Genomic DNA, 56,890 nt, shown 5'->3' on the forward strand with positions numbered 1-56,890 from the left:
CCCCGGCCGCCCTGTGGCCCATGGCGCTGTCCGTCCGCCTCTTCGGGCTCGGCTCCTGGCAGATCCTCGTCCCGCAGGCCCTGATGGGCGTGGGCACCACCGCGCTGCTGTACGCGTCCGTACGCCGCCAGTTCGGGCCCGCCGCGGCCCTGCTCAGCGGCAGCGCCTTCGCGCTCACCCCGGTCGCCGCGCTCATGTTCCGCTTCAACAACCCGGACGCGCTGCTCACCCTCCTGCTGACCGTCACCGTGTACTGCGTACTGCGTGCCCTGGAGGGGGCGCACACCCGCTGGCTCGTCTGGGCCGGCGTCGCGGTCGGCTTCGCCTTCCTGACGAAGACCCTCCAGGCCTTCGTCATCCTGCCGCCGCTCGCCCTGCTGTACGCGCTCTGCGCGCCGACGCGGCTGCGCCGACGCCTGGGCCAGCTGCTGCTGGCGGGGGTGGCCGCCGTGGTCGCGGGCGGCTGGTGGGTCGCCGTGGTGGAGCTGTGGCCCGCCGCCTCCCAGCCGTACATCGGCGGCTCCCAGAACAACTCCTTCCTGGAACTGACCCTCGGCTACAACGGCCTGGGCCGGATCAACGGGAACGAGACCGGCAGCGTCGGCGGTGGCGGACGCCCGGGCGGTGGTGGCGGTGGCGGCTGGGGTGAGACCGGTATCGACCGGCTCTTCTCGGCCAATATCGGAGGGCAGATCTCCTGGCTGCTGCCCGCCGCGCTGATCCTGCTGGTCGCCGGCCTGGTCATCACCTGGAAGGCCCGTCGTGCCACCGATTCCCTGGAGGGCATGGCCCGCGCGGCCTTCCTCGCCTGGGGCGGCTGCCTGCTGATCACGGCCGTCGTCTTCAGTTGGATGCAGGGCATCTTCCACGAGTACTACACCGTCGCGCTGGCCCCGTTCGTCGCCGCCCTGATCGGGATGGGCGTGGGCGTGCTGTGGGAGGAACGGGGTTCCCGGGCCGCCGCGTTCACCCTCTCCGGGACCCTCGCGGCGACCGCGTACTGGTCCTTCGTCCTGCTCGGCCGGGCCGACGGTTACCTGCCCTGGCTGCGTTGGGCGGTCCTGGTGACGGGCGGGCTCGCCGCAGCGGCGCTGCTCCTCGCCGGCCGCCTCGACCGACGGCTGCTGCGCGCGACGGCGGCCCTGGGCCTGGCGGCCGCGCTGGCCGGCCCGCTCGCGTACTGCCTGACCACCGTGAGCGCCGGCCACACGGGCTCCATCGTGACGGCCGGCCCGGCCGTGGCGGGCGGCCGGGGCGGCCCCGGAGGCCCCGGCGGAATGCGCCAGGGCGCCGGCCCCGGCGGCGAGGCCCCGCCCGGAGGCGTCCCGGCGGGCGCACCGGTCGTACCGGGCACCGACGGACGCGGCGCCGCGGGCGGTGACGGCACGGGCGGCACGGGCGGTACCGACGGCCGGGCGGGGCGGGGCGTCCCGGGTGCCGCCGGCGGCACGGTGCGCGGCCCCGGTGGCACGGGCGGCGGTCCGGGTGGCATGGGTGGCACGGGCGGCGGCATGGGCGGGTTGCTGGGCGGCACCCGGGTCGGGGCCGAGGCGAAGGCGGCCCTCCAGGCGGACGCCGACCGGTACACCTGGGCGGCGGCGGCCGTCGGCTCGCAGAACGCGGCGAGCTACCAGCTGGCCTCCGGCGAGCCGGTGATGGCCATCGGCGGCTTCAACGGCAGCGACCCCTCCCCGACCCTGGAGCAGTTCCAGGCGTACGTGAAGGCGGGCCGCATCCACTGGTTCATCGCGCAGAACGGATCCCAGAACGGATCCCAGAACGGATCCGAGGCCGCCGGAGCCCCCGCGGCACCGGGGGCTGGGGGAGCCGGCGCAGGAGGCACCACCACCGGCGGCGGCGGTCGACCCGCCGGGGCCGCGGGTTCCGCCATCGAGACCTGGGTGCGGGCCGGCTTCAAGGCCACCACCATCGGCGGGACCACCTTCTACGACCTGACCGGCGCGTCCTGATCCCACCCCGCTCCCACCGCGACGGCGGAGGCACCCCCTCGCATCAAGAGGGCGGACCGGGCATTCCGGGCTGATCCCCTTGTGGTGAGGAGGGTGCCTCCATGGTGACCGACGCCGATCCGGACGGGGCCGGGACCAGTGTGTGGCGGACCGTCAGGCCCGTCGCCCCCACCAGACGCCGGAGCGAGGCCCCCTCGGGTCTCGACCGGGACCGGATCACCGCGGCCGCCGTGCGGCTCCTGGCCGGAACGGCTGCGGGAGCCGGCCCGCGGTTACCGCCGGCTGCTGGCGGAGCACGCGTGGCCGGCTCCGCTCAGCGTCGTCCATCCGAACATCGGCCCGCACGCGCGGGCCTTCGACGCGGCGCTGCGCCGGTTGCTGGACGAAGCGGGACTGGTGGGCGCCGGACGTACCGGCGCCCACCTGGCCGTTTCCCAGTTCCTGACCGGCAGCGGGCCGAACGGCTGCGGCGGGTTCGCCCGCCGGGCCCCCGACGCGGACTTCGACTTGGCGCTCGACGTCCTGATCGCGGGCATCCGGGCCGGGGCCGGCCCCACCACCTCCGGCGGATCCCGGGTCTAGGACCCGGTCGTCCGCTCGCCGGCCTCGCTCCGGGTACCGACCTGAGCCGGTACCGGGGCCGGGGTGCCGGCCGGAGCCGAGGCCGTGGAGCCTTCGGCCGCCGGGGCGTGCGCGGCCGGCTTCGACTTGAGCGCGACCTCCTTGATGAACAGCACCAGCACCAGGGAGAGCAGCGCGAACGGGGCGGCGTAGAGGAAGACGTCGCCGACCCCGTGGCCGTACGCGGCCTCGATGACGGTCCGGAACGGCGCGGGCAGCTTGTCGAGGTCGGGGATGCCGCCCCCGCCGGTGCCGCCGTGTCCCATGGCCGCGGCCTTCGGGCCGAGGGCGGTGAGGCCGTCCTGGACGTAGTGGGTGACCCGGGTGGCCATGACCGCGCCGAGCGCCGAGACGCCGATGGCGCCGCCGAGCGAGCGGAAGAAGGTGACGACGGAGCTGGCCGCGCCGAGGTCCTCGGGCGCCACCTGGTTCTGCGTCGCGAGGACCAGGTTCTGCATCATCATGCCGAGACCGAGGCCGGTCAGCGCCATGTAGACGGCGATGTGCCAGTACGGGGTGTCGTAGCGCAGGCTGCCCAGCAGGCCGAGGCCGACGGTGAGCAGGACGGCGCCCGAGACGAGCCACGCCTTCCAGCGACCGGTCTTGGTGATGACCTGGCCGGAGACGGTGGAGGAGACGAACAGGCCGGCGATCATCGGGATGGTCAGCACGCCGGACATGGTGGGGGACTCGTTGCGGGCCAGCTGGAAGTACTGGCTGAAGAAGACCGTGCCGGAGAACATCGCGATGCCGACGAACAGGGAGGCCGCCGAGGCCAGGGTGATGGTCTTGTTGCGGAACAGCCGCAGCGGGATGATCGGGTCGCTCGCACGGGACTCGACGAGCACGAAGAGCAGACCGAGCGCCACGGCGCCGCCGGTCATCGCCCAGGTCTGCCAGGAGATCCAGGCGTAGGAGTCACCGGCCTGGGTGACCCAGATGAGCAGCAGCGAGACCGAGCCGCTGATCAGGAAGGCGCCCAGCCAGTCGACCTTGACGTCGCGGCGCACGACCGGGAGGTGCAGGGTCCGCTGGAGCACGATCAGCGCGATGATCGCGAAGGGCACGCCGACGTAGAAGCACCAGCGCCAGCCCAGCCACGCGGTGTCGGTGATGACGCCGCCGAGGAGCGGGCCGCCGACGGTGGCGACGGCGAAGACGGCGCCGAGGTAGCCGCTGTAGCGGCCGCGCTCGCGCGGGGAGATCATCGCGGCCATCACGATCTGGGCGAGGGCGGAGAGACCGCCGACGCCGATGCCCTGGACCACGCGGCAGGCGATGAGCATCCCGGTGTTCTGGGAGAGGCCGGCGACGACGGAGCCCAGGACGTAGATGACGAGGGATATCTGGACGAGCAGCTTCTTGCTGAAGAGGTCGGACAGCTTGCCCCAGAGCGGGGTGGCCGCCGTCATCGACAGCAGGGCCGCGGTCACGACCCAGGTGTAGGAGGACTGGGTGCCGCCGAGGTCGCTGATGATCTCGGGCAGCGCGTTGGAGACGATCGTGGAGGACAGGATCGCCACGAACATGCCGAGCATCAGCCCGGACAGTGCCTTCATGATCTGCGGGTGGGTCATCGGCGCGCTGTCGGACGTGGTCTCCGACCGGCCGCCTTCCCGCACACCGTTGGGTGTGGTCGTAGCCATGCGTTTCCTTAGTACTAGAAGCTCGATCGGAGTCGGGCCAGCAGGGTGTTGAGTACGTCGATGTCCGCGGCCGACCAGTCGGCCAGGGCCGTTTCCAGCGCCCCGGTGTAGCGCGCGCCGAGCTCGTCGAGCAGCGCGCGCCCCGCCGGGGTCAGGCGCAGGATCCGGCAGCGGCCGTCGACCGGGTCGGTCTCCCGCTCGATCCAGCCGCGCTGGGCCACGTGGGCCACGTGGCGGCTGGTCACCGAGATGTCGACGGCCATGAACTCGGACAGTCGGCTCAGCCGCATCTCCCCGTGCCGGTCGAGCACGGTCAGGACGGCGGCGGAGCCGGACGGGCAGTCGTGGGGCAGGATCCGGGCCAGGTCGCGTTTGACCGCTCCGATGCCGGTGAGCTGGCGGGCCAGCTCCTCGTAGCGGGTACCGCTCCGTGTGGTCGGCGTGGTCACCGGACATCCCCCATCTTGTTGCTTAGGGCAACCATAGAAGCGGATGGTTGCTACAGGCAAATGAATCCGGGGGGTCCGGCGGTAAAGGAATCGGAAAACCCGCCGGCGGCGGAAAACCCGCTAGGGTCCTGGGCCATGGCTGCGAACCATGACTCTCCCGAGCCCGAGGCCGGCTACGACCCGGCGGGCAGTACGCAGATGTTCCGCGCGTTCGTCGACGAGGCCGCACCGGCCCGCACCCCGTCCGTCCCGGGCGCCCGACGACGCCGGAAGGACGCCGACAAGGGGAACGGGGTCAAGCTCGCCCTGGCCCTGGCCCTGGCCCTCGCCCTGCTCCTGGCGATCGGCGCCGCCCTCTGGCTGGTCCTGCGCTGACCCCGAAGGCCGGACCCCGCCGATCCGGACGGCTGATCCGATCCGCCCCGTGGCTCCGCGCTAGCTCCAGGACGCGGTGACCCTACGGGTCTCCACCCGCATGCCCAGCGGGACCCGCCAGGCCTCCACGCACACCGTGTACGTCTGCGTCCGCGCGGCGCCCGCCGCGATGGGGCCCGGCAGCGGCTGGGAGGTGTGGATCGTGGCCCAGTCGACGCCGAGCGCGCCGATGATGTGGGTCTCGAAGCCGACCGTGCCCGAACGGGCCGCCGTGCCGCCGGTGTTGGTGAACGTGACCGTGACGCGCTCGCACCGCCGCTCGGACGCCGCCGCGCGGGTCGGCGCGCTCAGCGACAGCTTCGCGGCGGTGGCGGGCGGGGGCGGCGGTGGTGGCGCGGGCGTGCCGGTGCCGGGCTTCGGCGCCGGCGGCGTGGGGGTGCCGGGCGTACCCGGGGGCGTGCCCGGTGTCGTCCCCGGCCGCCCGGGCGGGGTGCCGCCGGGCGTGGCGGGTCGGCCCTGGTCCGGCGGGGTGCCGGGGGCCGGCGCGGAGCCGCCCGGGGCGGTGGCCGTCCCTCCGCCCTCGCCGGAGCTCGCGGGGGGCTGTGACCCCGGGGCGCCGGGCGTCGTAGGACCGTCGTCGGAGGGGCTGCCCGTCACGGGGACGGACGCCGAGGCGGAGGACGCCGCCGGGGCGTCCGGCGGTGGCGCCGCGAGCGGCTGGAACTCCACCCCGGCGCGGGGCGCGACGTTCTCCCCCGCGCCCCTCTCGGGCCCGGGGGCGGCCGCGCCCACGGCGAGGTAGCCGTCCCGTGCCGGGCCGCCGCAACCGGTGAGGGCGGCGGCGGCCGTACAGCACAGGGTGAGGGCGAGCGCCGCGCGGGATCCCGTTCGCATCGCGCCAGTTTTCCTGACGGCACGTCAAATAGGAACCCCGCGCCGGAGGTTCGGCCCCCCACTCGGGAGGGCCGGGCCCCCTACTCGCCGATCAGGCCCACGCGGAGCTGCGCGAGCGTGCGCGTCAGCAGCCGGGAGACGTGCATCTGGGAGATGCCGACCTCCTCGCCGATCTGCGACTGGGTCATGTTCGCGAAGAACCGCAGCATGATGATCTGCCGTTCCCGGGGCGGGAGTTTGGCCAGCAGCGGCTTCAGGGACTCGCGGTACTCGACACCCTCCAGCGCGGTGTCCTCGTACCCCAGCCGGTCGGCGAGGGAGCCCTCGCCGCCCTCGTCCTCCGGGGAGGGCGAGTCGAGCGAGGAGGCGGTGTAGGCGTTGCCGACGGCCAGACCGTCGACGACCTCCTCCTCGGTGACCCCGAGCACGGCCGCGAGCTCGGGAACGGTCGGCGACCGGTCGAGCTTCTGGGCGAGCTCGTCGCTGGCCTTGGTCAGCGCGAGCCGCAGTTCCTGGAGCCGGCGCGGGACGCGGACCGACCAGGACGTGTCCCGGAAGAACCGCTTGATCTCGCCCACGACGGTCGGCATCGCGAACGTCGGGAACTCGACCCCGCGTTCGCAGTCGAAGCGGTCGATCGCCTTGATCAGGCCGATCGTGCCGACCTGGACGATGTCCTCCATCGGCTCGTTGCGGCTGCGGAAGCGGGCCGCCGCGTAGCGCACGAGCGGGAGGTTCAGCTCGATCAGGGTGTCGCGTACATAGGTCCGTTCGGGGCTGTCCGCGTCCAGGGCGGCAAGTCGCCGGAAGAGGGAGCGGGAGAGGGTGCGGGTGTCGATGGCTTCCGAGCGGTCGGACACTGCCGGCTGCTCACGCTTGACGAGCGTGAGCACTTTGGAGCTGCCCTGGTCTACGGACATGCCACCCCCTTGAGGTCGCGGACGGTCGCGTGTTCTGCGCGCCCGTCGGAGGAACGCAGCCTCCACCTGAATACCGGAGGCGGGGCTGCGGCAAACGCGGTTCCAGCAGAATGTCACATGTCGGCAACACGCTGTAGCGTCATGTCGACAAGTATCTCCAGCGACAGAGCGCGGACCGACCGGAATGAGCCGGTTCTGTAGGGAAACGCGGGAATGCCTCCACCCGATCCGGTTAAGCCTCGATCCTGTTTGCGGATCTCAGTCGGGCGAAGCTCCGCGCGAGCAGCCGGGACACGTGCATCTGCGAGACGCCGAGCTCGGCGCTGATCTGCGACTGGGTCAGATTGTTGTAGTACCGCAGGAGCAGGATCCGTTGCTCGCGTTCGGGCAACTGGACGAGCAGGTGGCGGACGAGGTCGCGGTGCTCGACCCCGGCGAGTTCCGGGTCCTCGTAGCCGAGCCGGTCCAGCAGGCCGGGCATGCCGTCGCCCTCCTGGGCGGCCTCCAGGGAGGTCGCGTGGTAGCTCCGGCCGGCCTCGATGCAGGAGAGCACCTCGTCCTCGCCGATCCGCAGCCGCTCGGCGATCTCGGGCGTGGTCGGGGTGCGGCCGTGGAGGGTGGTGAGGTCCTCGGTGGCGGCGTTGACCTGCACCCACAGCTCGTGGAGCCGGCGCGGGACGTGGACGGTGCGGACGTTGTCGCGGAAGTACCGTTTGATCTCGCCCACCACGGTCGGCATGGCGAAGGTCGGGAACTGCACCCCGCGCTCCGGGTCGAAGCGGTCGATCGCGTTGATGAGCCCGATCGTGCCGACCTGGACGACGTCCTCCATCGGCTCGTTGCGGCTGCGGAAGCGGGCCGCCGCGTACCGGACGAGGGGGAGGTTCGCCTCGATCAGGGCCGCGCGCACCCGGCGGTGTTCGCCGGTGCCCGGCTGCAGGCCCTTCAGCTGCCCGAAGAGCACCTGGGTGAGGGCCCGGGTGTCGGCGCCCCGGCTCTGCGGCCGCGGGGCGGCCGGAGGCTCTTCCTGGACGTCCTGCTGGGGTGGCACCTGAGGCGCAGTACTGGCCGGCACGGTCACGCCACCCCTTCAGTCAACTCATCCGTCAAAAGCGGTCATAGCATCACAAGAGATGTGCACTATACGCAAGCACCGTATATAGCCGTGTTGAGGGCAAGTTGGGCATATAGGGACAATCCCTTGGATTCACGGGAATGCAAAAGACCCCCCACCCGTCGGAGTGGGGGGCCGGGAAGTCCGGAAACCGCTTCAGCGTACGGGCTCAGCTCACCAGTTCGGTCATGAACTCGCCGATGCCGGAGGCGGCATCCGAGATTCCCTGGAAGCCTATTTGGACGAAATCTGCGGCTTTGACCGGCTGGGTGATGATCACGTAGAGCACGAAGACGACGAGCGCGCCCATGATGATCTTCTTGGTGTCCATGAGCGGTGACGGCCTCCCCAACCGGTCCTGCAAAGTCGGGTGAGTCTAACCGGTCGGGTTCGGACACTCACCTGCCCTTTAAGGACCAATGACCCGGCCGTACGGGCCCTTTGCCGGACTGTTTCCGGTCGTGGAAGGCGCAGGATTGAACACGAGCCCACCGGTTCTGGCAGGAAATCGGTGGGTGAGGGACAGGGCCTCACTGCGGGGTCCGAGCCGCAAGCTTCCCCCCTGACTGCGGCTCGGACTGGCGGGTTCCGTCCTCACCGGGGGAAGTGGCTTGTCCCCCCGATGCCACTTCCCCCGTCCATCGCGCAGAAGGTCCCGACTCCGGTCGGGGCCTTCTGCGCGTGTCCGGGGGCTTCCGGGGTTACTCCAGGCCGCCGGCCAGGTCGGTGATGGGCTGGACGGGGGCGATGACGGGGGCGAGCTGGTTCGGCAGCTCCATCAGCTGGTTGAGCTGGTTGGCGCCCTCGCTGACCTTCCCGCCGATCTCCTGGACGGAACGCGGCTGCGCGCCCTGCGGCATGCCCGGGCCGGCCGTCGGCAGGTCCGGGAGGGTGAGCGGGGCGATGGGTGCCGCGGTGGCCGCGGGTGCGGCGAGGCCCGCGGCGGCCCCCGCGAGGGCGATGGCGGCGAGCATGCGCTGGGTCTTGGTCATGCCGTGACAACGGCCGAGGGGCCGGCCGGTCACGCGGATGTCCCCCGGAGGGCCCCCGGGACCCCGCCCCGCAGGGCTCCCGGCCTCACCCCGGGAACGCCGAAAGCCCCGACCCTTGCGGGGCGGGGCTTTCGATCGGAGCGGTAGCGGTGGGATTTGAACCCACGGATAGCTTGCACCATCACACGCTTTCGAGGCGTGCTCCTTCGGCCGCTCGGACACGCTACCGAGAGAGAGCTTAGCCCAAAGAGCACGCTGAGCCGAAATCCGTATCCGCAGACCCCTCCAACGGCCCACCGGGGCCGCCGGAGCCCGTCTCACAGGTCGCGGAAGAAGTCCGTCAGTTGCCGCGCGCACTCGGCTTCGAGCACCCCGCGGATCACCTCCGGGCGGTGGTTGAGCCGGCGGTCCCGGACGAGGTCCCAGAGGGACCCCGCCGCGCCCGCCTTCTCGTCCCCCGCCCCGAAGACCACCCGGGCCACGCGGGACTGCACGAGTGCGCCCGCGCACATCACGCACGGCTCCAGGGTCACCACGAGGGTGCACCCCGTGAGCCGCCACTCCCCGAGCCGGGCGGCCGCCCGGCGCAGCGCCAGTACCTCGGCGTGCGCCGTGGGGTCGCCGGTGGCCTCGCGCTCGTTGTGCCCGACGGCGAGGAGTTCCCCGGCCGGGCCGAGCAGGACGGCACCGACCGGCACGTCGCCGGCCGGCACCGCGAGGGCCGCCTCCTCCAGCGCCAGGCGCATGGAGTCCCGCCAGGGGTCCCGTACGGGATCGGGTCCGTACGTGGTGTCGTGCGCGGTGCTCACTAGCGGACGGCCTCCAGGACCTCGGTGGCGCCGAGCGAGTCGGCGATCTCCGAGAGGGCGTCCCCGTCGAGGGTCATCAGTTGCTTGTTGCTGACTCCGAGGTCGTCCAGCAGCCGGGGGTCGCCGAGCGGACCGGCCGGGACGGGCTCGGAGCCCGTCACCACCCTGTCCTCCGCGTCGTCGCCCTCGTCCGTGAACGAGGCGACCGGTTCGTCCTCGCCGTCCTCGGTCCCGTCCAGGTCCAGTTCGTCGAGTTCGTCGTCCTCCTCGTCGCTGCCCAGCAGCTCTTTGGTCAGCATCGATCCGTAGGAGCTGCGGTCGGCTGCGGAGGCGTTCGATACGTAGTACCGGGGGTCCTCCTCGCCGTCCACGCGGACGACGCCGAACCAGGCGTCCTCCTGCTCGATGAGGGCGACCACCGTGTCGTCGTCGACAGCGGCGGAACGGGCGAGATCGATCAGATCACTGAGGGACTCGACGTCGTCGAGTTCCAGGTCGCTCGCTTCCCACCCGTCTTCGGTGCGCGCGAGCAGTGCGGCGAAATACACCGTGACTCTCCCACTGGTCATAGGCGTGCCGGTTGGAGGTCCCCCCGGCCGGAGGATGGGGTGGGATCAGCCGTGACGCATGCCAATCCGTACCCCGCCCAATCGGCATCGTGGCAGAAACAGCGGCTTTGCGAGAGGTCTTCCGCGCGGCGGCCGTGTCGCGGCGCCCGCCGCCACGCCGGTGGCACCGCCGCTCACCAACGGAACGTACGCATCCGCATTTGCTGACGCATGCGGGCCGCGCGGGCGCGCCGGGGCTGTACGCGGTCGCGCAGTTCGCGGGCCTCGTTCAGGTCGCGGAGGAACTGCGCCCGCCGGGCCCGGCGCGCTGCCGCGCTCTCGGGCGTCTCGGGCGGCTCGCTACCGGTATCGCTCCCGTCGCTCTGGTCACTGGCTCGGCTCGACTGCGTCTCGGGCATCGGCAACCACCCCGGTCCGGTCGTCCTCCTCCGCCGGCGCGAAGCAGACCCCCCGGCTCCCACCTTCCCCCGGGTGGCGCGATTGATGCCAGTCCTTCCCAAATCGCTCCAGGTCAGGGCCCCGGCGGAGGGACGGCTTCCGGCTGCTTGGGCGGGGCTCAGCCCTTCGCGCCGTCCGCGTCGTCGGTGAGGTCGGGTACGACGGCCACCGGGCCGTGCGCGTGCTGGAGCACGGCATTGGCCACCGAGCCCATCAGCAGGGACCGGCGGCGCGGATGGTGGCGCCCGACCACGACCAGCGCCGCCGACCGGGAGGCCGTCACCAGGCGCCCGGCCGGGTCCCCGGGCACGGAGGCCTGCTCCACGGGCACGTCGGGCCAGCGGGCCCGCATCGGTTCCAGCCTGCGCGTCTGCGACCGCAGCATCTCCCGTTCGGCGGGCACGGCGTCCCCCTCGTCGGCGAGCGCCTCGGGCGGGACCACCGCGAAGGGGCTGTCGATCAGCAGCGTCGGCGAGGGCGGCAGGTCGTACGCCGAGACCACCTGGACGGTGGTCCCCCGCGCGGCGGCTTCCGCGAACGCGAAGGTCAGTACGTCCTCGGGGGTCTCGGCGGCGTGCAGCCCGAGGACCACCCGGCCGGCCGAGGGCTCGGAGGCGGCGGCGACCGCGTCGCGGTCGGCGTGCGGGACCACGACCACGGGGCAGGTCGCGGTGGTGGAGACGGCGCGGCTGTTCGAGCCGAGCAGCAGCGTGGCGAACCCGCCGCGCCCCCGGGAACCCATGACGAGCATCAGCGGCCGGTTCTCGTCGGCGATCACCCGCAGGGCCTCGGCCACGGAGCCCTCCAGGGGCTCGTAGCGGACCTCGCGGGGCTGCTCGGGGGAGGCTTCCAGCACGCGGCGGATGTGGTCGCCGATCGGATCGGGGTACTGCTCGGGTTCGTTCGGATGGCGCAGCGCGGAGCGCCGGCCCGCGTACAACTGGGAGGCGTCGGGCAGCACGTGGGCGACCATCAGGGCGGCGTCGTGGCGCAGGGCGGCCGTCCGGGCCCACTCCAGCGCCCGGAGGCTGTGTTCGGATCCGTCGACCGCCGCGATCACCATTGCGTTGCTCACCCGTCAAGGGTGCTGGGCATCGGGGCGGGCCGCATCTCCGCGCCCGGAGGGGGGCCGTCGCCGCCGTGGACACCGGGCGGTCGTCGCACCGCGTAGCCTTTTGGGTGTGGGTCGCGAACAGCGGCCGTTGTCGCAGGTAGCAGGGTCGCAGGTCGTAGGTCGAAACCCGGCTGAGTCTTGGAGGATGTTGTGCGTTTGCAGGTAGTCGATCACCCCTTGGTGGCGCACAAACTCACCACGCTGCGCGACAAGCGCACCGACTCCCCCACCTTCCGGCGCCTCGCCGACGAGTTGGTGACCCTCCTCGCGTACGAGGCCACCCGCGACGTGCGCACCGAGCAGGCCGACATCGAGACCCCGGTCGGCCCCACGACCGGCGTGAAGCTGTCGCACCCCCGCCCGCTGGTCGTACCGATCCTGCGCGCCGGTCTCGGCATGCTGGACGGCATGGTGCGGCTGCTGCCGACCGCCGAGGTGGGCTTCCTGGGCATGGTCCGCAACGAGGAGACCCTGGAGGCCTCCACGTACGCGACGCGCATGCCGGAGGACCTCTCGGGCCGGCAGGTGTACGTGGTCGACCCGATGCTGGCCACCGGCGGCACGCTGGTCGCGGCGATCCAGGAACTCATCAAGCGCGGCGCCGACGACGTGACCGCCGTGGTGCTGCTGGCCGCGCCCGAGGGCGTCGAGGTCATGGAACGCGAACTGGCGGGCACGCCGGTGACGGTCGTGACGGCCGCCGTGGACGAGCGCCTCAACGAGCACGGCTACATCGTGCCGGGCCTGGGCGACGCGGGCGACCGCATGTACGGGTCTGCGGAGTAGATCCGCGACAGACACGCCGGGTCTGCGGAGTAGAGCCGCAGCGGACACGCCGGCTCTGCGGAGTGGGTGGGTCGGTGGGCCCCGAGGGGCGTCAGCCGTGACCGGTCCCGGTCCGGTCCGGGGGACCGGACCGGACCGGGATCAGCACTTTCCGGCGGGTGCGGGCGCGGGGTTGGCGAGGAGTGCCACGGCCCGGTCCGCCTCCTCCTTGGGCTTCAGTTCCTTGAAGGCGTCGCCGAGGATCAGGTCGATGTCCGCGCCCTCGCGCGTGTCGTTCTGCTGGGTGAGCCCGTCGACCTGGGTGCCGAGGACGGCGTAGGCCGCCTTGTCGGTCGTGGGAGCGCCGAGCAGTATCCCCACGCCCGGGACCTTCTTGTCGAAGGTGGGCGGGGCGTTGCCGACCTGGCCGATGACGAAGCCGCGTTTCTCCAGCTCGTCGCGGACCGCCTTGGCGAGGCCCGCGCGCGGGGTCGCGTTGTAGATGTTGACCGTGATCTGGCCGGGTTGGGGAAGCGCGACCGCGGGCGAGGCGGAGGTGGCGGGTCCCGGTTGGGGGGCGGAGGCGGGTTTCGCGGCCCTGGCGGGCGTCGCGGACGCCGTCGGGCAGTCCTTGCCGGCCGCCGCCGCATTCCGCTTACCGCCGCCGTCGCCCCGGAACACCCCGATGAGCTGGAGCGCCCCGTAGCCGAGCAGGGACAGCGCGAGGAGCGAGCCGAGCACGGCGAGGACGACCTTCCGGCGTCGGGGCCGGCGGCTCATGCGGGGGTAGGCAGCTCCCGTAACGCGGTACTTTCCGCCCATGCCGGGGGGAGTGAGCATGCTCATGGGCGCAGCGTAGTGCCGCGTCGTGACGATGCCTACTAAATGATCTATTGATCGGGCAAGGCTGACCCGAAAGGCGCAATCAGTCCATTTCCAGGACGCGTGCGTGCAGCACCTGTCGCTGTTGGAGTGCCGCGCGCACCGCGCGGTGCAGCCCGTCCTCCAGGTAGAGATCGCCCTGCCACTTCACGACGTGCGCGAAGAGATCGCCGTAGAAGGTGGAGTCCTCGGCGAGCAGCGTTTCGAGGTCCAGCTGTCCCTTGGTCGTGACGAGCTGGTCGAGTCGGACCGGGCGGGGGGCTACGTCCGCCCACTGCCGGGTGGTTTCCCTGCCGTGGTCGGGGTACGGCCGCCCGCTTCCGATGCGCTTGAAGATCACACGGAAAGCCTACCGGGCCCGTGCCTCCGGGCGCAGCCTCGTGCCGTGGGTGCAAAAGTGACGGACAGGGCTATTCCGGGAGTGATGCATGAGCCAGAGCACCGACGCCGCCGTTCCCGCGGACCCCGCGGACCCGGCCGGAGCGATCGCCGCGGGGTACTCCTTCACCGGACCCGCGCTCGATCTGGGAGCCCTGATCTGGGACGGCGCCTGCCTGCCCGACCGGCAGATCCGCATCCCGCTGGGGATGCTCAACCGGCACGGGCTCGTCGCGGGCGCGACCGGCACCGGCAAGACGAAGACCCTCCAGCTGATCGCCGAGCAGTTGTCCGCGAACGGGGTTCCCGTCTTCCTCGCCGACATCAAGGGGGACGTCTCGGGGATCTCGGCGCCCGGCGCGGACAACGAGAAGGTCCGGGAGCGGGCCGCCGAGGTCGGCCAGGAATGGCGGGCCACCGGTTGCCCCAGCGAGTTCTACTCCTTGGGCGGGATCGGCCCCGGCATCCCGCTGCGGGCGACGGTGACCTCGTTCGGCCCGGTCCTGCTGTCGAAGGTGCTCCAGCTGAACCAGACCCAGGAGCAGTCCCTCGGCCTGATCTTCCACTACGCCGACTCCAAGGGCCTGGAGCTGTACGACCTCAAGGACCTGCGCGCGGTCGTCGCCTTCCTCGTCTCGGACCGGGGCAAGGCGGAACTCAAGGGGATCGGCGGGCTCTCGACCGTGACCGCCGGGGTGATCCTGCGGGCGCTGACCGCATTCGAGCAGCAGGGCGCGTCGGAATTCTTCGGCGAGCCAGAATTCGACACGAGTGAATTCCTGAGGACGGCCGCGGACGGGCGTGGAACGGTTTCCGTACTGGAACTCCCGGCGGTTCAGGACAAACCGCAACTCTTCTCCACTTTTTTGATGTGGCTCCTCGCCGATCTCTACACCGATCTCCCGGAAGTCGGCGATCTGGAACGGCCCAAGCTGGTCTTCTTCTTCGACGAGGCGCACCTGCTCTTCAACGGGGCCTCGAAGGCCTTCCTGGATTCCATCACCCAGACGGTCCGGCTGATCCGTTCCAAGGGAATCGGCGTCTTCTTCGTGACCCAGACCCCGAAGGACGTCCCGGCCGACGTGCTGGCGCAGCTCGGTAACCGGGTGCAGCACGCGCTGCGCGCCTTCACCCCGGACGACGCGAAGGCGCTGAAGGCCACCGTGAAGACCTTCCCCAATTCCGCTTACGACCTGGAGGAGTTGCTCACCGGTCTCGGTACGGGCGAGGCGGTGATCACGGTGCTCAGCGAGAAGGGCGCCCCGACGCCGGTCGCGGCGACCCGGCTGCGCGCCCCGCAGTCCCTGATGGGGCCCGTCGACGCGGCGGAACTGGACCGGGCGGTGAAGGCTTCGTTGCTGTACTCGCGCTACGCCGAGGCCGTGGACCGCGAGTCGGCGTACGAGAAGATCAGCGCCGAACAGGCGGCGGCCGAGGCGGCCGCGGAGGCGGCGGCGGCCGCCGCGGAGGCGCAGAAGCAGGCGGAGAAGGAGGCCAAGGAGGCGGAGAAGGCCGCCCGGAGGGCGCCGAAGCCGGATCCCTCGCTGGCCGAGCAGGTGGTGGGCAGCGGCATCTTCCGCTCGTTGGCCCGCTCGGTCGGCACCTCGTTGGGCCGGGAGATCTCCCGCTCCCTCTTCGGAACGGCCCGCCGCAGAAGATGACCTGACGTGCCGTCGGCCGAAACCGCGTACCTCCGGGCCTGCGGGTCCAGTCGGAATCAAGTGCACCGGGTGCCGCCGGCCCCGCCGGCGCTGACAGACTCGGGGGTATGCGGACCGAACTCACCGACACCACGTCCAGCAAGGTCGTCCGGGCCTTGCTCGAAGCGCGCCGAGCAGTCGGCAGCCCGGCCATGGGGCTGGTGCTGACCCTCGTCGTGGTCACCGACGAGGAGAACGCCTACGACGCCGTACGCGCCGCCTCCGAGGCCTCCCGAGAGCATCCGTGCCGCATCATCGCGGTGATCAAGCGGACGGCGCGGGGTCCCCAGCGGCTGCGCCAGACCCGGCTCGACGCCGAGCTGCGCGTCGGCACCGACGCCGGCTCCGGCGAGATCGTGCTGCTGCGCCTGCACGGCGAGCTCACCGGTCAGGCCGGTTCCGTCGTGCTCCCCCTGTTGGTGCCCGACGCGCCGGTGGTGGCCTGGTGGCCGTCCGAGGCGCCGGCCGATCCGGCCCGCGACCAGCTGGGCGCGCTGGCGCAGCGCCGGATAACCGACTCGCAGGCGGCGCCCGACCCGGTGGGCGTGCTGGACCAGCGGGCGGCCTCGTACGCCCCCGGCGACACCGACCTGGCCTGGACCCGGCTGACGCCGTGGCGCTCCCTGCTGGCCGCGGCCTTCGACCACAAGCCGCTGCCGGTGACGGGCGCGGCCGTCGAGAGCGAGCCGGACAACGCGAGCGCCGAGCTGCTGGCGCGCTGGCTGGAGGACCGGTTGGAGGTCCGCGTGGACCGGGTGGCCACCGACGGCCCGGTGATCACCCGCGTCCGGCTGGAGACCAGCGCCGGGGAGATACGGGTGGACCGACCCGCCGGGGTGCTGGCCACGCTGCTGCTGCCCGGCTGGCCCGACCGCAAGGTGGCCCTCAAGATCCGCAGCACGGCGGAGCTGCTCGCGGAGGAACTGCGGCGCCTGGACGCCGACGTGGTCTACGCCTCGGCGCTGCGCAGCCGGCCCGCCCAGGCCTCGCTCTCCGCGTAGTGGTTGTCGTACACCGGTGAGCTGTCCTTGATGTCCTGGACGGTCGCCTCGCCGGCGCGGACGCGGCCGAGGAGCCGGTAGTAGTCGAAGCGCGCCATGCCCGGGGTGAAGCCGACGAAGACCTCGGCCGTGTGGCCCGCGGCCGGGGCGAAGGCGTGCTTCACGCCGGGCGGGACGCTGATGAAGTCGCCCTTGCCGAGGGTGTGGACCTCGTCGCCGACCAGGACGTCGAGGCGCCCGTCGGTGACGTGGAAGAACTCGGTCGCCTTCGTGTGGAAGTGCACGGGCGCGCCGGCCGCCCCGACCTCGAAGCTGGCGGTGTTGCAGGTGAGCTCGTCGGTGTCGGTGAGCAGGGTGATGACGCTGCCGGGCCCGTCGGAGATGCTCTCGGCGGTCGCGGCGCGGGTGAGGTTTTCGATCATGAAGCCGACCCTAGGGCAGGAACGGCCGGCTCCGGTCGGCTGCCGCACGGCGGATGGCGCGGCCGGCGCACGGGCCCCCGCCTCAGGCGGGCCCCTTGGCCTTGGCGGCGGCCTTCATCTCCTGTTTGTACGCGCGGACCTTCGCCAGGGACTCCGGGCCGGTGATGTCGGCGGCGGAGCGGTGGATGTTCGCCGGGCCGTAGCCGCCCGCGGCTTCCCGCCAGCCCTTGGGGCGCACCCCGTACCGCTTGCCGAGCAGTGCCAGGAAGATCTGCGCCTTCTGCTCCCCGAAGCCCGGCAGCGCCTTGAGCCGCTCCAGCAGCTCCTGGCCCGTGGCGGCGTCGGCCCAGACCGCGGCGGCGTCCCCGTCGTAGTGCTCGACCAGGTACGCGCACAGCTGCTGGATCCGCTTCGCCATCGACCCCGGGTAGCGGTGCACGGCCGGCTTCTGCGAGAGCAGCGCCGCGAAGGCGTCGGGGTCGTGGGCGGCGATGGCGTGCGCGTCGAGGTCGTCGGCGCCGAGCCGCTGCGCGATCGTCCAGGGCCCGGAGAACGCCCACTCCATCGGCACCTGCTGGTCGAGCAGCATGCCGGTGAGCGCGGCGAGCGGGCTGCGGCCGAGCAGGGCGTCGGCCTCGGGCTGCTGGGCCAGCCGGATGGTGATGTCCATGGCTCCAGCCTCCCCCGCGCACGGGCCGCGCGCACGGTCGGCGCGCGGTTGCGGGACCCCCCGCCTAGCGTGGGAACGACACACGCGCACGCGGACACGACGACACGGGAGTCGATCGACCATGGCTGAGTTCCAGGAAGGCGCGCCCTGCTGGGTGGACGCGATGTTCACCGACGTGGAGGGCGCCAAGGAGTTCTACGCGGATGTGCTCGGCTGGACCTTCGGCGAGTCCAGCAGCGAGTACGGCAACTACACGCAGGCCTACTCCGACGGGAAGGCCGTCGCGGCCGTCGTCCCGCCCATGCCGGGAACCGACGCGCCCTCGCAGTGGTGTCTGTACTTCGCCTCGCCGGACGCCGCGGCGACTGCGGAGAAGATCAAGGCGGCGGGCGGCGAGCTGCTGATGGAGCCCATGCAGGTCGGCGCCCAGGGCACGATGCTGATCGCGAAGGAGCCGGGCGGCGCGGTCTTCGGCGTCTGGCAGCCCGGCGAGCACAAGGGCTTCGAGAAGATGGGCGAGGCTGGCTCGTACGCCTGGGCGGAGGTCTTCAGCCGGGACGTCGCGAAGCCGGACGCGTTCCTGCCGAAGGTGTTCGGCTACGAGGCCGAGCAGATGGAGACGGGCGACGATCCGGAGATGGCCGGGATGGACTTCAAGGTCTTCAGCCTGGGCGCCAAGAGCAACCCGGTCCTGGGGCGGATGGCCATGGGCGACGACTTCCCGCCCGAGGTTCCGTCGTACGTCCAGGTCTACTTCGCGGTGCCGGACTGCGACGAGGCGGTGGCGAAGACGAAGAAGCACGGCGGGAAGCTGCACTTCGGCCCGATGGACAGCCCCTTCGGCCGCTTCGCGGCGGTCGCGGACCCTCAGGGCGCGGCGTTCGCGGTGATCGACATGACGACGACGGTCGGGGAAATGCCCTCGTTCGAGTAGCGGCCGGCACGGTCCGCCCGCCGGGTCAGCCGGCGCCGTCGGTGCTGTCGGAGGGGCCGGCCGGCAGCGCGCCGGGGAGGGCCACCTCCTCGGTACGCGGCGGCCGCACGGCCCGGCCGGGCCCTTCGCGCACCCGCAGCGAGTGGGAGCGGTGGCGGGAGGTCGCGCAGTCCCGACAGCGGCCGGGTTCGGGGCTGCGGAAGGCGCGTTCGCAGTCCGTGCAGTTCTGGAAGGGCGCCGGCGGGACGCGTGCGGGTCTTCTGAACTCGGCTTCCAGGGACGGCGGGACCTGGGCCTTGAGCCGGTGGGCGATGAGCCCGGCCGGGTTGGTCAGTACGTCGGGGAGGTCGGCCGCCAGCGCGGTGGTGATCGCGTCCGCGCTCCCGCCGCGCTCCACCCAGACCTCGACCGCCTCCGCGAGGCGCTCGATGTCGCGCCGCCCGAGGAGCAGCCGGTGATCGACGCGGCGCAACCTCCCGAGCAGGTCCATGGCCATCAGGCGGCGGGGCGAGGGCGGCTCGGGGTCGGGCGTCGCTTCGGGCCCGGGCTCTCGTACGGGTTCCGGCGCGGGTTCCGGCTCCTGCTTGGGATCGGGGACCGGCTCGGGCTCCGGCTCCGGCTCCGACGCCGCTTCGGGGGCCGGTGGCGGTACGGGTGCCGGCCGCGTCATCGCCGCGGGGTGGTTGTAGGACACCGTCCGGGTGACGAACCGCCCGTCGGGCAGCTGTTCCACGGTCCGCTTCAGGTAGCCGTGGGCCTCCAGCTCGCGCAGGGCCGTCGCGATCCGGGTCGTACCCTCCGGGACCCGCCTGGCCAGGTCTTTGATGCCGATGGCGGTGCCGGGCGGGAGGGACTGGATGTACGCGCCGAGGCCGCGGGCGGTCAGCGTCATCCTCGGGTGCTGGATCAGGTGGTTCCCGATCACGGTGAACCGGGTCGTGTGTCGGACGTTCGAGTGGCGAACGCCGTACGGCGCCGGGGAGGGCGCGATAACCTGCTGAGGAGCCATGGGGAAGCTGTTGACTTCCTACTTGGTCAGGCCCTCGCCCGGGATGGCAGTCCCGGCGGGGGCCGTCTTCGTTCGTCGGGTGGTCGGGGCGAGCATATGCCCCGCAACCAGTGCGAAATCCAACCCAGTTGGACTTATTCACCCGTGCGAGTGACGGCGCCGCCGGGGGAGGCTGGTGGGGTTGGGAAGGGTTCTTTCTCCCGGTATTCGCGAAGCAAAGAAACGTACCGCGAACCCGGGACCGGGCCGACCGGAACCCGGTCCCACCTCAGCGAACGGTGAGTTGGTCGTACGTCTTGTAGGTGTACTCGCCGGACAGGGTGATCTTGTTCCCGGTGGTCGCCGGGAGGCCGAGACGCTCGTTCACGAGTCGGGTCATCGGGCCGCAGCCGGTGGCGGCCGGTACGCCGAACTCGGTGTCGGTCGCGGCGTACTTGATGATCGGAGGGTTCTTGGACACCCGCTCGGAGTCGCCCACCCGCTTCAGGCGGATCTCGATGGGGGTGTCGCCGGCGCCGATGACGCAGCCGCGGGGCAGGAGCGGGCTCACGGCGCGGTAGCGCAGGGTGAAGAAGCCCATGCTGTCGCCGACGGAGTAGAAGTCGGACCGGCCGCCGTACTCCGGCTCCAGGGACAGGCCGAGCAGCGGGGACCGGTCGGCGGCGGCGTTGCCGAGCAGTCCGCCGGGGACGGCGGAGGGGGTGCCGCGCAGGGATCCCCAGGCCTGGCCGTTGCTGCCGTCGGGCATCGGGCCCTCGGCGAAGGTGAGGGTCATCGGGGCCAGCGCGGGGACGTCGCGGTCGCCGAGGCGCAGCGACCCGGAGGCGGTGTGCAACTCGCACTTCCAGCGCGCCGCGTCGACCCCGGCGGGGAGGGCGGGGCAATCGGAGAAGTCGTAGGCGGCGGGGCCGGTGGGTCCGGGGTCCGCCGAGGCGGCGGTCGCGCCCGTGATCGTGAGGGCGAGTGCGGCGGCGAGGGCGAGCCCGGTGGTGGTGGTCTTCATGCCCCTACGGTGCCGCCGGGTCCGGGCCGGCCGCACCGGGGGAAGCCCCGGTCCGCCCCTGACGCGCCCCCGAGTCGACCTCAGGGCCAAGTGCCGTTCGCCGAAAGCCGGTTCCGTACGGACGGGCCGGTTCCGTACGGACGGGCCGCGCGCGGAGCCGGCCCGGGTCGGTCGCGTCCGCGTCGGCCCGCCGCCGTGCGGGGCCCGGGGCCGGCGTCAGACCCCCGCCGCCACCGGGGCCGACGCGATCGGCACGGCCGCAGGCGGCGCCGACAGGGCGCCGAACCAGATGTGGGTCACCGCGCTGACGTAGCGCGCGCCGCAGCGGTCCGACGGGACCACCAGCTGGCAGCCCGCATCGTCCAGGTCCTCACCGTCGAGGCGGGTGGCCAACAGGACCGGACTGCCACAGAAGTCGGCGTCCAACTCCGCCCAGGACAGCACCGTGTGGTGCCCGTCGCCGCCGCTCACCGCCAGCAGGAACCGGCTGCGGTCCTTGCGGCGTCGGCCGTCCAGGTCGGGACAGGCCCGGGTGACCACGTCCCGCAGCAGCACGCCCTCGAAGACGTGGTGCTGCGGGCCGTTCGTCGCGCAGTCGAAGGTGACCTCGGCCCGGTGGCTGGGCCATTCCCGCAGGTCGGCGACGGTGAGGGTCGCCGGATGGTCGAGGTCTCCGTGCAGCATGAGTCTGGCCATGCGGGGATGATGCCCTGCACGGCTCGATACGGAACCTCATCTGCAAGGTTCGGAGGTGTGTATGAGCCGCAGAAGGGACATTATTTGTGCGTTTCGCCTTGCAGTTTCCGGTTGATTTTCTGCCAGACCACATCACGTGTCAGCGGCATCTCGGTGAAGCGGATGCCGGTCGCGTCCCGCAGCGCGTTCGCGAACGCCGGGCCCACCGGGTTGAACGGGCTCTCCGACATGGACTTGGCACCGAGCGGTCCGATCGCGTCCGAGGTCTCCATGAAGTGGACCTCCGTGCGCGGGACGTCCGCGTACTGCGGGAGTCGGTAGCGGCGGAACGCGGCCGTGGTGACCTCCCCGCGCTCGTCGACCCGTACCGTCTCGAAGAGGGTGGCGCCCAGCGCCTGGGCCACGCCGCCCTCGACCTGGCCCCGGCACTGCATCGGGTTCATCACCTTGCCCGCGTCCGCCGCGTGCACGCTGCGCAGGATCCTCATCTCGCCGGTGTCCGGGTCCACGGCCAGCCGGAACCACTGGGCGTTGAAGGCCACCGAGCGGGGGGAGCCGCCCCAGTGGCCGTCCGCCGCGATCTCCTCCATCCGGCCCTTGACGTACGCGGCCTCGTACAGCTCCTTCAGGGTGACGACGCGGCCCGCGCAGTCGAAGGCCTCCGCCCCCAGCTCGCACAGGTGCCGGGCCACGCCCGTGTGCCGGGCCGCGAAGGTCCGCAGGCGCTCCGCGAGGGAGTCGGCGGCCAGCATGACCGCCTTGCCCGCCACCACCGTGCCGGCCGAGCCGAACGCGCCGGTGTCGTGGCGGACGACATCGGTGTCGGACTGGCGGACGGTGATGCGGTCCACCGTGGTGTTCAACGCGCCGGCGGTGATCTGCTTGTGGACGGTGGTCGTGCCGTTGCCGAACTCGGCGGTGCCGACCGCGATGTCGTACGTTCCGTCGCGCAGCAGACTGATCCGCGCGTCGGCGAAGTGGCCGCCCGGCGGCCCGGTCGCGATCATCGCGACGGCCGTGCCCTGGCCGGTGAGCCAGCCCTCGGGGACGTCCTCGTGGCTGCGGTCCTCGGCGATGGCCTTGCGCACCACGTCCATGCACTGCTTCATCCCGTACGAGGCGATGAACAGGTCCTCCTCGTGGCCGATCGGGGTCACCATGTGGTCGCCGGGGCCGATCACGTTCTTCTCGCGCAGGACCAGCGGGTCCATGCCGAGCCTGATCGCGAGCTCGTCCATCACCGATTCGACGGCGAAGAGGACCTGGCCGAGGCCGTAGCCCCGGAAGGCGCCCGCCGGCACGGTGTTGGTGTAGACCGAGTACGCCTCCACCTCCTTGTTCGGCGCCTTGTAGACGGCGAAGGACTCGCCGACGCTGTGGAACATGACGGCCGGGCCGTGGTTGCCGTAGGCGCCGGTGTTGGAGACGACGCGGATGCGCAGCGCGGTGAGGGTGCCGTCGGCCCTGGCGCCGATCTTGATGGTGATCTTGAAGGGGTGGCGGGTGGTGGCACCGTAGAACTGCTCGGCCCGGGTGAATTCGAGTTTCACCGGGCGGCGCAGCTTCAGGGCGGCGAGGACCACGATGTCCTCGGTCAGCATCTCCTGCTTGCCACCGAACCCGCCGCCCACGCGGCCCGCGACGACGCGGACCTCGTCCTCACCGAGGTCGTAGAGGGCGCACAGCGCCCGCCGGGTCAGGAACGGCGCCTGGGTGGAGGAGCGGACGGTGATGCGCTCGCCGTCGCCGTCCTCCTTGGGTTCGAAGTACGCGACGCTGCCGTGGGTCTCCAGGCTGGCGTGCTGCACGCGCTGCGTGCGGAAGGTCTCCTCCAGGACGACGTCCGCCTCGGCGTAGCCCCGCTCCATGTCGCCGAGCGTGTTGTGGACCTCGCCGCACACGTTGTTCTCGGCGCGGAAGATCCCCGACTCGGGGCCCTTGGGGTGCAGCACGGGCGCGCCCGGCAGCATCGCCTCCTCCGGGTCGATGACGTACGGGAGTTCCTCGTACGTGACCACCACGCGGCGGCAGCCCTCCTCGGCGGCCTGCTCGCTGTCGGCGACGACGGCGGCGACGCGCTGGCCGACGAAGCGCACCACGTCGTCCAGGACGCGCGTGTCCATCGGGTCCTCGGTCGGGTGCTCGTGGCGGGCGGACGAGTACAGCCGGTCGGGGGAGTCGTGGTGGGTGAGGACCGCGTGGACACCGGGGACCTGGAGGGCGTCGCGGGTGTCGATGTCGACGATGCGGGCGTGCGGGTGCGGGGAGCGCAGCAGCTTCATGTGGAGCAGGCCGGGCACCTCCACGTCGAAGGTGTAGCGGGCGCTGCCGGTGACGACGAGCGGACCCGCCGGGGCGCCCAGCGACTTGCCGACGGCCTGGCCGGCCTCCGGGGTCTCGGTGTGCTTCACCCCGCGGACGGCGTCCTCGATGGCCCGGTAGCCGGTGCAGCGGCAGATGTTGCCCTTGAAGGCGCGCGGCAGGTCCTGGAGCTTGCCGTCGTCGTGGGCGGTGCCCTCCTCGGCCTGGAGGGCCGCCGTGGTCATCAGGAACCCGGCGGTGCAGAAGCCGCACTGGAAACCCTGGGCGTCGAGGAACTGCCGCTGCGCCGGGTGGAGTTCGCCGCCGGGCTTGGCGAGGCCCTCGACGGTGGTGACGGAGCGGCCCTCGGCGCGGACCGCCGGGTAGAGGCAGCTGTGCACCGGCTGCCCGTCGACGTGGACGGTGCAGGCCCCGCAGTCGCCCTGGTCGCAGCCCTTCTTCACGCCGAACCAGCCGCGCTCGCGCAGGTAGGTGCGCAGGCACTGGCCGGAGCGGGGCTCCTCCTCGAAGCGCTGCTCGTTGATCTCGATCCCGTAGCTCATCGGGAAACCTCCTCGGCCGTGAGTTCGCGGCGGATCTCCTCCGCCAGGCGCAGCGCCATGTGCCGCCGCCAGTCGGGCAGTCCGTGGATGTCGTCGAACCACTCCTCGGGACGGACGGCGTCGTCGATGACCGCCCGCAGTTCGGCCGCCGTGGGCGGCAGCGCGAACCAGAAGCGGAAGGGGCGGGTGGTGGCGGCGGACACGGTCACGGCCAGGGAACCGTCCTGCGGGTCCGAGACGCCGATCACGAGGGCGCCGGAGCGGCCGAGCCCGTAGAGGGAGGCCTGCCGGAAGGCCGTACGGGAGTCCAGGACGCGGGCCGGGACGCGGACGGAGCGCAGCAGCTCCCCGTCGCGCAGGTCCTTCACGCCGGCGCCCCGGATGAACTCCGTGACGGCCATCCGGCGGGTGGCGCCGTCCTGGCCCCGGAGCAGGACGGTGGCGTCGAGTCCCGCGCTCAGGGAGATGATCGGCCCGGCCGGGAGGCCGTTGCAGAGGTTCCCGCCGACGGTGGCCATGTTCCAGATCTTGAAGCTCGCCAGGAAGGCCCGGCAGCACTGCTCGATCAGCGGGGCGGCGGTGGCCGGCAGGGTCCGGCCGAAGCGGGACAGCTCGGTGATCGTGCAGGTGGCGGAGATGTCGAGGGAGCCGTCCGGCTGCCAGGACAGCGGCGGCCAGCCCATGCGCGAGAGGTCGACGAGGCGACGGATGTGCGGCTGCGGTTCGGAGAAGAGGTACGTCCCGCCGCCGAGCCAGGCGTCACCGGGGCGCCAGGGCTCCCGGCGTCGCGCGTCGCGCACGTCGAGCACCGTGTTGAGGTCCATTTCGCGCCACCAGCCTCTCTGCGCCGCGCGCCGTTCATGTCGTCCGGCATGTCGTCCGGCACGTCTTCCAGCCAGTGAAGCAACGGGGTGAGGGCGAAACGACTGGTCCCGGCCACGGAAACGCACGGGGTTCAGGGGGTCCCTCCTGGAGGATCAACCAGGAACCTTAGGCGCCCATTGCCCTTGCATTTACGATGGGAATCCTCGTATTCACCTGGCGAATGTGGCTCACCCCACCGCAAGGAGTCCCTGCCATGCACGTCCTCGACCTGCTTCAGTCCGACGATCTCGGCCTCACCCTGCTCTGGGGCGAGGCGTCCCTTCTCGGCCAGGAGGTCAGTGGGGTCACCGCCACCGACCTGGAGGACCCGGGCCGGTTCCTGGGCCCGGGGGAGCTCGTGCTGAGCGGACTGGTGTGGTGGGCGGAGGGCGACCTGGTCAAGGCGGACCACTTCGTCTCCGCGCTCGCCCGGGCGGGGGCCACCGCCCTGTTCGCGGGCGAGGAGACCCACGGGCGGGTCCCCGACGAGCTGGTGGCGTCCTGCCGGGCGCACCGGGTACCGATCGTCGCCGTCCCGGCCAGGACCAGCTTCCGGGCGGTCACCGAGGCGGTGTACCTCCGCCAGTGGGGCGACCTCAGTCGCCGCCCCAACCGGATATTCGCCCTCCCCGAGAACGTGCGCGCCGAGCTCAGCCGGTTGCTGGAGGGCGGCGCGGGTCCCGCCGAACTCCTCGACCGGGCCTGCGCCCACCTGGGCAGGGTGGCGTGCTACCTGCTGACCGCGAGCGGTCGCACGGTGGCCCGTACGCCGTCCGCGCCGCCGATGTCGGCCCGGCGGGCTGCCGCCGCGCGCGGCGGGCTCTCGCTCCGGATCGAGGCCGAGAGTTCCCCGTACGACGCCTGGCAGTTGCACGTGCCCGACGCGGACGCCGCCCCGCCCCGGGTGCTCCACGAGATCGCCGAGGTCATCGCCCAGTACCGGGACGGACTCACCCGCGCCGGGGTCGCCGGCCGTTCGGCCGGCCGCGAGCTGGTGCGGGTGCTGTCGGGGGAGGCCGAACCGGCCGCGTTGGAAGAGGCGTTGTCCGCCGCCGGACTCCCGCCCACCGGCCCGTACCGGGTGCTCGTCGCCACCTCGGGGGAGGCGCTGGCCGAGGCGCTGGAGCACCTGGAGGGCGTCCCGTGGGCGGCGGGCGGCCCGGTCGCGGTGCTGTCCGAGGAGGCGCGCGCGGCCGTCGACCACGTGGCCGCGCTGCGCACCCTGTGGCCGCTGCTCCAGGCGTGCGGCAGCCCCGACGCGGACCTGCGTCTCGGCGCGGGCGCCCGGGCGGCGGGCCCCGAGCAGCTCCGCTCCTCGCTGACCCAGGCCCGCTTCGCCCTCACGGCGGCCGACGGGGAGGGTCCGGTACGCGGTATCGAGCAGCTGGACACCCTGACGGAACTGCTGTCCGGGGTACCGCCGGAGGTGCGCGGGGTGTTCGGGGCGCGGACGCTGGGCGCGCTGGGCGACGGGATGCTGCGGGAGACGCTGGAGGTCTTCCTGGCCAACAACTGCTCGTGGGCCCGTACGGCGGAGGCCCTGCACCTGCACGTGAACACCGTGCACTACCGGATCGAGCGGGTGGAGGTGTTGACCGGCCGGGACCTGTCCCGCCTGGACCACAAGCTCGACCTGTACGCGGCGCTGCGCTGCGGGTAGCGGCCCCTGCGCCTGCGGCGAGCCCGCCGACCCGGGAGGCGGCGGGCTTTCGCCCTGCCGGTTGCGAACACCGTACGCATAGGCGTACGTTGTTCACACCGACACCGTGCGAACGGTGTACGCATCAAGCGGCGCAAGGGGAGAGGTCGTCATCATGGGCGGTATCGCGAGGGACATCGACACGGCCGGCACGGAGGCCAAGGGGGCGGAGCGCGACCCGCGCCGCTGGCTCGTCCTGATCGTGCTCTGCCTCAGCACGCTCGTGCTGGTCGTCGACAACATGGTGCTCACCGTGTCGATCCCGCCGATCGCCGAGGACCTCGGCGCCGGCGCCGGCGCCATCCAGTGGATCATCGAGTCGTACATCCTGGTGTTCGCCGGTCTCCTGCTCACCGCCGGCAGCCTCTCCGACCGGTTCGGCCGCCGGCGGGTGATGATCATCGGCCTCGCGCTCTTCGGGATCGCCTCCCTGCTCGCCGCCTACGCCGAATCCCCCGCCCAACTCATCGCGGGACGCGTGGTCATGGGCATCGGCGGCGCCCTCGTGATGCCGAGCACCCTCTCGATCCTGATCACCGTCTTCGACGAGGAGGAACGCCGCAAGGCCATCTCCGTCTGGGGCGCGGCCGCCGTGGTCGGCCTCGTCGGCGGCCCGGCGGTCGGCGGGATCCTGATCGCCCACTTCTGGTGGGGCGCCGTCTTCTTGATGAACGTGCCGATCGCGCTGCTCGCCATCGTCGCCGCGCTGATCCTGATGCCGGAGTCCAAGGGCCCGTGGCGCAAGCCCGACTTCGCGGGCATGGTCCTGTCCGTCACCGGTATGACCGCCCTGATCCGGACGATCATCGCCCTCCCGGAGGACGGCCTCACCGCCCCCTCGACGCTGGTCGGTCTCACCCTCGCGGTCGGCGCCCTCACCGCCTTCGTCGTCCACGAGGTCCGTACCGAGCACCCGATGGTCCCGATGGCCCTCTTCCGCGACCGGATGTTCAGCGGGGCCTGCTTCTCGCTGGTGCTGCTGACCTTCGCCAACGGAGGCCTGATGCTGGTGCTGACCCAGTACCTCCAGTTCGTCGCCGGCTACAGCCCCACGGAGACCGGCCTCGCCTTCACTCCGCTCGCCGTGGCCACCCTGCTCTTCAACGGCCTCGGCGCCACCCTCGGCAACCGGATCGGCAACCGGATCATGACCGCCGTGGGCCTCGCCGTGATCGCCGCCGGCTTCGCGATCCTCGCCACGCTGGAGGCCGGCGACGGCTTCACCCCGCTCGGCGTCGCCATGACGGTGATGGGCATCGGCAGCGGGCTGGCGATGCCCGCCGCCACCGCGGCCCTGATGGGCGCCGTCCCCGAGGAGCACGCCGGCGTCGGCTCCGCACTCAACGACACCGTCCAGCAGGCCGGCGCCGCCCTCGGCGTGGCCGTCCTCGGGGCCCTGCTCACCACCGTCCACTCCGCGGAGATGCCCGCCGACACCCCCGAGGCCGCCCGGCACTCCGTGGCCGCCGCCTTGGCCGACCCGGCGCTGGCCGGGGCCGCCCGCGACGCCTTCACCTCCGCCATGTCGGCCACCTTCACCGCGGCGGCGGCGGGCGTCCTGGCCGCGGCCGGCCTCGCCCTGGTCCTGATGCGGGACCGCCGACGAGCCGCGGAGCCCGACCCGCAGGCGGCCCCGGCGGCGTGACGCGGGCGGCGGGAACGCCGGAAGCGGTGGGGGGCTCCCCCACCGCTTCTCCGCGTTCCGGCCCTCCAGGGCCGCGGCTCACCAGTCGCCCGTGGCCCCGCCCTGCTCCACCGGCGTACCGACGGCCCGGCCGTCCCGCTCGACGCCGACCACCGCGGGGTGCGCGCGCAGGGCGGCCAGCTGCGCCTCGTTCAGATCGGCCGCGAAGCCCCGTACGACGCTGCGGTACACGTACCGGACCTCGGTCACGCCGGTCTCGGCCATCACCCGCTCCGGGTCGGCGTCCGGGGCGAGGGTGACGATGTAGGGCTCGGCCCGCGCTTCGTCGGCGGGACGTACGGACTCCACCGCCTGGGCCGCGTACGCGACGGGCGCCACCGCGAGCGGGGTGACCAGGACGGCGGCGGCGAGCAGGGCGGGACGCAGGATCGGACGACGCGTGTTCGGACCCGGGATCGGACGCATGCGGGACTCCGTTTCTCAAGGATCGACTACCCGCTTCTTCGGCCGCCACCCGGCCCGCCTTGAACCGGGTGCCCGGCCCCGGCGGGCGAGGTCGCGGCGGAAGCCCGTGCGCGCCCGGAACCGGCCGGTCGGCGCCCGACGACGTGCGCGGACCGGTCGCCGTGATCGCGTCGTGCCGGGCGGAGGCGGCCTCGGTAGCCTGTCGAGACGTTGTCGTCGTGTCCATGGTCAGAGCGTCGGACCACGACACGGCAGGGGCAGGGGCAGGGTCCGGGTCCGGGGCAGGCGTTCCGGCCCACGACTCCTCCGGGGGGAGCATCATGCTGACGATCGGCCAGGTCGCGACCTATCTGGGCGTGACCGTGCGCGCCATCCGCCACTACCACCAACGCGGCCTGCTGCCCGAGCCGGAGCGCGACTTCTCCGGCTACCGGCGCTACGGAGCGGACGCGATCGTCGCCCTCGTACGGATCAGGACCCTGTCGGACGCGGGCGTCCCGCTCGCCCGGATCGAGGAACTGATGGGCGCCACGCCCCAGCGGTTCGCCGCGTCCGTGAAGGAGATCGACGACGACCTCAGGGCCCGGATGCGGGAGCTGAAGCGGCGCCGCGCCCGGATCGCCGAACTCTCGGCGGGCGACGCGCTCTTCCTCCCCGAGGAGGTCGTGGTCCTCCTGGACCGGCTCCGCGAGATCGGCCTCTCCCCGGATGCCGTGCGGACCGAGCGCGACACGTGGATCCTGCTGGCGGCGCGGTACCCCGACCAGGTCCCGCGGTGGGCGCGCCACAAGCTCGCCCTGTTCGAGGACCCCGCCTTCCAGCGCCTGTACCTGACCTGCGACCGGGCCGCCGCCTGGGACCGCGACGACCCCCGTCTGGAGGCCCTCGCGGACGATGTGAACGCCTTCGGCGGCCTCACCCCACCGGACCCGGACGGCCCGGAACCGGTCCTCGCCCTGGACGCCCTGGTCGCCGTCACCCTCATGGCGTCCCGGACCGGCAAACCGGTCCCGGCGTGGGAACGCCTGATAGACCTCTGCCGCCGGCGCGCCGATCCCGCCTGAGGCGCGGGGGTCCGCCCGGCCCGGCGCCGCTCGTCAGCCGGTGAGTTCCTGGTAGCGCCGGAAGAGGACGGACTGGCGCTCCGCCTCCGTCCGGCACACCCGCGAGGCGCCGAAGGCCTTGTCCACCACCGCGTCCAGCGCGTCGTGGGCCGCGACGAGATCGGCATCCATCGCGGTGGCTTTGTAATGTTCCGCCAACGACTTCTCCGGAGCCAGCTCGCGGGCCGCAATCACCCCGCGCCCCCTGTCGATGATTTCCTGTCGCAGGGCGACAGGTGTCCGCGGCAGGGGGAGGTTGTTCCACACGATGGTGTTGGAGAAGCGGAGATCCGACTTGATGCGGCCTCCGATCGCGCGCTGCCACGTCATGAACATCGAGGATGAGATGAGAGCGAAGAGGAAACCGTCCTCGTCCGCAGTGAGGAAGTTGGCGTTTCCGCAGACCACATCCGCGCCGAACCGCGCAGCGGTGAAATAGCGCCGGGCTTCACTGACGTGCGCGGGGATGGCGAGGAACGGGACGTCGGGTTGCCGATTCTCCGCGAAGAGATGAGGAGAAGCGGCGAGCGCCCGAGTCTGTGCCTTGGAGCTTTCCTGCCGCTTCTCGCGCACGGATTCCAGCCTCGCCGCCAGTACGGGGCTCGCTGCCAGATCGACGGGGTCCGCCCCTTCCAACCAGAGACACCAGCGGTCCTTCGCCTGGGTCAGTTCGTCGGCGCCGAGGTAGGTCCGCAGGTAGGTGGCCGCCACGGCATCGGCGATCACCTCGTCCCGATCGCCCGCCTCCACGATGAGCCCGCCCCCGTCGGTCGGCTTCGAGCCGTACACCACGGGCGGAACTTGGTCGGAGAGCGGCTTGGAGCGTTTGCGCACGAGCAGGTCCGGGCCGTCGATCAGATATGAGTTGATCCCGTTGACGACCGGCGTTTCGATCGGCTTGCCCCCGATGTCCGGGTAATCGAAGAGGCGTTGGTTCTTCCGGCCGAACTGTTCTGCCTTGGTGAACCCGATGATGACGCAGTGCACAGCCGCTTTGCCTGCCGCCTCCGACGTCCAGGCGAACGTACGATGGGCGAATTTGATGTGCCAGCCGTCGTGTTGGAGGGCTTCGAAGAGCGCCGGGACGGCTTGTCCTTGCGCGATGGAGTTCGTGGTGACGAAGGCGAACTGTCCAGGGTCGTTCCTGAAGTACTCCATGGCCTTCGCATGCCAGATCGTCGCGTAGTCGAGGTACCCGTCGTAGCGCACCCCCCACGCGTGCCTGGCGTCCGCGATCTGCCCGGCCGTCTTGGTGTACTGGCCGATGAACGGCGGGTTGCCCGCGACGATGACGTCAGGTCCGGGTGTGACCAGCGAAGACCAGTCGTGTCGGGCCGCGTTGGTCACGGTGATCGTGGCCTGGCGCCGGATCGGCAGCCGGTCGGGAGCCCATCCGAGGCGTTCGATGAGTTTCAGGTCGGCCTGGCGGTCCATCAAGAACATGGCCGTTTCGGCGATCTTGGCCGGCCACTCGTCGATCTCGATTCCGTAGAAGTTGTCGAGGGTGACCTTGAGGCCGAGGTTGGCCAGGAGCATCTGATCGTCACCGGTGAGCTCTTGCAGCCTCTCCATGATGCGCAGTTCCAGATCGCGCAGCTCACGGTAGGCAATGATGATGAAATTGCCGCACCCGCAAGCGGGGTCCAGGAACTTCAGTCTTCCGATCCTGTCGCGAAGTCGGGTGAGGGCCAGTTTTTCGTTCTTCTTCGACTTGGCCACGTCGAACTCGGCGCGCAGCTCGTCCAGGAAGAGCGGATCGAGCGTCTTCAGGATGTTTTCTTCGGACGTGTAGTGCTCTCCGAGTTCGCGACGGGTTTTCGCGTCGCGTACGGACTGGAACATCGAGCCGAAGATGGCCGGACTCACCGCCGCCCAGTCCCTCTGGCAGGCCTCGAGCACAGCATCTCGGAACTCGGGCTTCAGGGTGGGCAGGGTGATCTGTTCGCCGAAGATTCCACCATTGACGTACTTGAAGCCGCGAAGGTGCTCGGGCGCGGGGCCGCGGTCCCCGTCCGCCGTGTCCAGCCAGGTGAACAACTCGTTCAGGCGGGAGGCCAGGTCAGCGGCGTCGGGCCGGGTGTGGGTCGTGATGAAGCGCTGGAACAGACCGGCTTTCCACATCTCGGTGTCGTCACCGAACATGAGGAACAGAATCCGGGCCAGGCTGACGGAGATCTCGTGCTCCGAGGTTCCGCAGGATTCGAGCGACGCGTACATGCGGGCCATGAGCTTGGACGCCTGGCGGGTCTCGTTCCGGGCTTCGACGTCGAAGGCGTCCCGGACCTGGGCGATCAGCCCGGTGGCGTCGGGGGGCCGGTTCCAGTCGATCCGGATCGCACCGAGTCGGTGGGCGAATCCCGGGTTGTCCTGCCCCGTGATGTGCCGGTGCCGCGACAGTCGTGTGGTCGTGCTCGCGGCCGTCGACCGTCGCACGGGCCAACGCCAGACCTGTTCGACCTCGTCGAAGAAGATGGTGAGCCGGTCGACCGACTCCTTGGCGATCAGCTGGTCGAGCCGGGATTCCAGATCCGACCCGGGCCGTTGATCGCAGACCCAGACCGAGACGCCCTTGTAGCTGGAGACGTTCCTGGCCGTGATCGTCCCGCCCTCGTCGTCCGTGAGCACGACGGGCCGCTTGTGCGTGGGGGCGGACCAGTGAAGGTCCTTGAGGAAGAGGTCGCGGTAGCCGTGCGCCTCGACGCGCTCGATCAGGTGGTCGTTCACGCGGGGATCACTCCGATCGAGCAGACGATCTTGATGGGGTCGGATTCGCTGGTCCGGATGACCAGCCTGTCGTCCTCGTGGAGCTGGTTCAGCACCTCGATGAGGTCGTCGTAGCTGAACCGGTTGCGCAAGGCGATCCGAAGCCTGGCATTGGCGTGTTCGGTCAGGGGCCGCTCGTGCAGCGCGTTGAGCGCCTCGCGCGCCTGATCCGTGAACAGGGTGCCGGTGCTGCCGTGCAGCCGCTCCCACACCCGCTTGCGGGTGCCCTTGAGGTTCCCCTCGGCCACCGCCTCCGTCGTCAGCGGACCGTGCACCAGCTGCTCGACCCGCTCGAAGGAGTCGCCCAGCGGTTCACGTGTCGGGGTGTCGGGCTCGGCCTCGAACACCCTGAGGGCCTCCAGCGGGGTCACCAGCCGTTCCCTCATGACTCCGTCCGGGCCGGGTTCGGAGATCGCGAACGCTTCGACGCCGGACCGGGTGTTGATGAAGCAGGCGACCTGATCGCCGGTCTCGGCGACCCGGGGGGAGCGGGTGCTTGCGATGTTGTCCTGCGAGTCCAGGACGCGCCGGACGATGCCGGGATGCCTCTCGATGGCGTGGGACCACACCAGGTACGCCTCGCTGACGGCGTCCGCCTCGCCCTCGTCCTCGTCGGTGTCGGACAGCTTCCCGTTGTACAGGTCCTCGAGGATCTCGACCTCGCGATCGGATCCGAAGAACTGTTCGTCCGAGCCGAATGCCCGGGCGCTGTCGGCGAGCCGCTGCTTGATGCGCAGGCGCAGGTTGATCTGCTGCTCGACCTTGTCGTGGGTGATCAGGTACACGTACACGTGGTCGGACTTCTGGCCGATGCGGTCGACGCGGCCCGCCCGCTGGATGATGCGGATGATCGCCCAGGGCAGGTCGTAGTTGACGACGATGTGCGCGTCCTGGAGGTTCTGCCCCTCCGAGAGCACGTCGGTGGCGACCAGGACGTCCAGCTCGTCGTCGGGGGAGAGCGCGGCGGCGGGGTCGCCCTCGTCGGCGGGCAGTGCGTTGGAACGAGGGGAGAACCGCCTGGCGACCTCGGCGGGGTCGCTGGTGGCGCCGCTGACGAGCCCGACCCTGCCGATGCCGGCGTCCGCCAGCGCCCCGGCCACGTAGGCGGCGGTGTCCACGTACTCGCTGAACACCAGGACCTTCTCCCCCGGGTGTTCGTGACGCAGCAGGTCCACGAGCCGGTTGACCTTGGAGTCGCGGGTGACGTCCCAGGTCCCGAACCGGTTGAGCAGTGCCTCGATGGTGTCGTTGTCCCGGCGGAGATCGGCCCGCAGCGCCGGCGTGAACACCGTGGAGTTGATCCACTTGGTGTGCTTGGGCAGGGAGTGCGCCAGCTGCTCGTAGCGCCCGGTCATGTCGCCGTGCAGCAACGGACCGTCGGACTCGGTCTCGGAGTCGGCGTCGAGGTCGGTGAATTGCAGCTGGGCATCGGTGAACGTGCCGATGGGGAGCGGGAGTCCCTCGTCTATCGCGTACAGGAACAGGTCGTTGCGGGCCCGCTGGCGGGTGAGCGACACGATGAACGAGTGCCCCGACGAGGACAGTCGCTTGAAGAGGCCGGTACGGACGAAGCCGACGACGTTGCCCCGGCCGGCGCGGACGGCGCGCAGCACCGCCAGGTCCTGTTCGGTGTGACGGGCCTTCGGGTTGTCGTAGGAGGACAGCCGGTAGCGGGGCAGCCGCAGTGAGGCCACCGCGTCGAGCGTGGCGTCGCTCTCCATCTCCCGTGCCACGTCGTCATCGGCGAAGTGGTGCACCAGCGGACGCGGCACGCGCGTCGGGAAGTGGAAACGCCGGCCGTTGGCGAATTCCAGGTACTCCCGCTCGACCGTGGTGCCGTCCGGTGCCGTGACGGTCTCCGTCCTCGCGGTCCGTTTGACGAACGACCGGGTCCTGCGCACGAGGTGGTCGCTCATGAGCCGCTTCCAGTCCTCGGCCTCGTCCGACTCGCGGAACGCGGTGAGCGTGGTCGTCTTGCCGTCGACCCTGGCCCGCAGGCCGGGGTCCTCGCCGAGCGCGACGGTGGGCTCGATGCCCAGGTCGTCGTCCTCGTCGAGGTAGAGGCCTATCTGGTTGGCGACGTCCGTGAAGGCCAGGTTGAACGGTGTCGCGGTCAGCAGCAGTACCTTCGCGCCGTTGTCGCGGACGTACTTGTGGATCGCCTCGTAGTCGATGCGCGTGTTGTTGCGCAGGTTGTGCGACTCGTCGCAGATGACGAGGTTGAACCGCTTCAGCTCGGGGAGCCGCCCGGCGGCCATCGAGTAGGGCACGACGCGGCCGTTGACGTCGTACTCCTCCAGGTGCTTGGTCCACATGCCTTCGAGGTTCTTCGGGCACAGGACGAGGGTGGAGTAGTCCTCGGCGCCCTGCAGCATGAGCGAGGTCGCCACGGCCGTCAGGGTCTTGCCCATGCCGACGACGTCGCCGAGCATCGTGCCGCCCCGGCGGACGATCCGGCGCGCGAGGGTGCGGACCGCGGTCTCCTGGTAGGGCAGCAGCAGGTTCTTCATCGACGGCGGCAGGGTGTAGCCCATGCCGGCGCGGGCGTCCTGCGACAACTCGTGGCAGACCTTGAGGTAGACCTCGAACGGGGTCGGTTGGTCGCCGGCCCAGGACGCGGCGATCAGGTCCATGATCTCGACGGTGATGGTGAGCGAGAACGGGTCGTCCCACCGGTCGGTGAACCAGGTGGCGAGCTTCCGGGTCGCGTCCTTGTCGGGCACCTCGATGTTCAGTTCGAGGTTGCTGTAGAGCCCCGCGCCGGTGAAGTTGGAGGAGCCGACGTAGGCGAACCGAGGGGTGTGGTGGTCGCCGGGCTTGTGGAAGATGTACGTCTTCCCGTGCAGCGGCTTCTCGGTGAACACCTTCACCTGAACCAGGCCGTCCGCCAACTGCCCGCGCAAGGTCTCCAGGGTGGCGCGTCCCCGCTTGGTCGCCAGCCCGCGCATCAGCTGGTTGCGCAGGTGCTTGACCAACTGCTCCTTGCGCGCGTGTGCCGTCTCCATGTCGTGGTACTGCTCGTCGTCACCATGAGCGGACTGCACGTCCCGCTGCAGGGATTCGAGGATGGTTTCCGAGTCGCTCGGGGCGACCATGCCGACGAGGAGCCGCACCACCGGATCCCCTGCCGCGCCACCTCCTTCGGCCCCGCGCTTGGCCTCGACGAGGTCTTTGAACGAATCCCAGCCGCGCATGTCGAAGTAACCGGTGGCGACATCGACGCTCGCGAAGTCGGCCAGGGACCGCTTCAGGGCGGTCCCCAACTGTTGGTCGTCGAGGTTGTCAAAGATCTCAGGCACAGAGTTTCGCTCCTGGCACCGGTGGCTCGATTGGCGCCGCGCGCAAGGCACGGAGCCCCGATGCTACGGCGGAGCGTCGCCCTGCAAAGCGCTGCCGGCAGGCATGCGCAGCCGTGGTGATCAAGCAGCGCGGCTGATCCAACCGGTCGGGGGGACTCCTCGGCCTCGGGCGAGGGCCGGGCGATGTTGTGATCACGTGTCAGGTGCGCCGACGGGGGCGAACGACCGGCTCGGATCTCAGGGACGGCCGCGGGGAGCGACGGAGACCGAAGGCGGGACCGCATACGTCGAAGGGCCCCACCGCGAACGGTGGGGCCCTTCGACAACGTGCCCGGTGAGGCACTGGCGGAGGATACGAGATTCGAACTCGTGAGGGGTTGCCCCCAACACGCTTTCCAAGCGTGCGCCCTAGGCCACTAGGCGAATCCTCCGCGGCAAACAATACAAGACGTTGAGGGGTGCTCGCGAACACGATCCGGATCACGGATTCGGAAGTCCTCCCTGATCGGTCCTTGATCCCCGCCGGCCCGGCCCGAGGGCGCCGGAGGGACCACATCGCTCCGCGTCCCTCGACCCGCTCCTCCGCCCCCGTCGGCGCCCCTCCCCGGCCCTCGGATTCCGGAGCGTGCGGGTCCGGGTCGATTGCCGGGGTCGGTATCCGCTAGGGTGGGGCCCAGCCCCTCACGTGGCGCTATCTCACCCAACTCCCCCAGGGCCGGAAGGCAGCAAGGGTAAGTGGGCTCTGGCGGGTGCGTGGGGGGCGCTTTGCGTTCCGGGCGGGGTCGCCGCGGCGGGCCCGGGGGCGTCGGCGGGCCGCCGTTGTCGGCGGGCCCGGATAACCTCGTAGACGTGTCGTCCCTTGCGCTGTACCGCCGCTACCGCCCCGAGTCGTTCGCCGAGGTCATCGGGCAGGAGCATGTCACTGCCCCGCTGATGCAGGCCCTGCGCAACAACCGGGTCAATCACGCGTACCTGTTCAGCGGTCCGCGAGGCTGCGGGAAGACCACCAGCGCGCGCATCCTCGCCCGCTGCCTGAACTGCGAGAAGGGCCCCACGCCCGACCCGTGCGGCGAGTGCCAGTCCTGCCGCGACCTCGCCAGGAACGGCCCGGGCTCGATCGACGTCATCGAGATCGACGCCGCCTCGCACGGTGGTGTGGACGATGCCCGTGACCTGCGGGAAAAGGCGTTCTTCGGGCCGGCGTCGAGCCGCTACAAGATCTACATCATCGACGAGGCCCACATGGTCACCTCGGCGGGCTTCAACGCCCTGCTGAAGGTGGTCGAGGAGCCGCCGGAGCACCTCAAGTTCATCTTCGCCACGACCGAGCCCGAGAAGGTCATCGGCACCATCCGGTCGCGCACCCACCACTACCCCTTCCGTCTCGTTCCGCCCGGCACCCTGCGGGACTACCTCGGTGAGGTCTGCGGCCGTGAGGGCGCCACCGTCGAGGACGGCGTGCTGCCGCTCGTGGTGCGCGCCGGCGCCGGGTCGGTGCGTGACTCGATGTCCGTGATGGACCAACTCCTCGCCGGCGCCGCCGATGACGGTGTGACGTACGCCATGGCGACCTCCCTGCTCGGCTACACCGAGGCCTCCCTGCTCGACTCCGTCATCGACGCCTTCGCGGCCGGCGACGGCGCCGCCGCCTTCGAGGTCGTGGACCGCGTCGTCGAGGGCGGGAACGACCCGCGCCGCTTCGTCGCGGACCTGCTGGAGCGGCTGCGCGACCTGGTGATCCTGGCCGCCGTGCCCGACGCCGGCGAGAAGGGCCTCATCGACGCCCCGGCCGACGTCGTGGAGCGGATGCAGGCCCAGGCCTCCGTGTTCGGGGCCGCCGAGCTGTCGCGCGCCGCCGACCTGGTCAACACCGGCCTCACCGAGATGCGCGGGGCGACCTCGCCGCGGCTCCAGCTGGAGCTGATCTGCGCCCGGGTGCTGCTGCCGGCCGCCTTCGACGACGAACGCTCCTTCCAGGCCCGCCTCGACCGGCTGGAGCGCAGCGGACCCCCGGCCGGGGCGCCCGCCGCCTTCGCGGCCCCGCCGGCGATGGCCTACGTACCGGCCCCCGAGGCGCACGGCATGGCTCCGGCCGGCCCCGGCGGGGGCGTGGCCGCCGCGCGCGCCGCCGTACGCGCCGAGGAGGCGCCCGCTCCGGCCCCCGTGCAGGCCGCCCAGGCCCCCGCACCGCCCGTCGCGGCCCCCCAGGCGCCTCAGGCGCCCGCAGCCTCCGCCTCCGCCCCCGCCTCCGCCCCCGCTCCCGGAGCCTGGCCCGGCGCCGCCCAGCCCGGCAGCGGGGCTCCCGGCGCCTGGCCGGGAGCCGCCACCCCGGCCACGCCCGCCGCCGCCCCCGCTGCCGCCCCGGCCGCGGCTCCGGCTCCCGCCGCCGGCGCCTGGCCCAGCGCCGCCGCCCCCGGCAGCGGCGCCCAGCCGCCCGCCCCGGCCCCTTCGGCCCCCGCCTCCCGGTCGGCCGCTCCCGCGGCGGCCGCGCCCTCCCCCGGCATGGCCGCCGGGGCGGGCCAGGTCCAGGCGATGTGGCCCGGAGTGCTGGAGGCCGTCAAGAACCGGCGCCGCTTCACCTGGATCCTGCTCAGCCAGAACGCCCAGGTCACCGGCTTCGACGGGACCACCCTCCAACTCGGCTTCCCCAACCCCGGAGCCCGCGACAACTTCGCGAGCAGCGGCAGCGAGGAGGTCCTGAAGGCGGTCCTGGCCGAGCAGTTCCAGGTCAACTGGAGGATCGAGGCCGTCGTCGGCCAGGGCGGCGCCCCCGCCCCCGTGGCGCAGGGCTCGTACGCGGCCCCGCCCGCCCCGGCCCACAACCCGCCGCCCCCGCAGCAGCCGCAGGCCCCCGCCGGGCCGCAGCAGTCGTACGAGCCCCAACGGCAGGCTCCCGAGCAGCAGCCCCCCGCGCACCAGGCGCCCCCGCCGGTGGCCCCCGAGGACGACGTCGCGGAGGCGGACGATCCCGACCTCGTGGAGAGCGCGCTCTCCGGGCACGACCTGATCGTGCGCGAGCTCGGAGCCACCGTTGTGGAGGAATACACGAATGAGTAGCGCCCCGTAGTTGGGTGGCCGCACGAAACCGGCCGCGCCGTCCGGGCTACCCTGGGCGGCGTGAAGGTCCTCGTCATCGGCGGCGGCGCCCGCGAACATGCCCTGTGCCGCTCTCTGTCCCTCGACCCCGACGTCAACGCGCTGTACTGCGCTCCCGGCAACGCCGGCATCGCCGAGGTGGCGGAGCTGCGCCCGGTCGACGCCCTCGACGGCGACGCCGTCGCCCGTCTCGCCGGCGAACTCGGCGCCGACCTGGTCGTCGTCGGCCCGGAGGCCCCGCTGGTCGCCGGGGTCGGCGATGCCGTCCGCGCGGCCGGCATCCCCGTCTTCGGCCCGTCCGCGGCAGCCGCCCGGCTGGAGGGGTCCAAGGCCTTCGCCAAGGACGTCATGGCCGCCGCCGGGGTCCCGACCGCGCGCAGCTACGTCTGCGCCACCGCGGACGAGGTGGACGAGGCCCTCGACGCCTTCGGCCCCCCGTACGTCGTCAAGGACGACGGCCTCGCCGCCGGCAAGGGCGTCGTCGTCACCGACGACCTGGCCGCCGCCCGCGCCCACGCGCTGGCCTGCGACCGCGTCGTCATCGAGGAGTACCTCGACGGCCCCGAGGTGTCCCTCTTCGCCATCACCGACGGCGTCACCGTGCTGCCGCTCCAGCCCGCGCAGGACTTCAAGCGCGCGCTCGACGGCGACGAGGGCCCCAACACCGGCGGCATGGGTGCCTACTCGCCGCTCCCGTGGGCCGACCCGAAGCTCGTCGACGAGGTCATGGAGCTGGTGCTCCAGCCCACCGTCGACGAACTGCGCCGCCGCGGCACCCCCTTCTCCGGACTGCTCTACGCGGGCCTGGCCCTCACCGGCCGCGGCACCCGGGTCATCGAGTTCAACGCCCGCTTCGGCGACCCCGAGACCCAGGTGGTCCTCGCCCGGCTGCGCACCCCGCTGGCGGGCGTGCTGCTCAACGCCGCCAACGGCACCCTGGACGCCGGAGCCCCGCTCAGCTGGAGCGACGAGGCGGCCGTCACGGTCGTCATCGCCTCGCACAACTACCCGGAGACGCCGCGCACCGGCGACCCGATCGAGGGCCTGGCCGAGGTCGCGGAGCAGGACGGCCCCGACACCTACGTGCTGCACGCCGGCACCCGGAGCGAGGGCGACGCGGTCGTCAGCGCGGGTGGCCGCGTGCTCTCCGTGACGGCGACCGGAACCGATCTGGCGCAGGCCCGCGAGAAGGCGTATAAGGCCGTCGCGCGCATCCGGCTCGACGGATCGCAGCACCGTACGGACATTGCGGCCAAGGCGGCCGAAGGCCGCTGACCAGCACGACAGCGACAAGGCGGGCCCGGAGCGCGAACGGTGCGCTCCGGGCCCGCGCGCATGTCCGCGTGCGACTGCATCCGGCCGCGTTCGAACGCACCCAGCTTTACCCAAAGCCATTCCATCGGGTGATCGTCACCCGGACTGCCTGACGGCCGCCCCTGCCCCAACTAGGGTGCGGCGCAAGCATTCCGGCACATGGCCCACCGGCATTGCGATGTCGGTGGCTGGTGTCACAGTGGGGGAGTGAGCTACGCCGCCGCAGGGCAGAGGGGGTGAGGTCCGGCCGTGTCCGGAACCGGTTCGATCGCAGAAGTGGGCGCGCCCTCCGCGCGTTCACGGGCCCTCGCCGTGCTGCGGGTCCGCAGCAGGGCGCTGGCCGTCGTGCTGCTGCCCGCCGCCCTCGCGGTGGTGTTGGTGAGCGCCCGGATGACGGGCCGGCTGGCCGGGGATCCCTGGCCCGTGGTGACCCTGGTCGTCTGCGCGGTCGCCGCGCTGGTGCTGCTCGTGGGCGGGATCTTCGCCGCGGTGGTGCTGCGCGCCGGCCCCGCCGTGACACCGACGGTGCCCCTCTCCGAGGCCGCCGCGCCCGACCTCTACCGGCTCGTGCGCGACCTGGCCGACCGGATGGACGTGCCGGCGCCCTCGGCCATAGCCCTCACCCCGGACTGCGACAGCTGGCTGGAGGACCGTACGCACCCGGCCCACCGCCGCGGCGCGCTGTCCGCCGGGCCCGAGTCCGAGCCGGGCGCGGCTCCCGTGCTGGTGATCGGCTCCCCGTTCCTGTGGTGGATGCGCGTCGCCGAACTCCGCGCCGTCCTCGCCCCGGTCGTCGCCGGTACGGGCCCCTCCGCGCACCCGGACATAGCCGACGCGCGCGGCTTCGTCCGCGGCCTCGACGCCGCGGTGGACGTGGGCGGGCGCCGCGGCCTCGGCTGGATCGTGCCTCCCGCCCGGCTGCTGCTGCGGCTGTGCCGCACGGACGCCGCCGAGATGGAACGCGGCGTGGCCGCGGCGGCCTCCGACCGCGCACACGGTGTGGACTACGGGCTGCGCATCATGGCCCAGGAACAGGTCGGCCTCGCCTACGCGGGCTGGGACCGGCTGCTGACCCGCGTCGCCCTGCCCGCCTGGCGGATGGGCCGTTGGCCGGCGCACCTCGACGCCGGGGTGGTCTCCGCCCTGACCGAACTCTCCCGCCGGGACCGGCTGGCCGACGGCTTCACCTCGCGCCTCGGCGACCGACCCGCCTGCGACCTGCTGGAACAGCCCGGCGCGATCGACGAGGCCACCTCGCTGCTGGCCGCCCGGCTGTTCCACGGCGGCCCCGCCGAGACCGGCCCGGACTGGTCGCCGGTGGACTGGACGGCGTACCCGGAGGAGGTCGTGGACCGCAAGTGGCGCACGGAGGCGGCCCGGCTGCACACCGCGCTGGACGTCCTGTCCGTCCCCGCGGGCCCGCCGACGGCGACGCCGCCCGCGGACTCCCGGCACCCCGCCGAACCCCGTGACACCGACGCCGAGCCCCGTCCCGCGAGTTCCGCCGGCTCGGTCGGCGTGCCCGCCGGTGCGGGCGCCCCGACGGCGTACGCCTCCGCGTCCGCCCCGTCGACGTCGGCCCAGGCCCCGGTCGGCCCCGCCGTCCCGGTCCCGTCCGCCCCGTCCGCCCCCTCCGCCCCCGCTCAGGCCGGGGACGCCTTCGACGGCCCCACCCTCGAACGGGTCCTGGGGCACCTGACCGACCCGGCCGGCGACTGCGCGGCTGCCGAGGCCCTCGCCGGCCGCCTCAGCGGTGATCTGGCGCGCGAGGAGCACGCCGCGGGCACCCGCGCGGACGCCGAGAAGGCCCGGGGCGCCGATACGGTGCCGCTGTTCCCGCTCCAGCCGCCGCGCAGCGGCCGGGACCTGCTCGCCGACCACGTCACGGCACTGGTCTGTTGCGCCGCCGTGGACTCGGCCGGCGCCGGCCCGGGTCTGGACTGGCTCGACGGCCCGGTCCTGCTGGTCGGCGGCGAACGCCGCTCCGACCTGGCCCCCCGGGTGCTGTCCCTCGTGGAGGACGGCGATCCGGGACCCCTGCGCGACTGGCTCGCCGAACTCGGCGTCCGCCCCGACAAGCCTGTCCGCCTGGTCTGACCCCCGTGCCCGAGCGGCAGGCCCGGGGCGCGGGGCCCGAGCCCGCCCGAGCCCGAGCCCGAGCCCACGCGAGCCCGCAGAGCGCCCCGACACGGGTCGGAACCCGCCACCACGGCCCGCGGGCCCCGCGCCCGAGCCCGCCGCGACCGCTCTCCTCCGCCCCCCGAAAGCCGCCCCGACCATCCCAATCCGACCCACCGAAGCGGGGGCAGGCCTTCCACTCCCGTTCCGAGCACGTCAATTCGCGACGAACGGTGACGGGCCGCGTGCGTAATGTGATGTGCTGGGACCGGTACCGGCAGGTGTCCGAAAGCTGTCGTGCACCGAAGCGGGAGAAGACGCGTTCGGGGGAGCGAGGGAGGGGAGCGGAATGGGTGCGGACCAGATCCGGCGGTGGGAGTCAGGTGCGCTCGCGCACGCGGTGAACGACCCCTTCGGGCAGGGCCCCCTGCCCTGGTTCCGGGGCAGCGAGCTCTACTACGACGACTCGGGCCAGGTCGTCCCCTGGTACGTCGACCCGGCGGTCGCCGCCGGCCAGATCCCGCGCGCCCGCTCCGGCGGCCCCCGTACCGCCGACGACGTGCACCGCCAGATCAAGGGCTTCGCCTCCACCGGAGCCGTCTCCCCCGGCGAGGCGATCGACTTCCACATCACCGTCGACCCGCCCCAGCAGTTCTCGGTCGACGTGTACCGGATCGGCCACTACGCCGGCGACGGCGCCTTCAAGATCACCACGAGCCCGAGGCTGTCCGGCATCGTCCAGCCGCCCCCGCTCACCGCCGACCGTACGGTCTCCTGCCACCACTGGTGGCTGTCGTGGCGGCTCCAGGTCCCCTCGTACTGGACGGTCGGGGCCTACGTCGCCGTCCTCACCACCGCCGACGGCTACCGCTCGCACATCCCCTTCACGGTCCGCGACGACCACCCCGCCGACCTCCTGCTCCTGCTGCCCGACATCACCTGGCAGGCCTACAACCTCTACCCCGAGGACGGCCACACCGGCGCCAGCCTCTACCACGCCTGGGACGAGGAGGGCCGGCTCCTCGGCGAGCGCGACGCCGCCGTCACCGTCTCCTTCGACCGCCCCTACGCGGGCGCCGGCCTGCCCCTGCACGTCGGCCACGCCTACGACTTCATCCGCTGGGCCGAGCGCTACGGCTACGACCTCGCCTACGCCGACACCCGCGACCTGCACGCCGGCCGCATCGACCCGACCCGCTACCGCGGCCTGGTCTTCCCCGGCCACGACGAGTACTGGTCGGCGCCCATGCGCCGCACCGTGGAGCGGGCCCGCGACCACGGCACCTCGCTCGTCTTCCTGTCCGCCAACACCATGTACTGGCAGGTCGAGCTCGGCCCCTCCCCCTCCGGCGTGGCCGACCGGCTCCTCACCTGCCGCAAGCGCCGGGGCCCGGGCCGTCCCAGCCTCTGGCGCGAGGTGGACCGCCCCGAACAGCAACTGCTCGGCATCCAGTACGCGGGCCGCGTGCCCGAGCCGGCGCCGCTGATCGTCCGCAACTCCACGCACTGGCTGTGGGACTCCACCGGAGCCGCCGAGAACGACGAGCTGGACGGCCTCGTCGCGGGCGAGGCCGACCGGTACTTCCCGCGGACCCAACTGCCCGAGCACCAGGACCGGATCCTGCTCGCGCACTCCCCGTACCTCGACACCGAGGGTGCCAAGCGCCACCAGGAGACCTCCCTCTACCGGGCGCCCAGCGGGGCCCTGGTCTTCGCCTCCGGCACCTTCGCCTGGTCCCCGGCCCTGGACCGCCCCGGCCACGTCGACGAGCGCGTCCAGCGGGCCACCGCCAACCTCCTCGACCGGATCTGCAAGCGCGACTGACGCCGCCGGCGGCCCCCCTGGGCCGGGCACGGGGCCCCGTACGGGAGAATGGGCACGCGCTCGTACAGAACCACAGGGAGACCCCGTGTCCGGATTCGTCGAAAAGCCCGAGCCGGTCCAGGTGCCCGGCCTCGTCCACCTCCACACCGGCAAGGTCCGCGACCTCTACCGCGACGAGGACGGCCGGCTCGTCATGGTCGCCAGCGACCGCATCTCCGCCTTCGACTGGGTGCTGCCCACCGAGATCCCGGACAAGGGCCGCGTCCTGACCCAGCTGTCCCTGTGGTGGTTCGACCAGCTCACCGACATCGTCCCGAACCACGTGATCAGCACCGAGCTGCCCGCGGGAGCCCCCGCCGACTGGGCCGGCCGCACCCTGATCTGCAAGAACCTCGACATGGTCCCCGTCGAGTGCGTGGCCCGCGGCTACCTCACCGGATCCGGTCTGGCCGAATACGAGCAGACCCGCACCGTCTGCGGACTCGCGCTCCCCGAGGGCCTCGTCGACGGCTCCGAGCTGCCCGCCCCGATCTTCACCCCGGCCGCCAAGGCCGAGGTCGGCGAGCACGACGAGAACGTCTCCTACGAGGAGGTCGCCCGCACCACCGGCCCCGAGACGGCCGCGCTGCTGCGCCAGGCCACCCTGGCCGTGTACGGGCGGGCCCGGGACATCGCCCGCGAGCGCGGCATCCTCCTCGCGGACACCAAGTTCGAGTTCGGCTTCGACGCCGACGGCGTCCTGGTCGCGGCCGACGAGGTCCTCACCCCGGACTCGTCCCGCTTCTGGCCCGCCGACCAGTGGGAGCCGGGCCGCGCGCAGCCGTCCTTCGACAAGCAGTTCGTCCGCGACTGGCTGAAGTCCCCGGCCTCCGGCTGGGACCCCAAGGGCGAACTCCCGCCGCCCGCGCTGCCGCAGGAGGTCGTCGACCGGACCCGCGCCAAGTACGTCGAGGCGTACGAGCGGCTCACCGGCCTGTCCTGGACCTGATCCGGGAGCTTCGGGCCGGCCCGGAGGAACGACGAAGGCCCCGATCATCGATCGGGGCCTTCGTCTGCTGAGCGGACAACGCGACTCGAACGCGCGACATCCACCTTGGCAAGGTGGTGCTCTACCAACTGAGCTATGTCCGCCTGTGCGCCGTAGCGCGAGGACAACTATACCCAACCCCGCTCGCGTGCGAGACGCACTGCCGTGTGCCGGTTCTCGGCCCCCAGTTTCGTCGCCGCCGAGGACAGGTAGTTCCGTACGGTCCCCTGCGACAGCGAGGCCCGCTCCGCGATCTCCGCGATCGGCGCCCCGTCCGCCGCGAACTCCAGCACCTCGGCCTCCCGCGCCGTCAGGGGCGAGTCCCCCGCGCTGATCGCGTCGGCCGCCAACTCCGGGTCCACGTAGCGGCCTCCGCCGTGCACGGTGCGGATGAGTTCGGCCAGCCGCTGCGCCGACACCGTCTTCGGCGCGAACGCGCGCACACCGGCCGCCAGGGCCCGCTTCAGGTGCCCGGGCCGCCCGTGACTGGTCACGATCATGGTCTTGCAGTCGGGGAGTTCGGACCGCAGCGTTGTGGCCACGCTCACACCGTCCGCCCCGGGCATCTGGAGGTCCAGGACCGCCACGTCGGGCCGGTGCGCCCGCGCCATGGCCAGCGCCTCCGGTCCCGAAGCCGCCTCGGCGACGACCACCAGATCGTCCTCCAGACCCAGCAGCGCGGCCAGCGCGCCCCGGATCAGGTGCTCGTCGTCCGCCAGCAGTACTCGTACGGGGTTCACGCCCGCGCCTCCACTCGTCGCGCCGGCGGGCCGGGAACCTCGGCCCGCAATCGGAACAGGCCGCCACCGGCCGGTCCCGCCAACAGGGTCCCGCCCACCGCCGCGAGCCGCTCGCGCAGCCCGGCGAGGCCGGAGCCGGGCGGCCCGGCCGGGGCGTCGGGCGCCCCGTCGTTCTCCACCAGCAGGGTCACCGGGCCCGCGCCCTCCGGCACCGTCAGCCGGATCAGGCAGCTGCGCGCGTCCCCGTGCCGCAGCACGTTCGTGGTCGCCTCGCGGACCACCCAGCCCAGCGCCGACTGCACCTCACCCGGCAGCGTCCGCCCCCCGGCCTCCAACTCGACGCGGCAGTCCATGCCGGCCGCGCTCAGCACCCCGCGCGCCCCTTCCAGCTCCACCGCGAGGTCCGCCTCCCGGTAGCCGCGCACGACGTCACGGACCTCCCGCTGCGATTCGCGGGCGATCCGCTGCACCTCGATCATCTGGTCCACCGCCTCCGGGCGCTCGCGCCGCGCCAACTGCACCGCGAGCTCGCTCTTCAGGGCGATCACCGCCAGGTTCCGGCCCATCACGTCGTGCAGGTCCCGCCCGAACCGCAGCCGCTCCTCGGCGACCGCCAGCTGCGCCTGGAGCTCCCGGGCGTGATCGAGCTCGTAGACGGTCTTCAGCAGCCACCGGGAGAACCCGCAGGTGAAGGTCAGCAGCAGGCTGACGATCAGGAACCCGACGGCGAACCCGAAGGAGTCCAGCGGGGGCAGTCCGGCCACCAGCGCCAGGCCCGCCACCGCGACCGAGCCGGTGGGCGCGAGGAGCAGCATGTGGCGGACCTTGTCGAGCATCAGCGTCAGCGCACCGGAGGCGAAGGCCATCGTGTTGATCACGACGGTGGGAGCGACGTTGTCGTTGGTGATCGTCCCGGCGGACCGCAGCACCATCATGGCCACACAGATCGAGGCCGTGAGCGCCACCAGCGCCACCGCGAGCCGCACGGGCCGCTCCCGGCGCCCCAGCGCGTAGTCCAGCGAACGCGAGGACAACAGCCCGCACAGGCCGACCTGCGCGGCCAGCGGCAGCGCCAGTGCGGCGGTGACGGCCCTGTTGCCCTGGGGAGCGAGTCCCACCAGGACCGCGAAGGCCTCGATCACCGCGAAGAAGTGGAACGACCAGCGCGTGTACAACTCGACCTTCGCCGCGCTGGTGCGGTTCTTCCACCATCCGGTCAACTTCGACACGTCGTTCCCACGTCCCCCGGTCGTACGCGCTAGCGGCGCGGTTCCCAGCGGAACCACCGCTGGACAGCAAACACGGTCACCATGATCCAGGCCACCGTGACGGCCGCGGCCGTCAGGAGCTCCCCGTCCGCCGCGCCACCGTCCCAGCCGGCCCGTACGAGGGTCATCACCCCGCTGAGCGGCAGGAGTTCGCACACCGAGGCCATCGCGTCGGGCAGTGAGTCCAGCGGGACGAACAGTCCCGAGCCGAGCGCGGTCAGCAGGAACAGCGGCAGCGTCGTGATCCCGGCGGTCTCGACGTTGCGGGTGAAGGCGCTGGTGGCGGCGGCCATCCCGGCGAGCAGCGGCAGAGCGGCGAGCACGCCGGCGACCAGCGGCAACGGGTTGTCCGGCGCGGGCGCGTCCAGCACGGCCGCCCCGGCGAGGGCGAGGGCGCCGATCTGCACGAGGGCGATGACGGCGGCGGGCAGCGCGGTCCCGGCGAGGATCTCCAGGTCACCGGCCTCACCGGTGCGCAGCCGCTTCAGGACGAGCTCCTCGCGGCGGGCGACGTAGGCGGAGACCAGGTTCATGTAGACGACGAGCAGGAGCACCATCCCGATGCCGCCGGTCAGCGTGGCCACGGCCACCGATCCCACGGTGTCCGCGCTCAGGGTCGAACGCAGGACGAAGACCATCATCACCGGCATGAGCAGGGCCACGCTCAGGGCGGCCCGGTTGCGCACCAGCAGGGTCAGTTCGGAGCGGCCGAGTGCGGTCAGTCGGCCGGGGTTCAGGGTCAGCGTGCTCATCGGGTCCCCACCATCACGTCGTTGTTGCCGTTGCCGTTCTCGCCGGCCCTGCCGCTGCCACCGCCGGCGGCGGACACCGCGCCCGCCTCGCGCCGGCTCCGTGCGATGTCCAGGAAGGCCTCCTCCAGGGAGGCGGAGCGGGCGTCGAGCCCGATCAGTTCCACCCCGGAGTCGTGCGCCCAGCGCAACAGTTCGCCGAGCGCTCCCTGGAGCCGGTCGGTACGGATCTCCACGTGCGGCCCGTCCGCCGCCGCCCGCAGCCCCAGCGGGAGCCGCCCGGCGGGCACCCCGTCCGGCAGGGTGAAGCGGATCCGGGACGGCCGGGTCGCCGTCACCTCGGCGGGGGTTCCGGTCAGGACGAGCTCGCCCTCGTGCAGGATCGCCAGCCGGTCCGCGAGTGCCTCGGCCTCCTCCAGGTAGTGCGTGGTCAGCAGCACCGTGGTGCCCTGCGCCCGCAGTTCCCGTACGAGGGCCCAGGTGTCCCGGCGCCCCTCCGGGTCCATGCCGGTGGTGGGCTCGTCGAGGAACAGCACCTCGGGCCGCCCCAGCAGGGCCAGCGCCAGGTCGAGCCGCCGCCGCTCGCCCCCGGACAGCTGCTTGACCCGTACGGAGACCCGTGCATCCAGCCCGACCAGCCCCAGCACCTCCGCGGCCGGCCGTGCCCCGGAGGTGACCCCGCTCCACATCCGGACGGTCTCGGCGACCGACAGGTCCGAGGGGAAGCCGCCCTCCTGGAGCATGACGCCGGTCCGTGGCCGGACCTCGCTCCGCCGGGCGTACGGGTCCAGGCCGAAGACGCGGACCTGCCCGCCGGTCGGTGCGCTCAGCCCCTCCAGGAGTTCCACCGTGGAAGTCTTGCCGGCCCCGTTGGTGCCGAGCAGCGCGAAGATCTCGCCGCGGGCCACCGAGAAGGAGACGCCCCGTACCGCCTCGAACCCGCCGGTGTAGCCGCGGCGCAGTCCCTCTGCCTGGATCACTGTGTCGGTCATGTCCCCAGCCTCGCGGCGGCCGGCCGGGCCGGTCAGTGCGCGCTGTCACGGCTCCCGATGACATTTGTCATCGACGGTGATCCACGCCACACGGGCTGCGGAATCGGTGCGGAACGCGGAACGCGGAACAGGGGCAGGGAACGGGGAACCCGGGACACGGAACCCGGGACATAGAACGCGGAACACGACAAAGGCCCCGATCAATGATCGGGGCCTTTGTTCGCTGAGCGGACGACGCGACTCGAACGCGCGACATCCACCTTGGCAAGGTGGTGCTCTACCAACTGAGCTACGTCCGCATGCTTGCACGACACGAGTGCCGTGGGCTGCGAGCATCACTCTACCTGATCCACAACCGTGGCCGGTAAAGCGTGCAGAGCGGGTGACAGGGATCGCACACTGCGCCTCCCCCCTGGAAGGGGGGTGTTCTGCTACTGAACTACACCCGCACGACTTCGGGTTCCGGCCTTCCGGCTGGCCCCTCGGCGTGATCCACACATTAGCCGATCGGTGGGGGTGCTTGGCAAATCCGCTCTCAGTGGGCGGCGTTGTACGCCTCGTAGACGCGCTTGGGGATCCGTCCGCGGGGCGGCACGTCGTGCTGGTTCGCCCGGGCCCAGGCGCGGACGACCGCCGGGTCGGGGGCCACCGCTGTGTGCCGGAACACCTTCCCGGAACGGGACTGGCGGCGGCCGGCGGCCACGAAGGGGGCCAGGCCCTTCCGCAGTTTCTTTGCGTTGGCCGCATTGAGGTCGATCTCGTACGACTTACCGTCCAGAGCGAACACGACCGTTTCCGCCGCTTCCCCGCCGTCGAGGTCGTCGGAGAGCGTGACTACTACGCGCTGCGCCACGGATATCGGTCCCTTCGTACGCGGTCACCACCCGTTGACGTGCGGTGATGTCGCGTGTGTGGATGTTTCGGTGGAATGCATCAAACCGCCGGAATCCCGGCTGATTCCTTTGTACCGTGATTCTCATTGAATAGCGAAGCCCAGTTAATTATCCCCGCGTGTCCCGCCGCAATGCCGGGCGCGTGGTTTTCCGGTGGATTTTGCGAAGCGTTGGTGAAGCCGAAACGGCGGGATGATCGGCGGCATGCGATATCTACCCGCGTAGAAATTTCGGCCGGGTACGCTGATGGAACCGCCTTCGCACCAACCACCACACGGGAGTGCCAGTGGCACGCGTCGTAGTCGACGTCATGCTCAAGCCGGAGATCCTCGACCCCCAGGGCCAGGCGGTGCAGCGTGCACTGCCGCGTCTGGGCTTCGAGGGGATCGCCGACGTCCGCCAGGGGAAGCGCTTCGAACTGGAGGTGGAGGGACCGGTCGACCAGGCCGCCCTCGACCGCATCCACAAGATGGCCGAAACCTTCCTCGCCAACACCGTCATCGAAGACTTCACCGTCCGCGTCGAGACCGTGAAGGTCGAGGCCTGACGGTGACCACTCGCATCGGAGTCGTCACGTTCCCCGGAACGCTCGACGACCGTGACTCGCTGCGCGCCATCCGCCTCGCGGGGGCCGAGCCCGTCTCGCTCTGGCACCGCGACAAGGACCTGCACCAGGTCGACGCGGTCGTCCTCGCGGGCGGCTTCTCCTACGGGGACTACCTGCGCGCCGGGGCCATCTCCCGCTTCTCGCCGGTCATGGAGACCATCATCGAGCAGGCCAAGGGCGGCATGCCCGTCCTCGGCATCTGCAACGGCTTCCAGGTCCTCACCGAGGCCCACCTGCTGCCGGGGGCGATGCTCCGCAACAACCACCTCCACTTCATCTGCCGCGACCAGACGCTGCGGGTGGAGAACGCGGAGACCGCGTGGACCGGCGACTACACCGCCGGCCAGGAGATCTCCGTCCCGCTCAAGAACATGGACGGCCGCTACACCGCCGACGAGCACACGCTCGATGAACTGGAGGCCGAAGGACGAGTGGCCTTCCGGTACGTGGACGTGAACCCGAACGGTTCGCTGCGCGACATCGCCGGCATCACCAACGCCGCGGGCAACGTCGTCGGCCTCATGCCGCACCCCGAGCACGCGGTCGAGCCGCTGATCGGGACGGGCCGCACCGACGGCCTCCCGTTCTTCACGTCGGTCCTGAAGAAGCTGGTCAGCGCATGAGCCTCGATACCGTCAAGAACGCCACCGGGACCCCGGACGCCGCGCAGCCCTGGAAGGAACTCGGCCTCAAGGAGGACGAGTACGCGCGCATCCGCGAGATCCTCGGCCGCCGCCCCACGGGCGCCGAGCTCGCCATGTACTCCGTCATGTGGTCCGAGCACTGCTCGTACAAGAGCAGCAAGGTGCACCTGAAGCAGTTCGGCGAGAAGGTCCCGCAGAACGACGCCATGCTCGTCGGCATCGGTGAGAACGCGGGCGTCGTCGACGTCGGCCAGGGCTACGCGGTCACCTTCAAGGTCGAGTCGCACAACCACCCCTCGTACATCGAGCCCTACCAGGGCGCGGCCACGGGCATCGGCGGCATCGTCCGCGACATCCTCGCGATGGGCGCCCGCCCGGTCGCCGTCGTGGACCCGCTGCGCTTCGGCGCGGCCGACCACCCCGACACCAAGCGCGTCCTGCCGGGCGTCGTCGCCGGCATCGGCGGCTACGGCAACTGCCTGGGCCTGCCCAACATCGGCGGCGAGGTCGTCTTCGACGCCTGCTACCAGGGCAACCCGCTGGTGAACGCCGGCTGCATCGGCGTCATGAAGCACGAGGACATCCACCTCGCGAAGGCCTCCGGGCCCGGCAACAAGGTCATCCTCTACGGTGCCCGCACGGGCGGCGACGGCATCGGCGGCGTCTCGGTCCTCGCGTCCGAGACCTTCGACGACACCAAGCCGACCAAGCGCCCCGCCGTCCAGGTCGGCGACCCCTTCCAGGAGAAGCTCCTCATCGAGTGCACCCTGGAGATCTTCAAGGAGAAGCTGGTCGCCGGCATCCAGGACCTCGGCGGCGCCGGGCTCTCCTGCGCCACGTCCGAGCTGGCCTCGGCCGGTTCGGGCGGCATGCGCGTCGAGCTGGACACCGTCCCGCTGCGCGACGCGACGCTCTCGCCCGAGGAAATCCTCATGAGCGAGTCGCAGGAGCGCATGTGCGCGATCGTCGAGCCGCAGCACGTCGACCGCTTCATGGAGATCTGCGAGAAGTGGGACGTCATCGCCACCGTCATCGGTGAGGTGACCGAGGGCGAGCAGCTGGAGATCTACTGGCACGGCGAGCTCATCGTGGACGTGCCCCCGGGCACCGTCGCCCACGAGGGCCCGACCTACCACCGCCCGTACGCGCGCCCCTCCTGGCAGGACGCCCTCCAGGCCGACGACGCGGGCAAGCTGCCCCGTCCGCAGACCTCCGAGGAGCTCCGCGCGCAGGTCCTGGCGCTGGTGTCGTCCCCGAACCAGGCCTCGAAGTCCTGGATCACCGACCAGTACGACCGGTTCGTGCAGGGCAACACGGTGCTCTCGCAGCCCGAGGACGCGGGCATGGTCCGCATCGACGAGGAGACCAACCTCGGCGTCGCCATGGCCACCGACGGCAACGGCCGGTTCGCCAAGCTCGACCCGTACACGGGCGCGCAGCTGGCGCTGGCCGAGGCGTACCGCAACGTGTCCGCGACCGGCGCGAAGCCGCTGGCCATCTCCGACTGCCTGAACTTCGGCTCCCCCGAGGACCCGGACGTCATGTGGCAGTTCGCCGAGGCCACCCGCGGTCTCGCGGACGGCTGTCTGGAGCTGGGCACCCCGGTGACCGGCGGCAACGTCTCGCTCTACAACCAGACCGGCGAGACCGCGATCCACCCGACCCCGGTCGTGGCGGTCCTCGGCGTGATCGACGACGTCAACCGCCGTACGCCGATGGCGTTCGCGGAGGCCGGACAGCTGCTGTACCTGCTCGGCGACACCGCCGAGGAGTTCGGCGGCTCGGCCTGGTCGCAGGTCGTTCACGACCACCTCGGCGGCATGCCGCCGAAGGTGGACCTGGGTCGCGAGAAGCTGCTCGGCGAGATCCTGATCTCCGCCTCGCGCGACGGCATGGTCGACGCGGCGCACGACCTGTCCGACGGCGGCGTGATCCAGGCGCTCACCGAGTCCTGCCTGCGCGGCGGCAACGGTGCGCGGATCGTGGTCCCCGAGGACCTGGACGCGTTCACCTTCCTGTTCTCCGAGTCCGCGGGCCGCGCCATCGTGGCCGTCCCGCGCAGCGAGGAGCTCCGGTTCACCGACATGTGCGGTGCCCGGGGTCTGCCGGCCGCCCGCATCGGTGTGGTCGACGGCGACGCGATCGAGGTCCAGGGCGAGTTCACGCTCCCGCTGGCCGAGCTCCGCGAGGCCCACGAGGCGACGATCCCGGCGCTGCTCGCCTGATCCCGCCCGCCCGCTCCACGTACGAGCCCCCGTCCGGACGCTGTCCGGGCGGGGGCCCGTTCGTTCCCGGGGCCGACTCTTGTACGGAGTTACGTAATCACGTAACTTCATCGGCATGGAGCTTGAGGACCGTGTCGCCGAGCTGGAACGCCGGCTCGCCGCACTGGAAGCCGGAGAGCGGGCTGAGCGGGCAGCGCCCCCCGAACCCGGCCGCGCCGAGGGGGACTTCTGGGCCCTGGAGGGTTGGAAGGCGCGCCTCGCGGAGGCCGGACCCGCGGCGGAGGCGGGCGGAGTGCTCTTCACGGGCGCCGTCACCCTGCCCGCCGGGGAGCGCTACGAATGGCAACAGGCCGCCGTCACCGAGGACGTGCTCGACCCCGGGGCCGACGCCGGCCGCACCGCCGACTCCCTCGCCGCCCTCGGCAACCCGGTCCGACTGCGGCTGCTGCGCGAGATCCTCGGTGGGCGGCGCACGGCCGCCGAACTGACCGCGCTCGACGGGGTCGGCACCAGCGGGCAGGTCTACCACCACCTGCGCCAACTGACGGCGGCCGGCTGGCTGCACACGACCGGCCGGGGCCGCCACGAGGTTCCCGTCAGCCGGGTGGTCCCGCTCCTCGTCCTGCTGTCCGCCGCGATCGCCTGAGGTGAGCACGATGACCCCGAGTCCATCGACCCCGAGTCCATCGACCCCGAGTGCGTCGACCCCGAGTGCGTCGACTCCTCCCACGAGGGCCCGGTCCAAGGCGCTGTACGTGTCCTACCGGCTGCTCCTGGTCCTCGCGTTCGCCATGATCGCGGTGGACCTCACGGTCGGACTGCCCTTCGGTACGGCCTGGTTCCTGGTGTGCGTGGCCGGCGGCGTGCTGCTCCAGATCGCGACCGGCGTCGTGGCGGCCCGCGACCCCCGCACCGGTGAGCCGCCGATCGAGATCGACCCGCCGGTGCGCGGTCTGTGGAGCGCCCTCAACAGCCCGGCCGACAAGGTGCCCAGCCACGGCACGCACCGCTTGGGCCAGGCCTGCGCGATCGACGTCGTCGCCGAGCCGGAGCCCGGTTCGGGGCGCGAGCGGCCCCCGTTCGCCACGTTCTGGCCGCTGGTGCGGCCCGCCCGCGACTTCCCGGCCTTCGGCGCCCCGGTGCTCGCCGTCGCCGACGCGACCGTCGTACGGGTGAGCGACCGCTGGCGCGACCACGCCAGCCGCAACTCCTGGCCCGCCGCGGTCCACCAGATGCTGATCGCCGGCGGCCTGCGCGACCTGGTCGGCGCCGGCTGCGTCCTCGGCAACCACGTCGTCCTCGACCTCGGCGAGGGCCGGTACGCGGTCTACGCCCACCTGCGCCGGGGCACCCTGGCCGTCCGCCCGGGGGACCGCGTCAGCGCCGGTCGGCTCCTCGCCGAGTGCGGCAACTCCGGCAACTCCACCGAACCGCACCTGCACTTCCAGCTCATGGACGGCCCCGACCCCGACACCGCCCGGGGCCTGCCCTTCACCTGGCGCGGCGTCGGCGTCCCGGCCGGCGGCGAGACCTTCGACGCCGGAGCCGGGCGCGCGATCCGGCCGTAGCGATTCCGTGGCACGCCCGGCATCCGCGCTCACGAGGGGTGTCCGCATACTGACGCCGTGAGTGACTTCGTCAAGTACCTGCCGCCCGCGGCGATACCCGAGGGCGGCGCCCCCGAATGGAAGGCCGCCGACGCCGAACGCTGGCGCGCGGCCCGCGTCCCCGCCGTCCTCGGGCCCGTCGCCGGAGGCTGGATCCTCCTCCCCCTGATCCTGTGCGCGGTCGTCCTGCTCGCCTGGAACACCCCCGAGGACACCTCCGTCGGCACCGAATGGGCCGGCTACCCGGCGGCCGTCCTGCTGCTGGCCCTCCCCGCCTGGTACCGCTTCCTGCCGGGCGCGAGTGCCGTCGCCGCGCCGCTGATCGCCCTGGACGCGGTCCTCGTCCTCGGGGAACTCGCCCCGGGGGACACCGCCGGCCGCGCCGGAGCGGGGCTGATCATCGGCATCTCCGCCCTCGCCCTCACCGGGGCCCTCCTGCGCCTGCGCTCCCGCAGGGTCCAGCGGGCCCTGATCCTGGAGGCGGCCGGCGACGCCCGCAGTCCCCTGCCGGCCGCCCTTCCCGACAGCCACCGCACCCGGGGCCGCACGCTGCTCCTGACCGGGGCCCCGCTCTGCGCGCTCGCCGCGGCCCTGCTCCTGACCGCCCTCGCCCAGGACCTGAACGCGCCCCCGGGACAGCCGTACGACGCCACCGGACAGCAGGTCCTCGCGCTGCTGCTGCTCGTCCCCGGCACCCCGCTGTTCGGCCGCGGCGTCACGGCCGCCGGCGCCGCCCGCAGGCTCCACCTGGGCCCGCAGCCCGTGCTGCGCGTCGGCGTCCGCCGCTCCGAGGACACGGCCTGGATCCTCGCGGACGCCCGGACCCCCACCGCCCCGCCGCTGGTCGCCTTCCGCAACCGCTTCGACGACAGCTACTCCTCCCGACCCGGCCGCATCCTCGTGGGCGGCCCGTCGGAGCGACTGCGCGCCGAGCACCACGACATCAACCCGGACACCGAAGCGTACGAGGCCCTGCTGTACGGCGTTCCCCGCGAAGGCGCCGAGGTCGTCCTGGAGTACGCCGTCAACACCCACGACGGCCACATCGTCACCCGGTTCACGGCCGCCCCCCTCATGCCGTTCCGTCGCCACCGACTGCGCCCGTGGCCGCCGGCCGGCGTCTCGTACGCCCAGCAGCGCGAGGAGCGGGCCGAGCGCCGCCGCCAGGAGCGCTCGTCCTCGTCGTCCTCGTCGTCCTCCGGGGGCTGCGGCTCCTCCGACGGCGGCAGCTGCGGCAGCAGTTGCGGCGGGGGCTGCGGCGGCGACTGACGCCCCCGGCCCGCGGGGCCGGCCCCCGAGTAGGGTCGGCCCATGCCGCCTGGGAAGAAGAAGCCGCGCACGTACGACCCCGCGAGGATCCGTACGGCCGTCACCACGCAGTTCGGGCACGTCGCCGAAGCCGTAAAGGGCCTGACGCCGGAGCAGCTCGCCCGGCCGAGCGGCCTCGGCGACTGGACCGTGGCGGACCTCGCCGCCCACGTCGCGTGGATCGCCGACTCGCTCGCGGCCGGCCTGGCCCGGCCGCCCGCCGCCGTCGCCGAACTCCCGGCCGTCGAGTGGCCCTTCGCCACCGCCTCCCTCGCCGGGAAGATCTCCGAGGCCGCCCGCGAGACCCTGGACGGCGCCCCGCTGCCCGAGCTGTACGGGACGGCCGCCGCCCGACTGGCCGCGGAGCTGGAACGCAACGCGGGCAGCCGGGTACTGGACCTGTG

Annotated in this window: 50 protein-coding genes, 5 tRNA genes and 1 other RNA gene (2 of these 56 running past the window's edge); 23 read left to right on the plus strand and 33 right to left on the minus strand. The window is 72.1% G+C overall.

Annotated features, from left to right (window positions below):
- Together ACFY0I_RS07730 and ACFY0I_RS07735 are read left to right on the plus strand one after the other, a co-directional pair.
- A protein-coding gene (locus tag ACFY0I_RS07730) for a glycosyltransferase family 39 protein (RefSeq protein ID WP_388891582.1) crosses the window boundary here: on the plus strand, positions 1-1,970 show its 3' portion. 268 nt of this gene lie to the left of the window's left edge; 1,970 of the gene's 2,238 nt are visible here — the last part of the coding sequence; its start codon lies off the left edge, out of view; its stop codon occupies positions 1,968-1,970.
- A gap of 138 nt (positions 1,971-2,108) precedes the next feature.
- Positions 2,109-2,552 carry a TetR/AcrR family transcriptional regulator C-terminal domain-containing protein gene (locus ACFY0I_RS07735; protein ID WP_388891585.1) on the plus strand — a complete coding sequence of 148 codons (444 nt, stop codon included), beginning with the start codon at positions 2,109-2,111 and terminating at the stop codon, positions 2,550-2,552.
- Here ACFY0I_RS07735 and ACFY0I_RS07740 read toward each other — a convergent pair.
- Positions 2,549-4,237 (minus strand): MDR family MFS transporter, encoded by a 1,689-nt coding sequence (locus tag ACFY0I_RS07740; protein ID WP_388891588.1) that lies wholly within the window; start codon positions 4,235-4,237, stop codon positions 2,549-2,551. The two genes, ACFY0I_RS07735 and ACFY0I_RS07740, sit on opposite strands and share 4 nt — an antisense overlap.
- A 14-nt stretch (positions 4,238-4,251) precedes the next feature.
- Positions 4,252-4,686 (minus strand): MarR family winged helix-turn-helix transcriptional regulator, encoded by a 435-nt coding sequence (locus tag ACFY0I_RS07745; protein ID WP_388891591.1) that lies wholly within the window; start codon positions 4,684-4,686, stop codon positions 4,252-4,254.
- 135 nt (positions 4,687-4,821) lie between these two features.
- Here ACFY0I_RS07745 and ACFY0I_RS07750 point away from each other — a divergent pair, with 135 nt between their 5' ends.
- Positions 4,822-5,061, plus strand: a complete 240-nt coding sequence (locus tag ACFY0I_RS07750; protein ID WP_388891594.1) for a hypothetical protein — start codon at positions 4,822-4,824, stop codon at positions 5,059-5,061.
- Between the two features lie 60 nt (positions 5,062-5,121).
- Here ACFY0I_RS07750 and ACFY0I_RS07755 read toward each other — a convergent pair whose 3' ends face one another.
- From ACFY0I_RS07755 to ACFY0I_RS07800, 10 genes are all read right to left on the minus strand, one after another.
- Positions 5,122-5,955, minus strand: a complete 834-nt coding sequence (locus ACFY0I_RS07755; RefSeq protein ID WP_388891597.1) for a hypothetical protein — start codon at positions 5,953-5,955, stop codon at positions 5,122-5,124.
- An 80-nt stretch (positions 5,956-6,035) separates the two neighbouring features.
- Positions 6,036-6,875, minus strand: coding sequence for an RNA polymerase sigma factor SigF (locus tag ACFY0I_RS07760; protein WP_281209802.1), 840 nt, complete (start codon positions 6,873-6,875; stop codon positions 6,036-6,038).
- Between the two features lie 232 nt (positions 6,876-7,107).
- A complete protein-coding gene (locus ACFY0I_RS07765) occupies positions 7,108-7,950 on the minus strand; it encodes an RNA polymerase sigma factor SigF (protein ID WP_362875019.1) in 843 nt (280 codons plus the stop codon).
- A 208-nt stretch (positions 7,951-8,158) separates the two neighbouring features.
- Positions 8,159-8,320 carry a hypothetical protein gene (locus tag ACFY0I_RS07770; protein WP_362875018.1) on the minus strand — a complete coding sequence of 54 codons (162 nt, stop codon included), beginning with the start codon at positions 8,318-8,320 and terminating at the stop codon, positions 8,159-8,161.
- A gap of 370 nt (positions 8,321-8,690) precedes the next feature.
- Positions 8,691-8,981: a hypothetical protein gene (locus ACFY0I_RS07775; RefSeq protein WP_388891601.1), complete on the minus strand. Its 291-nt coding sequence runs from the start codon at positions 8,979-8,981 to the stop codon at positions 8,691-8,693.
- A gap of 141 nt (positions 8,982-9,122) precedes the next feature.
- Positions 9,123-9,209, minus strand: a tRNA-Ser gene (locus ACFY0I_RS07780).
- Between the two features lie 89 nt (positions 9,210-9,298).
- Positions 9,299-9,727, minus strand: a complete 429-nt coding sequence (gene tadA / locus ACFY0I_RS07785; protein WP_383987626.1) for a tRNA adenosine(34) deaminase TadA — start codon at positions 9,725-9,727, stop codon at positions 9,299-9,301.
- 62 nt (positions 9,728-9,789) lie between these two features.
- The gene (locus ACFY0I_RS07790; RefSeq protein ID WP_388891604.1) at positions 9,790-10,338 is read right to left on the minus strand and encodes a hypothetical protein; all 549 of its coding nucleotides are present in this window, start codon (positions 10,336-10,338) and stop codon (positions 9,790-9,792) included.
- Between the two features lie 194 nt (positions 10,339-10,532).
- Entirely contained in the window at positions 10,533-10,757 is a 225-nt protein-coding gene (locus ACFY0I_RS07795; RefSeq protein ID WP_388891606.1) for a hypothetical protein, read from the minus strand.
- Between the two features lie 158 nt (positions 10,758-10,915).
- Positions 10,916-11,872, minus strand: coding sequence for a universal stress protein (locus ACFY0I_RS07800; RefSeq protein WP_388891609.1), 957 nt, complete (start codon positions 11,870-11,872; stop codon positions 10,916-10,918).
- 189 nt (positions 11,873-12,061) lie between these two features.
- Here ACFY0I_RS07800 and upp point away from each other — a divergent pair, with 189 nt between their 5' ends.
- Entirely contained in the window at positions 12,062-12,697 is a 636-nt protein-coding gene (upp, locus tag ACFY0I_RS07805) for a uracil phosphoribosyltransferase (protein ID WP_214353071.1), read from the plus strand.
- A 141-nt stretch (positions 12,698-12,838) separates the two neighbouring features.
- On the opposite strand, the gene ACFY0I_RS07810 is transcribed toward upp, so the two are convergent.
- Entirely contained in the window at positions 12,839-13,522 is a 684-nt protein-coding gene (locus ACFY0I_RS07810) for a LytR C-terminal domain-containing protein (protein WP_388891612.1), read from the minus strand.
- Between the two features lie 79 nt (positions 13,523-13,601).
- Positions 13,602-13,898 (minus strand): type II toxin-antitoxin system VapB family antitoxin, encoded by a 297-nt coding sequence (locus ACFY0I_RS07815; protein WP_008740979.1) that lies wholly within the window; start codon positions 13,896-13,898, stop codon positions 13,602-13,604.
- An 88-nt stretch (positions 13,899-13,986) separates the two neighbouring features.
- On the opposite strand from ACFY0I_RS07815, the gene ACFY0I_RS07820 reads away from it, so the two are divergent.
- Positions 13,987-15,597: a helicase HerA-like domain-containing protein gene (locus ACFY0I_RS07820; protein WP_388891615.1), complete on the plus strand. Its 1,611-nt coding sequence runs from the start codon at positions 13,987-13,989 to the stop codon at positions 15,595-15,597.
- 107 nt (positions 15,598-15,704) lie between these two features.
- Positions 15,705-16,637, plus strand: coding sequence for a glucose-6-phosphate dehydrogenase assembly protein OpcA (gene opcA, locus ACFY0I_RS07825; RefSeq protein ID WP_388891618.1), 933 nt, complete (start codon positions 15,705-15,707; stop codon positions 16,635-16,637).
- On the opposite strand, the gene ACFY0I_RS07830 is transcribed toward opcA, so the two are convergent.
- Both ACFY0I_RS07830 and ACFY0I_RS07835 read right to left on the minus strand, forming a co-directional pair.
- Positions 16,586-17,059, minus strand: coding sequence for a cupin domain-containing protein (locus tag ACFY0I_RS07830; protein WP_388891620.1), 474 nt, complete (start codon positions 17,057-17,059; stop codon positions 16,586-16,588). The two genes, opcA and ACFY0I_RS07830, sit on opposite strands and share 52 nt — an antisense overlap.
- An 82-nt stretch (positions 17,060-17,141) precedes the next feature.
- Positions 17,142-17,729 (minus strand): HhH-GPD-type base excision DNA repair protein, encoded by a 588-nt coding sequence (locus ACFY0I_RS07835; protein ID WP_388891624.1) that lies wholly within the window; start codon positions 17,727-17,729, stop codon positions 17,142-17,144.
- Positions 17,730-17,850: 121 nt separating this feature from the next.
- Between ACFY0I_RS07835 and ACFY0I_RS07840 the strand changes: the two genes are divergently transcribed.
- A complete protein-coding gene (locus tag ACFY0I_RS07840) occupies positions 17,851-18,663 on the plus strand; it encodes a VOC family protein (protein ID WP_388891627.1) in 813 nt (270 codons plus the stop codon).
- Positions 18,664-18,688: 25 nt separating this feature from the next.
- On the opposite strand, the gene ACFY0I_RS07845 is transcribed toward ACFY0I_RS07840, so the two are convergent.
- From ACFY0I_RS07845 to ACFY0I_RS07865, 5 genes are all read right to left on the minus strand, one after another.
- Complete coding sequence (locus tag ACFY0I_RS07845) at positions 18,689-19,672, minus strand: helix-turn-helix domain-containing protein (RefSeq protein WP_388891630.1); 984 nt, start codon at positions 19,670-19,672, stop codon at positions 18,689-18,691.
- Between the two features lie 268 nt (positions 19,673-19,940).
- The gene (locus tag ACFY0I_RS07850) at positions 19,941-20,675 is read right to left on the minus strand and encodes a hypothetical protein (protein WP_388891633.1); all 735 of its coding nucleotides are present in this window, start codon (positions 20,673-20,675) and stop codon (positions 19,941-19,943) included.
- Positions 20,676-20,891: 216 nt separating this feature from the next.
- A complete protein-coding gene (locus ACFY0I_RS07855) occupies positions 20,892-21,371 on the minus strand; it encodes a molybdopterin-dependent oxidoreductase (protein ID WP_388891636.1) in 480 nt (159 codons plus the stop codon).
- Between the two features lie 80 nt (positions 21,372-21,451).
- Positions 21,452-24,235: a molybdopterin-dependent oxidoreductase gene (locus tag ACFY0I_RS07860; RefSeq protein ID WP_388891639.1), complete on the minus strand. Its 2,784-nt coding sequence runs from the start codon at positions 24,233-24,235 to the stop codon at positions 21,452-21,454.
- Positions 24,232-25,059: an FAD binding domain-containing protein gene (locus ACFY0I_RS07865; protein WP_388891642.1), complete on the minus strand. Its 828-nt coding sequence runs from the start codon at positions 25,057-25,059 to the stop codon at positions 24,232-24,234. The genes ACFY0I_RS07860 and ACFY0I_RS07865 overlap by 4 nt, the downstream gene beginning before the upstream one ends.
- 254 nt (positions 25,060-25,313) lie before the next feature.
- Between ACFY0I_RS07865 and ACFY0I_RS07870 the strand changes: the two genes are divergently transcribed.
- Both ACFY0I_RS07870 and ACFY0I_RS07875 read left to right on the plus strand, forming a co-directional pair.
- Entirely contained in the window at positions 25,314-26,759 is a 1,446-nt protein-coding gene (locus ACFY0I_RS07870) for a PucR family transcriptional regulator (protein ID WP_388891645.1), read from the plus strand.
- 154 nt (positions 26,760-26,913) lie between these two features.
- Complete coding sequence (locus ACFY0I_RS07875; RefSeq protein WP_388891648.1) at positions 26,914-28,443, plus strand: MFS transporter; 1,530 nt, start codon at positions 26,914-26,916, stop codon at positions 28,441-28,443.
- Positions 28,444-28,521: 78 nt separating this feature from the next.
- Here ACFY0I_RS07875 and ACFY0I_RS07880 read toward each other — a convergent pair whose 3' ends face one another.
- A complete protein-coding gene (locus tag ACFY0I_RS07880; protein WP_388891651.1) occupies positions 28,522-28,908 on the minus strand; it encodes a protease inhibitor I9 family protein in 387 nt (128 codons plus the stop codon).
- Positions 28,909-29,228: 320 nt separating this feature from the next.
- On the opposite strand from ACFY0I_RS07880, the gene ACFY0I_RS07885 reads away from it, so the two are divergent.
- The gene (locus ACFY0I_RS07885) at positions 29,229-29,972 is read left to right on the plus strand and encodes a MerR family transcriptional regulator (protein WP_388891654.1); all 744 of its coding nucleotides are present in this window, start codon (positions 29,229-29,231) and stop codon (positions 29,970-29,972) included.
- 33 nt (positions 29,973-30,005) lie between these two features.
- Here the strand turns inward: ACFY0I_RS07885 and ACFY0I_RS07890 are convergent, their stop codons facing one another.
- The 3 genes from ACFY0I_RS07890 to ACFY0I_RS07900 form a co-directional block, all read right to left on the minus strand.
- Positions 30,006-32,636, minus strand: a complete 2,631-nt coding sequence (locus tag ACFY0I_RS07890) for a class I SAM-dependent DNA methyltransferase (protein ID WP_388891657.1) — start codon at positions 32,634-32,636, stop codon at positions 30,006-30,008.
- A 95-nt stretch (positions 32,637-32,731) separates the two neighbouring features.
- Positions 32,732-36,073 (minus strand): helicase-related protein, encoded by a 3,342-nt coding sequence (locus ACFY0I_RS07895; protein ID WP_388891659.1) that lies wholly within the window; start codon positions 36,071-36,073, stop codon positions 32,732-32,734.
- Positions 36,074-36,416: 343 nt separating this feature from the next.
- Positions 36,417-36,504, minus strand: a tRNA-Ser gene (locus tag ACFY0I_RS07900).
- A 241-nt stretch (positions 36,505-36,745) separates the two neighbouring features.
- On the opposite strand from ACFY0I_RS07900, the gene ffs reads away from it, so the two are divergent.
- From ffs to ACFY0I_RS07930, 6 genes are all read left to right on the plus strand, one after another.
- Positions 36,746-36,844: signal recognition particle sRNA small type (gene ffs, locus ACFY0I_RS07905), an RNA gene on the plus strand.
- A gap of 78 nt (positions 36,845-36,922) precedes the next feature.
- Complete coding sequence (locus tag ACFY0I_RS07910; protein WP_388891661.1) at positions 36,923-39,130, plus strand: DNA polymerase III subunit gamma and tau; 2,208 nt, start codon at positions 36,923-36,925, stop codon at positions 39,128-39,130.
- 60 nt (positions 39,131-39,190) lie between these two features.
- On the plus strand, positions 39,191-40,444 hold the full coding sequence (purD, locus tag ACFY0I_RS07915) for a phosphoribosylamine--glycine ligase (RefSeq protein WP_388891664.1): 1,254 nt from the start codon (positions 39,191-39,193) through the stop codon (positions 40,442-40,444).
- Between the two features lie 288 nt (positions 40,445-40,732).
- Entirely contained in the window at positions 40,733-42,580 is a 1,848-nt protein-coding gene (locus ACFY0I_RS07920; RefSeq protein WP_388891666.1) for a hypothetical protein, read from the plus strand.
- Positions 42,581-42,950: 370 nt separating this feature from the next.
- Positions 42,951-44,426 (plus strand): N,N-dimethylformamidase beta subunit family domain-containing protein, encoded by a 1,476-nt coding sequence (locus ACFY0I_RS07925; RefSeq protein WP_388891669.1) that lies wholly within the window; start codon positions 42,951-42,953, stop codon positions 44,424-44,426.
- Positions 44,427-44,511: 85 nt separating this feature from the next.
- The gene (locus ACFY0I_RS07930) at positions 44,512-45,414 is read left to right on the plus strand and encodes a phosphoribosylaminoimidazolesuccinocarboxamide synthase (protein ID WP_388891672.1); all 903 of its coding nucleotides are present in this window, start codon (positions 44,512-44,514) and stop codon (positions 45,412-45,414) included.
- A gap of 70 nt (positions 45,415-45,484) precedes the next feature.
- On the opposite strand, the gene ACFY0I_RS07935 is transcribed toward ACFY0I_RS07930, so the two are convergent.
- From ACFY0I_RS07935 to ACFY0I_RS07970, 8 genes are all read right to left on the minus strand, one after another.
- Positions 45,485-45,557 (minus strand) — tRNA-Gly (locus ACFY0I_RS07935).
- Positions 45,558-45,581: 24 nt separating this feature from the next.
- Complete coding sequence (locus ACFY0I_RS07940) at positions 45,582-46,193, minus strand: response regulator (protein WP_385572654.1); 612 nt, start codon at positions 46,191-46,193, stop codon at positions 45,582-45,584.
- Positions 46,190-47,422: a sensor histidine kinase gene (locus tag ACFY0I_RS07945; protein WP_388891675.1), complete on the minus strand. Its 1,233-nt coding sequence runs from the start codon at positions 47,420-47,422 to the stop codon at positions 46,190-46,192. Before ACFY0I_RS07945 ends, ACFY0I_RS07940 begins: the two co-directional genes overlap by 4 nt.
- 29 nt (positions 47,423-47,451) lie before the next feature.
- Complete coding sequence (locus ACFY0I_RS07950) at positions 47,452-48,213, minus strand: ABC transporter permease (protein ID WP_388891679.1); 762 nt, start codon at positions 48,211-48,213, stop codon at positions 47,452-47,454.
- Positions 48,210-49,202, minus strand: a complete 993-nt coding sequence (locus ACFY0I_RS07955; RefSeq protein ID WP_388891683.1) for an ABC transporter ATP-binding protein — start codon at positions 49,200-49,202, stop codon at positions 48,210-48,212. The genes ACFY0I_RS07950 and ACFY0I_RS07955 overlap by 4 nt, the downstream gene beginning before the upstream one ends.
- Before the next feature lie 226 nt (positions 49,203-49,428).
- Positions 49,429-49,501: transfer RNA gene (locus ACFY0I_RS07960), tRNA-Gly, on the minus strand.
- A gap of 78 nt (positions 49,502-49,579) precedes the next feature.
- Positions 49,580-49,651 (minus strand) — tRNA-Gly (locus tag ACFY0I_RS07965).
- 86 nt (positions 49,652-49,737) lie between these two features.
- The gene (locus tag ACFY0I_RS07970; protein ID WP_388891686.1) at positions 49,738-50,055 is read right to left on the minus strand and encodes an Lsr2 family protein; all 318 of its coding nucleotides are present in this window, start codon (positions 50,053-50,055) and stop codon (positions 49,738-49,740) included.
- Between the two features lie 326 nt (positions 50,056-50,381).
- Between ACFY0I_RS07970 and purS the strand changes: the two genes are divergently transcribed.
- The 7 genes from purS to ACFY0I_RS08005 all read left to right on the plus strand — a co-directional run.
- Entirely contained in the window at positions 50,382-50,642 is a 261-nt protein-coding gene (gene purS, locus ACFY0I_RS07975; RefSeq protein WP_362874988.1) for a phosphoribosylformylglycinamidine synthase subunit PurS, read from the plus strand.
- Positions 50,643-50,644: 2 nt separating this feature from the next.
- Entirely contained in the window at positions 50,645-51,325 is a 681-nt protein-coding gene (gene purQ / locus ACFY0I_RS07980) for a phosphoribosylformylglycinamidine synthase subunit PurQ (RefSeq protein ID WP_388891690.1), read from the plus strand.
- A complete protein-coding gene (gene purL, locus ACFY0I_RS07985) occupies positions 51,322-53,571 on the plus strand; it encodes a phosphoribosylformylglycinamidine synthase subunit PurL (protein WP_388891693.1) in 2,250 nt (749 codons plus the stop codon). Before purQ ends, purL begins: the two co-directional genes overlap by 4 nt.
- 115 nt (positions 53,572-53,686) lie before the next feature.
- Positions 53,687-54,217 carry an ArsR/SmtB family transcription factor gene (locus tag ACFY0I_RS07990; protein ID WP_388891696.1) on the plus strand — a complete coding sequence of 177 codons (531 nt, stop codon included), beginning with the start codon at positions 53,687-53,689 and terminating at the stop codon, positions 54,215-54,217.
- A 109-nt stretch (positions 54,218-54,326) separates the two neighbouring features.
- A complete protein-coding gene (locus tag ACFY0I_RS07995) occupies positions 54,327-55,139 on the plus strand; it encodes a M23 family metallopeptidase (RefSeq protein WP_388891699.1) in 813 nt (270 codons plus the stop codon).
- A gap of 57 nt (positions 55,140-55,196) precedes the next feature.
- Positions 55,197-56,447, plus strand: a complete 1,251-nt coding sequence (locus ACFY0I_RS08000) for a hypothetical protein (protein ID WP_388891702.1) — start codon at positions 55,197-55,199, stop codon at positions 56,445-56,447.
- A 42-nt stretch (positions 56,448-56,489) separates the two neighbouring features.
- On the plus strand, positions 56,490-56,890 hold the 5' portion of the coding sequence (locus ACFY0I_RS08005; RefSeq protein ID WP_388891704.1) for a sterol carrier family protein. 391 nt of this gene lie beyond the right edge of the window; only the first 401 of its 792 coding nucleotides appear in the window; it begins with the start codon at positions 56,490-56,492; the stop codon falls past the right edge of the window.

The sequence above is a fragment of the Streptomyces sp. NPDC001568 genome (assembly GCF_042893755.1).
Classification (GTDB): domain Bacteria; phylum Actinomycetota; class Actinomycetes; order Streptomycetales; family Streptomycetaceae; genus Streptomyces.

Coding starts and splice junctions, on each gene's coding strand:
- ACFY0I_RS07740 (WP_388891588.1), bottom strand. CDS start 4,237: ATGGCTACGACCACACCCAACGGTGTGCGGGAAGGCGGCCGGTCGGAG.
- ACFY0I_RS07950 (WP_388891679.1), bottom strand. CDS start 48,213: ATGAGCACGCTGACCCTGAACCCCGGCCGACTGACCGCACTCGGCCGC.
- ACFY0I_RS07875 (WP_388891648.1), top strand. CDS start 26,914: ATGGGCGGTATCGCGAGGGACATCGACACGGCCGGCACGGAGGCCAAG.
- ACFY0I_RS07760 (WP_281209802.1), bottom strand. CDS start 6,875: ATGTCCGTAGACCAGGGCAGCTCCAAAGTGCTCACGCTCGTCAAGCGT.
- ACFY0I_RS07775 (WP_388891601.1), bottom strand. CDS start 8,981: ATGACCAAGACCCAGCGCATGCTCGCCGCCATCGCCCTCGCGGGGGCC.
- ACFY0I_RS07865 (WP_388891642.1), bottom strand. CDS start 25,059: ATGGACCTCAACACGGTGCTCGACGTGCGCGACGCGCGACGCCGGGAG.
- ACFY0I_RS07855 (WP_388891636.1), bottom strand. CDS start 21,371: ATGGCCAGACTCATGCTGCACGGAGACCTCGACCATCCGGCGACCCTC.
- purL (WP_388891693.1), top strand. CDS start 51,322: ATGAGCCTCGATACCGTCAAGAACGCCACCGGGACCCCGGACGCCGCG.
- ACFY0I_RS07845 (WP_388891630.1), bottom strand. CDS start 19,672: ATGGCTCCTCAGCAGGTTATCGCGCCCTCCCCGGCGCCGTACGGCGTT.
- ACFY0I_RS07850 (WP_388891633.1), bottom strand. CDS start 20,675: ATGAAGACCACCACCACCGGGCTCGCCCTCGCCGCCGCACTCGCCCTC.
- ACFY0I_RS07990 (WP_388891696.1), top strand. CDS start 53,687: ATGGAGCTTGAGGACCGTGTCGCCGAGCTGGAACGCCGGCTCGCCGCA.
- tadA (WP_383987626.1), bottom strand. CDS start 9,727: ATGCGCCTGGCGCTGGAGGAGGCGGCCCTCGCGGTGCCGGCCGGCGAC.
- opcA (WP_388891618.1), top strand. CDS start 15,705: ATGCGGACCGAACTCACCGACACCACGTCCAGCAAGGTCGTCCGGGCC.
- ACFY0I_RS07795 (WP_388891606.1), bottom strand. CDS start 10,757: ATGCCCGAGACGCAGTCGAGCCGAGCCAGTGACCAGAGCGACGGGAGC.
- ACFY0I_RS07810 (WP_388891612.1), bottom strand. CDS start 13,522: ATGAGCATGCTCACTCCCCCCGGCATGGGCGGAAAGTACCGCGTTACG.
- ACFY0I_RS07885 (WP_388891654.1), top strand. CDS start 29,229: ATGCTGACGATCGGCCAGGTCGCGACCTATCTGGGCGTGACCGTGCGC.
- ACFY0I_RS07955 (WP_388891683.1), bottom strand. CDS start 49,202: ATGACCGACACAGTGATCCAGGCAGAGGGACTGCGCCGCGGCTACACC.
- ACFY0I_RS07880 (WP_388891651.1), bottom strand. CDS start 28,908: ATGCGTCCGATCCCGGGTCCGAACACGCGTCGTCCGATCCTGCGTCCC.
- ACFY0I_RS07925 (WP_388891669.1), top strand. CDS start 42,951: ATGGGTGCGGACCAGATCCGGCGGTGGGAGTCAGGTGCGCTCGCGCAC.
- ACFY0I_RS07835 (WP_388891624.1), bottom strand. CDS start 17,729: ATGGACATCACCATCCGGCTGGCCCAGCAGCCCGAGGCCGACGCCCTG.
- ACFY0I_RS07870 (WP_388891645.1), top strand. CDS start 25,314: ATGCACGTCCTCGACCTGCTTCAGTCCGACGATCTCGGCCTCACCCTG.
- ACFY0I_RS07770 (WP_362875018.1), bottom strand. CDS start 8,320: ATGGACACCAAGAAGATCATCATGGGCGCGCTCGTCGTCTTCGTGCTC.
- ACFY0I_RS07840 (WP_388891627.1), top strand. CDS start 17,851: ATGGCTGAGTTCCAGGAAGGCGCGCCCTGCTGGGTGGACGCGATGTTC.
- ACFY0I_RS07820 (WP_388891615.1), top strand. CDS start 13,987: ATGAGCCAGAGCACCGACGCCGCCGTTCCCGCGGACCCCGCGGACCCG.
- ACFY0I_RS07860 (WP_388891639.1), bottom strand. CDS start 24,235: ATGAGCTACGGGATCGAGATCAACGAGCAGCGCTTCGAGGAGGAGCCC.
- ACFY0I_RS07755 (WP_388891597.1), bottom strand. CDS start 5,955: ATGCGAACGGGATCCCGCGCGGCGCTCGCCCTCACCCTGTGCTGTACG.
- ACFY0I_RS07750 (WP_388891594.1), top strand. CDS start 4,822: ATGGCTGCGAACCATGACTCTCCCGAGCCCGAGGCCGGCTACGACCCG.
- ACFY0I_RS07830 (WP_388891620.1), bottom strand. CDS start 17,059: ATGATCGAAAACCTCACCCGCGCCGCGACCGCCGAGAGCATCTCCGAC.